Annotated in this window: 54 protein-coding genes, 1 tRNA gene and 4 pseudogenes (1 of these 59 running past the window's edge); 36 read left to right on the forward strand and 23 right to left on the reverse strand. The window is 71.1% G+C overall.

Annotation, left to right across the window (positions count from 1 at the left end; all coding sequences use genetic code 11):
• Together CLM62_RS34930 and CLM62_RS34935 are read right to left on the reverse strand one after the other, a co-directional pair.
• Positions 1–199 (reverse strand): annotated as a pseudogene (locus CLM62_RS34930) (hypothetical protein); the annotation flags it as partial.
• A 282-nt stretch (positions 200–481) separates the two neighbouring features.
• Positions 482–1486, reverse strand: coding sequence for a LacI family DNA-binding transcriptional regulator (locus CLM62_RS34935; protein WP_095753901.1), 1005 nt, complete (start codon positions 1484–1486; stop codon positions 482–484).
• A 108-nt stretch (positions 1487–1594) separates the two neighbouring features.
• On the opposite strand from CLM62_RS34935, the gene CLM62_RS34940 reads away from it, so the two are divergent.
• A complete protein-coding gene (locus CLM62_RS34940) occupies positions 1595–2755 on the forward strand; it encodes a Gfo/Idh/MocA family protein (protein ID WP_095753953.1) in 1161 nt (386 codons plus the stop codon).
• A gap of 10 nt (positions 2756–2765) precedes the next feature.
• On the opposite strand, the gene CLM62_RS34945 is transcribed toward CLM62_RS34940, so the two are convergent.
• On the reverse strand, positions 2766–3791 hold the full coding sequence (locus CLM62_RS34945) for a LacI family DNA-binding transcriptional regulator (protein ID WP_095753902.1): 1026 nt from the start codon (positions 3789–3791) through the stop codon (positions 2766–2768).
• Between the two features lie 158 nt (positions 3792–3949).
• Between CLM62_RS34945 and CLM62_RS34950 the strand changes: the two genes are divergently transcribed.
• From CLM62_RS34950 to CLM62_RS34965, 4 genes are read left to right on the forward strand one after another with little or no spacing between them, the layout of a single operon-like run.
• Positions 3950–5113 carry a phytanoyl-CoA dioxygenase family protein gene (locus CLM62_RS34950; protein ID WP_095753903.1) on the forward strand — a complete coding sequence of 388 codons (1164 nt, stop codon included), beginning with the start codon at positions 3950–3952 and terminating at the stop codon, positions 5111–5113.
• A 15-nt stretch (positions 5114–5128) separates the two neighbouring features.
• Positions 5129–5905, forward strand: a complete 777-nt coding sequence (locus CLM62_RS34955) for an SDR family oxidoreductase (RefSeq protein WP_095753904.1) — start codon at positions 5129–5131, stop codon at positions 5903–5905.
• A 55-nt stretch (positions 5906–5960) separates the two neighbouring features.
• On the forward strand, positions 5961–6965 hold the full coding sequence (locus tag CLM62_RS34960; protein WP_095753905.1) for a Gfo/Idh/MocA family oxidoreductase: 1005 nt from the start codon (positions 5961–5963) through the stop codon (positions 6963–6965).
• Complete coding sequence (locus CLM62_RS34965) at positions 6962–7984, forward strand: Gfo/Idh/MocA family protein (protein WP_095753906.1); 1023 nt, start codon at positions 6962–6964, stop codon at positions 7982–7984. Before CLM62_RS34960 ends, CLM62_RS34965 begins: the two co-directional genes overlap by 4 nt.
• A gap of 66 nt (positions 7985–8050) precedes the next feature.
• Here the strand turns inward: CLM62_RS34965 and CLM62_RS34970 are convergent, their stop codons facing one another.
• From CLM62_RS34970 to CLM62_RS34990, 5 genes are read right to left on the reverse strand one after another with little or no spacing between them, the layout of a single operon-like run.
• Positions 8051–9073, reverse strand: a complete 1023-nt coding sequence (locus tag CLM62_RS34970; protein ID WP_095753907.1) for a Gfo/Idh/MocA family protein — start codon at positions 9071–9073, stop codon at positions 8051–8053.
• Positions 9074–9091: 18 nt separating this feature from the next.
• Complete coding sequence (locus CLM62_RS34975; RefSeq protein WP_095753908.1) at positions 9092–9994, reverse strand: sugar phosphate isomerase/epimerase; 903 nt, start codon at positions 9992–9994, stop codon at positions 9092–9094.
• A 1-nt stretch (position 9995) separates the two neighbouring features.
• A complete protein-coding gene (locus CLM62_RS34980; protein WP_095753909.1) occupies positions 9996–10913 on the reverse strand; it encodes an ATP-binding cassette domain-containing protein in 918 nt (305 codons plus the stop codon).
• Positions 10914–10918: 5 nt separating this feature from the next.
• A complete protein-coding gene (locus CLM62_RS34985; RefSeq protein ID WP_179382364.1) occupies positions 10919–11989 on the reverse strand; it encodes an ABC transporter permease in 1071 nt (356 codons plus the stop codon).
• Positions 11990–11994: 5 nt separating this feature from the next.
• Positions 11995–13014 carry a sugar ABC transporter substrate-binding protein gene (locus CLM62_RS34990; RefSeq protein ID WP_095753911.1) on the reverse strand — a complete coding sequence of 340 codons (1020 nt, stop codon included), beginning with the start codon at positions 13012–13014 and terminating at the stop codon, positions 11995–11997.
• A 298-nt stretch (positions 13015–13312) separates the two neighbouring features.
• On the opposite strand from CLM62_RS34990, the gene iolC reads away from it, so the two are divergent.
• The 5 genes from iolC to CLM62_RS35015 are packed head-to-tail and all read left to right on the forward strand — an operon-like array spanning position 13313 to position 18840.
• Positions 13313–14335: a 5-dehydro-2-deoxygluconokinase gene (gene iolC / locus CLM62_RS34995; RefSeq protein ID WP_095753912.1), complete on the forward strand. Its 1023-nt coding sequence runs from the start codon at positions 13313–13315 to the stop codon at positions 14333–14335.
• Between the two features lie 12 nt (positions 14336–14347).
• The gene (locus CLM62_RS35000; protein ID WP_095753913.1) at positions 14348–15226 is read left to right on the forward strand and encodes a deoxyribose-phosphate aldolase; all 879 of its coding nucleotides are present in this window, start codon (positions 14348–14350) and stop codon (positions 15224–15226) included.
• A gap of 14 nt (positions 15227–15240) precedes the next feature.
• Positions 15241–16119, forward strand: a complete 879-nt coding sequence (iolB, locus tag CLM62_RS35005; protein ID WP_095753914.1) for a 5-deoxy-glucuronate isomerase — start codon at positions 15241–15243, stop codon at positions 16117–16119.
• An 8-nt stretch (positions 16120–16127) separates the two neighbouring features.
• Complete coding sequence (gene iolD, locus CLM62_RS35010) at positions 16128–18005, forward strand: 3D-(3,5/4)-trihydroxycyclohexane-1,2-dione acylhydrolase (decyclizing) (protein ID WP_095753915.1); 1878 nt, start codon at positions 16128–16130, stop codon at positions 18003–18005.
• Between the two features lie 49 nt (positions 18006–18054).
• The gene (locus CLM62_RS35015; protein ID WP_095753916.1) at positions 18055–18840 is read left to right on the forward strand and encodes a GntR family transcriptional regulator; all 786 of its coding nucleotides are present in this window, start codon (positions 18055–18057) and stop codon (positions 18838–18840) included.
• Here CLM62_RS35015 and CLM62_RS35020 read toward each other — a convergent pair.
• From CLM62_RS35020 to CLM62_RS35035, 4 genes are all read right to left on the reverse strand, one after another.
• The gene (locus CLM62_RS35020; RefSeq protein WP_095753917.1) at positions 18830–19633 is read right to left on the reverse strand and encodes a DUF427 domain-containing protein; all 804 of its coding nucleotides are present in this window, start codon (positions 19631–19633) and stop codon (positions 18830–18832) included. The two genes, CLM62_RS35015 and CLM62_RS35020, sit on opposite strands and share 11 nt — an antisense overlap.
• A gap of 59 nt (positions 19634–19692) precedes the next feature.
• Positions 19693–20679: an aldo/keto reductase gene (locus CLM62_RS35025; protein WP_095753918.1), complete on the reverse strand. Its 987-nt coding sequence runs from the start codon at positions 20677–20679 to the stop codon at positions 19693–19695.
• Positions 20680–20758: 79 nt separating this feature from the next.
• Positions 20759–21427 carry an NUDIX domain-containing protein gene (locus tag CLM62_RS35030; RefSeq protein ID WP_095753919.1) on the reverse strand — a complete coding sequence of 223 codons (669 nt, stop codon included), beginning with the start codon at positions 21425–21427 and terminating at the stop codon, positions 20759–20761.
• A gap of 66 nt (positions 21428–21493) precedes the next feature.
• Complete coding sequence (locus tag CLM62_RS35035) at positions 21494–22513, reverse strand: RNA polymerase sigma factor RpoD/SigA (protein WP_095753920.1); 1020 nt, start codon at positions 22511–22513, stop codon at positions 21494–21496.
• 171 nt (positions 22514–22684) lie between these two features.
• On the opposite strand from CLM62_RS35035, the gene CLM62_RS35040 reads away from it, so the two are divergent.
• The 3 genes from CLM62_RS35040 to CLM62_RS35050 all read left to right on the forward strand — a co-directional run bounded on the left by CLM62_RS35040 (position 22685) and on the right by CLM62_RS35050 (position 26383).
• Positions 22685–23593: an SDR family oxidoreductase gene (locus CLM62_RS35040; protein ID WP_179382365.1), complete on the forward strand. Its 909-nt coding sequence runs from the start codon at positions 22685–22687 to the stop codon at positions 23591–23593.
• Positions 23594–23672: 79 nt separating this feature from the next.
• Positions 23673–24869 (forward strand): polysaccharide pyruvyl transferase family protein, encoded by a 1197-nt coding sequence (locus CLM62_RS35045; RefSeq protein WP_095753922.1) that lies wholly within the window; start codon positions 23673–23675, stop codon positions 24867–24869.
• A gap of 74 nt (positions 24870–24943) precedes the next feature.
• A complete protein-coding gene (locus tag CLM62_RS35050; RefSeq protein ID WP_095753923.1) occupies positions 24944–26383 on the forward strand; it encodes an FAD-dependent oxidoreductase in 1440 nt (479 codons plus the stop codon).
• A gap of 137 nt (positions 26384–26520) precedes the next feature.
• Here the strand turns inward: CLM62_RS35050 and CLM62_RS35055 are convergent, their stop codons facing one another.
• Together CLM62_RS35055 and CLM62_RS49525 are read right to left on the reverse strand one after the other, a co-directional pair.
• Complete coding sequence (locus tag CLM62_RS35055) at positions 26521–27348, reverse strand: MFS transporter (protein WP_095753924.1); 828 nt, start codon at positions 27346–27348, stop codon at positions 26521–26523.
• Between the two features lie 947 nt (positions 27349–28295).
• Positions 28296–28535, reverse strand: coding sequence for a hypothetical protein (locus CLM62_RS49525; protein ID WP_143659201.1), 240 nt, complete (start codon positions 28533–28535; stop codon positions 28296–28298).
• Positions 28536–28718: 183 nt separating this feature from the next.
• Here CLM62_RS49525 and CLM62_RS35065 point away from each other — a divergent pair, with 183 nt between their 5' ends.
• The 3 genes from CLM62_RS35065 (at position 28719) to CLM62_RS35075 (ending at position 31965) form a co-directional block, all read left to right on the forward strand.
• Complete coding sequence (locus CLM62_RS35065; protein WP_095753925.1) at positions 28719–29312, forward strand: TetR/AcrR family transcriptional regulator; 594 nt, start codon at positions 28719–28721, stop codon at positions 29310–29312.
• Positions 29313–29647: 335 nt separating this feature from the next.
• Positions 29648–31039: an MFS transporter gene (locus CLM62_RS35070; protein WP_179382366.1), complete on the forward strand. Its 1392-nt coding sequence runs from the start codon at positions 29648–29650 to the stop codon at positions 31037–31039.
• An 80-nt stretch (positions 31040–31119) separates the two neighbouring features.
• Complete coding sequence (locus tag CLM62_RS35075; protein WP_257004258.1) at positions 31120–31965, forward strand: SDR family NAD(P)-dependent oxidoreductase; 846 nt, start codon at positions 31120–31122, stop codon at positions 31963–31965.
• 98 nt (positions 31966–32063) lie between these two features.
• Here the strand turns inward: CLM62_RS35075 and CLM62_RS35080 are convergent, their stop codons facing one another.
• Entirely contained in the window at positions 32064–32525 is a 462-nt protein-coding gene (locus CLM62_RS35080) for a methyltransferase (RefSeq protein ID WP_095753927.1), read from the reverse strand.
• A gap of 44 nt (positions 32526–32569) precedes the next feature.
• Between CLM62_RS35080 and CLM62_RS35085 the strand changes: the two are divergent.
• A pseudogene (locus tag CLM62_RS35085) lies at positions 32570–32698 on the forward strand (TetR/AcrR family transcriptional regulator C-terminal domain-containing protein); the annotation flags it as partial.
• Positions 32699–32763: 65 nt separating this feature from the next.
• Here CLM62_RS35085 and CLM62_RS35090 read toward each other — a convergent pair.
• The gene (locus tag CLM62_RS35090; RefSeq protein ID WP_095753928.1) at positions 32764–33591 is read right to left on the reverse strand and encodes an SDR family NAD(P)-dependent oxidoreductase; all 828 of its coding nucleotides are present in this window, start codon (positions 33589–33591) and stop codon (positions 32764–32766) included.
• A gap of 120 nt (positions 33592–33711) precedes the next feature.
• On the opposite strand from CLM62_RS35090, the gene CLM62_RS35095 reads away from it, so the two are divergent.
• Positions 33712–34326, forward strand: coding sequence for a TetR/AcrR family transcriptional regulator (locus tag CLM62_RS35095; protein ID WP_095753929.1), 615 nt, complete (start codon positions 33712–33714; stop codon positions 34324–34326).
• A gap of 53 nt (positions 34327–34379) precedes the next feature.
• On the opposite strand, the pseudogene CLM62_RS35100 reads toward CLM62_RS35095, so the two are convergent.
• Positions 34380–34925, reverse strand: a pseudogene (locus CLM62_RS35100) (SDR family NAD(P)-dependent oxidoreductase).
• Between the two features lie 208 nt (positions 34926–35133).
• On the opposite strand from CLM62_RS35100, the gene CLM62_RS52195 reads away from it, so the two are divergent.
• Entirely contained in the window at positions 35134–35259 is a 126-nt protein-coding gene (locus tag CLM62_RS52195) for a hypothetical protein (RefSeq protein WP_257004259.1), read from the forward strand.
• A gap of 165 nt (positions 35260–35424) precedes the next feature.
• On the opposite strand, the gene glpK is transcribed toward CLM62_RS52195, so the two are convergent.
• Together glpK and CLM62_RS35115 are read right to left on the reverse strand one after the other, a co-directional pair.
• Entirely contained in the window at positions 35425–36939 is a 1515-nt protein-coding gene (gene glpK / locus CLM62_RS35110) for a glycerol kinase GlpK (protein ID WP_095753931.1), read from the reverse strand.
• A 43-nt stretch (positions 36940–36982) separates the two neighbouring features.
• On the reverse strand, positions 36983–37750 hold the full coding sequence (locus CLM62_RS35115; RefSeq protein ID WP_095753932.1) for an IclR family transcriptional regulator: 768 nt from the start codon (positions 37748–37750) through the stop codon (positions 36983–36985).
• A gap of 145 nt (positions 37751–37895) precedes the next feature.
• On the opposite strand from CLM62_RS35115, the gene CLM62_RS35120 reads away from it, so the two are divergent.
• Entirely contained in the window at positions 37896–38330 is a 435-nt protein-coding gene (locus CLM62_RS35120; RefSeq protein WP_095753933.1) for an ATP-binding protein, read from the forward strand.
• 220 nt (positions 38331–38550) lie between these two features.
• Here the strand turns inward: CLM62_RS35120 and CLM62_RS35125 are convergent.
• Positions 38551–38624 (reverse strand) — tRNA-Pro (locus CLM62_RS35125).
• 122 nt (positions 38625–38746) lie between these two features.
• Between CLM62_RS35125 and CLM62_RS35130 the strand changes: the two genes are divergently transcribed.
• The gene (locus CLM62_RS35130) at positions 38747–39268 is read left to right on the forward strand and encodes a DUF309 domain-containing protein (RefSeq protein ID WP_095753934.1); all 522 of its coding nucleotides are present in this window, start codon (positions 38747–38749) and stop codon (positions 39266–39268) included.
• Between the two features lie 557 nt (positions 39269–39825).
• Positions 39826–40599, forward strand: a complete 774-nt coding sequence (cobF, locus tag CLM62_RS35135) for a precorrin-6A synthase (deacetylating) (RefSeq protein WP_179382367.1) — start codon at positions 39826–39828, stop codon at positions 40597–40599.
• A 23-nt stretch (positions 40600–40622) separates the two neighbouring features.
• Here the strand turns inward: cobF and CLM62_RS35140 are convergent, their stop codons facing one another.
• Positions 40623–41369: a cobalt-precorrin-6A reductase gene (locus tag CLM62_RS35140; protein ID WP_095753936.1), complete on the reverse strand. Its 747-nt coding sequence runs from the start codon at positions 41367–41369 to the stop codon at positions 40623–40625.
• Positions 41370–41454: 85 nt separating this feature from the next.
• Here CLM62_RS35140 and CLM62_RS35145 point away from each other — a divergent pair, with 85 nt between their 5' ends.
• Positions 41455–42249: an HAD-IIA family hydrolase gene (locus CLM62_RS35145; protein ID WP_095753937.1), complete on the forward strand. Its 795-nt coding sequence runs from the start codon at positions 41455–41457 to the stop codon at positions 42247–42249.
• A gap of 35 nt (positions 42250–42284) precedes the next feature.
• Here the strand turns inward: CLM62_RS35145 and CLM62_RS35150 are convergent, their stop codons facing one another.
• Positions 42285–43058 carry a sulfite exporter TauE/SafE family protein gene (locus CLM62_RS35150; protein WP_095753938.1) on the reverse strand — a complete coding sequence of 258 codons (774 nt, stop codon included), beginning with the start codon at positions 43056–43058 and terminating at the stop codon, positions 42285–42287.
• A 136-nt stretch (positions 43059–43194) separates the two neighbouring features.
• Between CLM62_RS35150 and CLM62_RS35155 the strand changes: the two genes are divergently transcribed.
• The 6 genes from CLM62_RS35155 (at position 43195) to CLM62_RS35180 (ending at position 46679) form a co-directional block, all read left to right on the forward strand.
• Positions 43195–44004 (forward strand): alpha/beta hydrolase, encoded by an 810-nt coding sequence (locus tag CLM62_RS35155; protein WP_095753939.1) that lies wholly within the window; start codon positions 43195–43197, stop codon positions 44002–44004.
• A gap of 65 nt (positions 44005–44069) precedes the next feature.
• On the forward strand, positions 44070–44327 hold the full coding sequence (locus tag CLM62_RS35160) for a WhiB family transcriptional regulator (RefSeq protein WP_095753955.1): 258 nt from the start codon (positions 44070–44072) through the stop codon (positions 44325–44327).
• A complete protein-coding gene (locus CLM62_RS35165) occupies positions 44324–44806 on the forward strand; it encodes a Dps family protein (RefSeq protein ID WP_095753940.1) in 483 nt (160 codons plus the stop codon). The genes CLM62_RS35160 and CLM62_RS35165 overlap by 4 nt, the downstream gene beginning before the upstream one ends.
• A 43-nt stretch (positions 44807–44849) precedes the next feature.
• Complete coding sequence (locus CLM62_RS35170) at positions 44850–45182, forward strand: DUF3140 domain-containing protein (RefSeq protein ID WP_095753941.1); 333 nt, start codon at positions 44850–44852, stop codon at positions 45180–45182.
• Positions 45179–45826 (forward strand): endonuclease, encoded by a 648-nt coding sequence (locus CLM62_RS35175; RefSeq protein WP_095753942.1) that lies wholly within the window; start codon positions 45179–45181, stop codon positions 45824–45826. Before CLM62_RS35170 ends, CLM62_RS35175 begins: the two co-directional genes overlap by 4 nt.
• A gap of 46 nt (positions 45827–45872) precedes the next feature.
• Entirely contained in the window at positions 45873–46679 is an 807-nt protein-coding gene (locus CLM62_RS35180) for an SAM-dependent methyltransferase (RefSeq protein WP_095753943.1), read from the forward strand.
• 138 nt (positions 46680–46817) lie between these two features.
• Here the strand turns inward: CLM62_RS35180 and CLM62_RS35185 are convergent, their stop codons facing one another.
• Positions 46818–47969 (reverse strand): sensor histidine kinase, encoded by a 1152-nt coding sequence (locus CLM62_RS35185; RefSeq protein WP_095753944.1) that lies wholly within the window; start codon positions 47967–47969, stop codon positions 46818–46820.
• A 160-nt stretch (positions 47970–48129) separates the two neighbouring features.
• Between CLM62_RS35185 and CLM62_RS35190 the strand changes: the two genes are divergently transcribed.
• From CLM62_RS35190 to CLM62_RS53270, 7 genes and pseudogenes are all read left to right on the forward strand, one after another.
• Positions 48130–48498: a DUF4333 domain-containing protein gene (locus CLM62_RS35190; protein WP_095753945.1), complete on the forward strand. Its 369-nt coding sequence runs from the start codon at positions 48130–48132 to the stop codon at positions 48496–48498.
• A 19-nt stretch (positions 48499–48517) separates the two neighbouring features.
• Entirely contained in the window at positions 48518–49201 is a 684-nt protein-coding gene (locus tag CLM62_RS35195) for an ABC transporter ATP-binding protein (protein WP_095753946.1), read from the forward strand.
• A 32-nt stretch (positions 49202–49233) separates the two neighbouring features.
• Positions 49234–51246, forward strand: a complete 2013-nt coding sequence (locus tag CLM62_RS35200; RefSeq protein ID WP_095753947.1) for an FtsX-like permease family protein — start codon at positions 49234–49236, stop codon at positions 51244–51246.
• Positions 51247–51446: 200 nt separating this feature from the next.
• Entirely contained in the window at positions 51447–52142 is a 696-nt protein-coding gene (locus tag CLM62_RS35205; protein ID WP_095753948.1) for a response regulator transcription factor, read from the forward strand.
• A gap of 225 nt (positions 52143–52367) precedes the next feature.
• Entirely contained in the window at positions 52368–53180 is an 813-nt protein-coding gene (locus CLM62_RS35210; RefSeq protein WP_095753949.1) for an SAM-dependent methyltransferase, read from the forward strand.
• A 62-nt stretch (positions 53181–53242) separates the two neighbouring features.
• A complete protein-coding gene (locus CLM62_RS35215; protein ID WP_179382368.1) occupies positions 53243–53770 on the forward strand; it encodes an NUDIX hydrolase family protein in 528 nt (175 codons plus the stop codon).
• A gap of 125 nt (positions 53771–53895) precedes the next feature.
• Positions 53896–54215: pseudogene (locus tag CLM62_RS53270) on the forward strand (FecCD family ABC transporter permease); its annotated part runs 358 nt beyond the window's last position; the annotation flags it as partial.

A 54215-nucleotide genomic window follows, 5' to 3' on the forward strand; every position in this document is an offset into this window, starting at 1 on the left:
CCGCGCGCACCGGGCCGAGGGAGTCCGCGACCGCCCGCGCGATGTCCGCGCCCTGGCTGCCGCACACCACCAGCAGCCGCCGCAGGCCGAGCCGCTCGGCCTCGCCCGCGGTCGCGGAGGTGGCGGCGCCGGGCCGGAAGACGACCCGCGTCGGCCGGGTCTCGTAGGAGAAGTCGAGGAAGCCCTTCGCGTCCTTCATGATCGCTCCAGTACGAGGTCGACGTGTGCGTGCCGGAAGGGGTTGGAGACGCCCGACTCCCGTGCCAGGACAGGGTCGTCGGTCTCGGACCAGCGACGCCATCGACACCACGGTCACGGACGAGGCGCTGCGCAGACATCGCCCGTCCCGCGTACCCCGAACGGGCACTCCCAGGCGTCGTGATCCCGACCCGGCCGCAACGCCGACGGAGCGGCCGCGGCCTGCCTGCCGGCGCCTGCCGGTCACATGGCTCTCGATCGCACCGTCGATGTCCGTCCGGTCTCAGTCCGCGCGCGGCGCCCCCGTCGTCCCCCGGATCTCCAGGGCGGGCGCGGCGAGCTCGACTCGACCCTGTCCCCCGTGTCCCTCGAAGCGGTCGAGGAGGCGGCGGGCTGCGCGGCGGCCGACCTCGTGGCCGGCGTTGTCGACGGTGGTGAGCCACAGGTGGCGCAGCCGGGAGATGCTCGTGTTGTCGTATCCGGTGACGGACAGGTCGTGCGGCACGCGCAGGCCGAGCTCCTCGGCGGCCGACAGCGCGCCGACGGCGGCGATGTCGTTGACGGCGACCAGGGCGGTGGGCCGCTCGGGGCGGCTCAGCAGCCGGACGGCGGTGCGGAAACCGCCCTCCTCCGTCATGTCGCTGGGTTCGACCAGCGCCCGGTCCGCGAGGCCGTGGGCCCGCATGGCCGCCTCGAAGCTGTGCCGGCGCAGCTCGCCGACGGCTCCGTAGCCCGCGAGGTGCGCGATCCGGCGGTGGCCGAGGCCGATCAGGTGCTCGGTGACCAGCCGCGCCCCCTGCTCGTCGTCGCCCGCCACGACGTCCACGCCGGGCGGCACCACCTCACGGGCGCCCGCGACCACGACCGGTATGCGCTCGGCGACGGCGCCGAGCGCGGCCGGGTCGGGCAGGGTGCCGACCACGACCAGTCCGTCGACCTGGACGTCCAGGAAGGGCCGGGCGAGGTCCTGGCCGGTACGGCGGTTGAGTCGGGCGTCGCCCAGCAGCATGTGCAGGCCGTGCTCGTGCAGCGGTCGGTTCAGGCCGTCGAGCAGGTCGACGAACCACGGGTTGCGCAGGTCGTTCAGGAGGACACCGACCGTGCGGGTGCGCTGCTCGCTGAGGCTGCGCGCGGCGGCGTTGGGCCGGTAGCCGAGTTCGCGCACGGCCCGCAGCACGGCCTCCCGCTTCTCCGGCCGTACCTGGTCGGAGCCGCGCAGCACCAGCGAGACCAGCGACTTGGAGACGCCGGCCCGCTCGGCCACGTCACGGATCGTCGGCTGCCTCATGGATGGACCGTTCCATGAGTTCCGGGAACCTGTCAAAGGGGTTGACACCGGCAGTGATGCCGATCAGGGTGGCTTGGAAAGGCAATGGACCGGTCCAAAGAGGGGCTCATGGTGGATGCGCTCGGTGTCGCCGTCGTCGGTTTCGGCTGGATGGGCCGGGTGCACACCCAGGCGTACGCCCGGGTCGCACACCACTACCCCAAGCTGCCGCTGCGTCCGAAGCTCGTGACCGTCGCCGAGGAGGTGCCCGGCCGGGCCGAGGAGGCCGCCGCTCAGTTCGGGTTCGCCTCGACGACCCGGGACTGGCGTGAGGTGGCCGCCGACCCGCGCGTGCGGGCGGTCAGCATCACCGCTCCGAACTTCCTGCACCGGGAGATCGGTGTGGCGATGGCCGAGGCCGGCAAGCACATCTGGATCGAGAAGCCGGTCGGTCTGACCCTGGCGGACGCCCGGGCGGTCGCCGACGCGGCCGCCGAGGCGGACGTGCGCAGTGCCGTCGGCTTCAACTACCGCAACGCGCCCGCCGTCGAGACGGCCCGCGAGCTGATCGCCTCCGGCCAACTGGGCGCGGTCACCCACGTCCGGATCCGGCTGTTCAGCGACTACGCGGCTCATCCGGAGGGCGCCCTGACCTGGCGGTACGAGCGGGAGCGGGGCGGCAGCGGAGTGCTGGGGGATCTCGCCTCGCACGGCGCCGACCTGGCCCGGTACCTGCTCGGTGACATCGCGTCCCTGACCGCCGACACCGCGATCTTCCTGCCGGAGCGGGCTCGCCCCACAGGCGCCACGGCCGGTCACAGCCTCGCCTCCGGCGGCGAACTCGGCCCCGTCGAGAACGAGGACTACGTCAACTGCCTGCTGCGCTTCGCCTCCGGCGCGCGGGGCGTCCTGGAGGCCTGCCGGGTGTCGGTCGGCGAGCAGAACAACTACGGCTTCGAGGTGCACGGCACCAAGGGCGCGGTGTTCTGGGACTTCCGCCGGATGAACGAGCTGCGCGTCAGCCGGGGCACGACGTACCAGGACCAGCCCGTCAGCACGGTGTACGTCGGTCCGGGCGACGGCGAGTTCGGCGCCTTCCAGCCGGGCGCGGCGAACGCCATGGGCTACGACGACCTGAAGGTCGTCGAGGCATACCGCTTCCTTCGCTCGATCGCCGAGGACAAGCCCTACGGGGCCACGCTCGCGGACGCCGTGCACAGTGCGGCCGTACTGGAGGCGATGGTGCGGTCCGCGGAGAGCGGCGCCTGGACCGACGTCACAGTGGCGTAGGCATGCGGTGTCACAGGGGCGTAGGCATGTTGTAGGGCGTCACCACCTGGATCGCGGACGGCTGCGTGGGTCCCGCGGGCGGCAGGGCGCCGTGGGCGCGCATCACGATGTGGCAGGCCTCGCGCATGTCCTGGCGCAGGTCGTGGTGGAGCACGGCGGACAGGCGGTGTTCGCGCAGCAGCCGGGTGTTGTCGTGGTCCAGGTCGTGGGCGACGAACACCGCGCACTCCCGCCCGGCGTCCTCGAAGGCGCGCAGAGTGGCGATGTTGCCGCCGCCGATCGAGTAGACCGCGCGGATGTCCGGGTCACGCTTCAGCGCGGCCCGGACGAGGTCGTACTGGGTGGCGTCCAGGCCCTGGCCCTCGGCGATCTCGACGAGCGTGCGGTCCGGATACCGGGCGCGCATGGCGCTGCGGAAGCCCATCTCGCGCTCCTCCTCGTTGCGGAAGAATCCGCTGCTGAGGCTGGTGAGCACATTGCCGGGGCGCTCGGCCAGCCACTGGCCCATGAGGTAGGCGGCCGTCGCGCCCGCCGCCCGATTGTCGATGCCGACGTAGGCGAGTCGTGCGGTGGAGGGCAGGTCGGTCACCAGCGTCACCACCGGGATGCCCGCCTCGGCGAGCCGGTCGACGGCCGCCGTGACCTCGGGGACGTCCGGGGCCTTGAGGACCACGCCCTGCGAGCCGCGCCGCGCTATCCGGTCCAGCGTCCTGGTCAGCTCCTGGACCGGCCCGGTCTCCCGGAAGTGGAAGCGCGAGCGCACGACGGCCGGGTGCAGGGCCGGCATTTCGGCTTCCAGGGCGGCGCGTACGGCGGTGGAGAACCGCTCCGGCGTCTGCATCACGATGTCGATCATGAAGGTGCGGCCGACCAGCCGGACCTGGGTGCGCTGCCGGTCCAGGTCGGCGATGGCCTGGTGGACCTCCCGGGCGGTGCTCTCGCGCACGCCGCCCCGGCCGTTGAGGACCCGGTCGACGGTGGCCTCGCTCAGGCCCGCCTGACGTGCGATCTCCCGGATCGGGTAGGGATGACCCACGGCAGGCTCCTTGAGGGGTTTTTGATGGCTCGCTGCTGGTTGTTCGAGGGGTTTGTGCTGACAAGAATGACAGAGCCGTGTCGCTCCCCGTGACCGACAAGCGTGTCGCTCCCCGTGACCGGAAGCGTGTCGCTCCCCGTGACCGAAAGAGGACGAGGATGTCCCTCACCGCCGCCCAGCACCCTGCCTGGCTGACCGAGCAGGACTGCGACCTCGACGTCCTCCGCTCGCTCGTCGAACGCACGACGGACATCACCGCCTACCCGCATGCCTCGACGGTGGAGAGCAACATCCTCGTCTACGACAGCGAGCGGCTCCGCGCGGCCGGAGCGGGCCGTGACGTGCGGGCCGAACTGGTCCGCGCGCTCACCGACGGCCCCGGCATCGCGGTCTTCCGGGGCGCCTTCCCGGACACGGCGGTCGACCGGCTCACCAGTGTCTTCGACGCCCTGCTGGCCGAGCAGCGTGCCTCGGGCGCGGACGCGGGCGATCACTTCGCCGCGCCGGGCGCGAACGACCGGGTGTGGAACGCGCTGGAGAAGGCGGCCCTGTACGACCCCGAGGTCTTCGCCGACTATTACGCCAGCGACGTCCTGGCCCTGGTCTCGGCCGCCTGGCTGGGCCCCGGCTACCAGGTGACCTCGCAGGTCAACGTGGTCAACCCGGGCGGCGCCGCGCAGACCGCGCACCGCGACTACCACCTGGGGTTCCTCTCGAACGAGGCGGCGGCCGCCTATCCCGCGCACGTGCACCGCCTCTCCCCCGTGCTCACGCTCCAGGGCGCGGTGGCGCACTGCGACATGCCCGTCGAGTCCGGCCCGACGCTCTACCTGCCGTACTCGCAGACGTACGAGCCCGGCTACCTGGCCTGGCGGCTGCCGGAGTTCCAGGCGTACTTCAAGGCGCACCACGTCCAGCTCCCACTGGCGAAGGGTGACGCCGTCTTCTTCAACCCGGCGGTGTTCCACGCGGCCGGCACCAACCGCACGCTGGACGTGCGGCGCGTCGCCAATCTGCTCCAGGTGTCCTCGGCCTTCGGGCGCGCGATGGAGACGGTGGACCGTGAGGCGGTGGCGAACGCGGTCTTCCCCGTGCTGCGCAGGCGCCGCGCCGAGGGCATCGGTGAGGAGTGGCTGGAGCGGGTGATCGCCGCGAGCGCCGAGGGCTACCCGTTCCCCACCAACCTCGACAGCGACCCGCCGGTGGACGGTCTGGCCCCGCCCTCGCAGGCGGACGTCGTACGGCGGGCGCTGCACGAGGACTGGACCCCGCGGGCGCTGCGGGACGAACTGCGGGCCGGCACCGTACGGCGCGAGAGCTGAGAGGGCTGGTATCCCATGGGACTTCTCGACGACAAGGTCGTCCTCGTCAACGGCGGCAGCCAGGGGGTGGGCGCCGCCATCGCCCGGGCCGCGGTCCGCGAGGGGGCGCAGGTCGCGGTCACCGGGCGGCGCCCGGAGCCGGGCGAGGCGCTGGTGACGGAGCTGGCCGCGGCCGGCGGCAAGGCGATGTTCGTACAGGCCGATCTGGCGGACGCGGAGCAGGCCATGGCCGCCGTGGCCGAGGTGATCGACGCGTACGGCCGGATCGACTGCCTGGTCAACTCCGCCGGGCTGACGTCTCGGGGCACACTGCTCGACACCACGCCCGAGCTGTTCGACCAGCACATCGCGATCAACCTCAAGGCACCGTTCTTCGCCATGCAGGCCGCGGTCGCGGACATGGTGGCGCGGAAGGCTCCCGGCACGGTCGTCAACATCATCACGTCCTCGGCGCACGGCGGGCAGCCGTTCCTGGCCCCGTACGTCGCCGCCAAGTCCGGGCTCGTCGGCCTGACCCGCAACGCGGCGCACGCGCACCGCTTCGACCGGGTCCGCATCAACGGTGTGAACATCGGCTGGACGGCGACCGAGGGCGAGGACGCCACGCAGAAGACCTTCCACGGCGCGGGGGACGACTGGCGTGAGCAGGCTGCCGCCCAGCTGCCGATGGGCAAGCTGGGCCAGCCGGACGAGATCGCCGACTTCGTGGTCTTCCTGCTGTCGGACCGGTCCGGCGTGGTCACCGGTTCGGTGATCGACTGGGACCAGAACGTGCTCGGCGGACTCGACTGACCTCCTCCCCGCAAAACCCCGCACCCTCCCGCACCCTCCAAGGAGCAACACCCCCATGCGCATCGGAATCCTCGGCCTCGGCCGCATCGGCGCCTTCCACGCCGAGACCCTCTCCGGACTCGACGTGGTCGAGTCGCTCGTGCTCACCGACCCGTTCGCGGACGCCGCCAAGGCCGCCGCGGAGCGGTTCGGCGGCGAGGTCGTGGACTCGCCCGAGGCTCTGCTGGCCGCCGACGTGGACGGCATCGTGATCGCGGCCGCCACGGACGCCCACCCCGGACTGATCCTGGCCGGGGTCGAGGCCGGCATCCCCGTCTTCTGCGAGAAGCCCGTCGCCAAGACCATGGCCGAAGGTGTCGAGGTGCTCAAGGCCGTCGAGGGCAAGGGCGTGCCGATCCAGATCGGCTACAACCGCCGCTTCGACGCCGGGTTCGTCGCCGCCCGGGCCGCCGTACAGAGCGGTGAGCTCGGCAAGCTGCACACCGTACGGTCGACCACGCTGGACCCGGCGCCGCCGCCCGCCGCGTACATCGCCGCCTCCGGGGGCATCTTCCGGGACTGCTCGGTGCACGACTTCGACATCATCCGCTGGGTGACCGGCCGCGAGGTGACCGAGGTGTACGCCGTCGGCGGCAACCGCGGCGCCGACTACATCAAGGAGGCGGGCGACGCCGACACGACCGGCGCGCTCCTCACCCTCGACGACGGCACCATCGCGGTGATCTCCAACTCCCGCCACAACGCCCGGGGTTACGACGTCCGCATGGAGATCCACGGCTTCACGGACTCCATCGCCGTCGGCCTGGAGGACAAGCTGCCGCTGCGCTCCGTGGAGCCCGGCGTGACCTTCCCGGCGGACACCCCGCACGACTTCTTCATGGACCGCTTCACCGAGGCCTACCGCGCCGAACTCACCGCGTTCACCGAGGTCGTAGCAGGCACCCGGCCCTCCCCGTGCACGATCGAGGACGCCCTGGAGGCCGGCTGGATCGCCGATGCGTGCACACTGTCGCTTCAGGAGCACCGCCCCGTGACGATCCAGGAGGTACGACAGGCATGAGCGAACCGGGCCGGGAACCGCTGCGCATAGGAATACTGGGCGCGGCACGCATCACCGAACGCGCCCTCGTGGACCCGGCCCGGGCGGTCGGCCACCGCCTCGTCGCGGTGGCCGCCCGCGACCGGTCCCGCGCCGAGGCCTTCGCGGCGGCGCACGGCGTGGAGCGGGTTGCCGCCTCGTACGCCGATCTGCTCGCCGATCCCGAGGTCGAGGCCGTCTACAACCCGCTCGCCAACGGCCTGCACGGGCCGTGGAACCTGGCCGCGCTCGCGGCGGGCAAGCACGTCCTGTCGGAGAAGCCGTCGGCGAGCAACGCCCAGGAGGCCGCCGAGGTGCGGGAGGCGGCCGCGAAGGCGGGCACCGTCTTCATGGAGGGCTTCCACTACCTCTTCCATCCCGTCACCCGGCGCCTGCACGAGATTCTGGCCTCCGGCGAACTCGGCGAGTTGCAGCGGGTGGAGGCCCTCGTCGCGATTCCCGCGCCGGAGGACTCCGACCCGCGCTGGTCGCTGCCGCTGGCCGGCGGCGCCCTGATGGACCTGGGCTGCTACAGCCTGCACGCGGTACGGATGCTCGCGCCGTGGGCGGGCGGCGCGCCGAAGCTGGTCTCCGCGCGGGGCGCGGAGCGGGCGGGGGCGCCGGGAGTCGACGAGTGGCTGGACGCCGAGCTGGCGTTCCCGGGCGGGGCCACCGGGTCCGCGCGCTGTCACATGGCATACGGCGAGCTGGAGATGAGCTGCCGGATCATCGGCTCCCTGGGTGAGGCGAGCGCACCGAACTTCGTGCTGCCGCACCTGGACGACCGGGTCGTGGTGCGTACGGAGCGGGGTGAGCGGACGGAGCGGCTCGGTACGCGGTCCTCGTACACGTACCAGTTGGAGGCGTTCGCGGACCGGGTGCGCGGTGGCGGCCCGTTGCCGCTGGACGCGGACGACGCGCTGGCGACGATGTCGCTGATCGACGACAGCTATCGCGCGGCCGGGTTCGAGCCGCGACCGCGCACGACACTCGCGGGCTGACGGAAAGGACACGAAGAGGGCCGGGGAGAACCCCGGCCCTCAGCGATGTCACGCCACTGGCTGTCGTCAATCTCCATACAGCGCAGGCTTGTCGACCAGCTCCACCGCCACCCGGCCTCCGTCCTCCAGCGCCCGCACCCCCGCCTCGCACACGGCCGCCGCGGCATAGCCGTCCCACACGCTCGGGCCGGTGACCTCGCCGCGGCGGGTGGCGTCGGCCCAGGCCTGGACCTCGCGGTCGTAGGCGTCGGCGAAGCGTTCGGTGAAGTCCTGGGCGATGGTGCCGCCCCAGCGGCCGGCCATGTTGGTGACCAGGGCGTGGCCGTCGCCGATGCGGGCGGTGCCGCGTTCGCAGACCACCTCGGCCTGGACCTGGTAGCCGAAGCCGCAGTTGACGAAGATCTCCACGTCGACGACCGCGCCGCCGTCCGTCTCGAAGACGACGAACTGCGGGTCCTGCAGGTCGTCCGGCGCGTTCGCGGACGGCCTCGGGCGCAGCACGGTGACGGCCGTGATCTCCTGGCCGAGCAGCCAGCGGGTCGCGTCCGTCTCGTGCGCCACGGAGTCGCTGATGAGCATGTCGCTGGTGAAGAAGGGCGGGCTGGCCACGTTGCGGTGCCGGTTGTGCACCATCAGCGGCCTGCCCAACTGGCCTGTTTCCAGCAGGGACTTGAGCTTGACGTACTCGGCGTCGTAGCGCCGCATGAAGCCGACCTGGACGCGACGCCGGCCCAGTCGCTGCTCGGCCTCCATCACCCGCAGCGCGGAGGCCGCGTCGGGGGTGAGCGGCTTCTCGCACAGCACCGGCAGGTCGTGCTCGAAGGCCGCCAGCAGGGTGGCCTCGTGGACCGGACCCGGGGAGGCGATCAGGACGGCGTCGACGTCGGCCGCCGCCATCGCGGCGGCCGGGTCGGTGTAGGCGGCGCAGCCGTCGACGCGGGCCGCGACCTGCTTGGCGCGTTCCGCGTCGACGTCCACGACGGCGGTCACCCGGGCTCCGCTGGTGACCTGATGGATACGGCGCACGTGGTCGGCGCCCATTCTTCCGGTACCGATGACTGCGACTCCAAGGGTGGCGGGCTCAGTCATGGCCGTCCTTTCGGGTCGTCAGGCGCCGCAGGACCTCAGGAACTTGCGGGTGCGCACCGCGATCGGCAGCGGCTTGTCCGGCTCGCACGGGTACATGTCCTGCTCGACGATCGCGAACAGGTCCACGCCCAGTTGCTGTGCCGCGACCAGCACCGGCTCCAGCTCCGGTACGCCGGACGGCGGCTCGCACATCACTCCGCGCTGTACGGCGGGACCGAACGGCACCTCGTTCTTGACGACGTCGGCGAGGATCTCCGGGTCGACCTGCTTGAGGTGCAGATAGCCGATACGTTCGCCGTACGTCTCGATGAGCTTGACGCTGTCACCGCCGCAGTAGGCGTAGTGCCCGGTGTCCAGGCAGAGGTTGACCAGGTCGGAGTCGGTCGAGTCGAGGAAGCGCTCGACGTGGTCCTCGGTGTCGATGTGGGTGTCGGCGTGCGGGTGCACGACGATGTCGAGGCCGTACGTCTCCTTCACCTCGTGCCCGAGCCGCTCCATGCCCTTGGTCAGGTGGGCCCACTGCTCGCCGGTGAGCTCCGGCGGCTCCAGGATCTCGGCGGTCTTGTCGTCCCGCCAGAAGGAGGGGATCACCACCAGGTGTCGCGCGCCCATGGCCTGGGTGAGCGCGGCGACCTGGCTGACGTGCTCCCAGGTGGACTCCCAGACCGAGGGCCCGCGGTGCAGGCCGGTGAAGACCGTGCCCGCGGAGACCGTCAGGTTCCGGCTGGTCACCTCGTCGGTGAGCCGGGCCGGGTCCGTCGGCAGGTAGCCGTACGGGCCCAGTTCGATCCAGGAGTAACCGGCCTCGGCGACCTCGTCGAGGAAGCGTTCCCAGGGCACCTGCTGCGGGTCGTCGGGGAACCAGACGCCCCAGGAGTCGGGAGCCGACCCGACCCGGATGCGGTCCAGCACAGGGGCCATCTCAGGACTTCCCTTCGCCGGTGCTCGCCACAGGCACGGTGAGGTCTTCCTCTTCGGGGAGTTCCTCGACGTCCACGCCCCGGACCTGTGCCAACTCGTGCTTGAGAGCGGCGAGTTCGGTGCCCCCGGCCATGTGGTTGGTCAACTCCTCCAACGTGATCCGGTCACGGGCGGCGGACAGCTCCATCGTGCCCAGGCGCAGCACGCTGAAGTGGTCGCCGACCATGTAGGCGTGGTGCGGGTTGTGGGTGATGAAGATGACCCCCAGGCCCCGCTCGCGGGCGGCGGCGATGTACTTCAGCACCACACCCGACTGCTTCACACCGAGAGCGGCCGTGGGCTCGTCCAGGATCAGCACGCGGGCGCCGAAGTACACCGCGCGTGCGATGGCCACACACTGCCGCTGGCCGCCCGACAGGGTGCCGATCGGCTGCTCCATGTCATCGAGGACGATGCCCATGTTGCGCAGCTCTTCGTCCGCCGTCTTCTTCATCCAGTCGATGTCCAGGCGGCGCACCGGCCAGGGACCCTTGGTCTTTTCCGAGCCGAGGAAGAAGTTGCGCCACACCGGCATCAGCGGGACCACCGCGAGGTCCTGGTAGACGGTGGCGATGCCCTTGTCGAGGGCCTCACGCGGGGTGGAGAAGCGCACCGGTTCGCCGTCGACGAGGAAGTCGCCCTCGGTGTGCTGGTGCAACCCGGAGATGATCTTGATGAGGGTGGACTTGCCCGCGCCGTTGTCGCCGAGGACGCAGCTGACCTGGTTGGGGAACACCTTCAGGTCCACTCCGTGCAGGGCACGGATATTGCCGTACGACTTGCCCGCCCCGCGCAGCTCGACGATCGCCGCATCCTTGTCGGCCACGGGTGCGTCGTCCGCGAGGACGGCGCCATGGGTGCCGGTTTCCTTGTTTGTCATTCCAGTCACCTCCGGGTCGCCGTGCGCCGGACCCACAGATTGATGAGGACGGCGCCCAGGAGCATCACGCCGAGGAAGGCCTTGAACCAGTCGGGGTTCCAGCCGGCGTAGACGATGCCCTGCTGCACCAAGCCGAACATGAACGCGCCGAAGACGGGACCGATCGCGGAACCGGCGCCGCCGGTCAGCAGACAGCCGCCGATCACCGCGGCCGAGATGTAGATCAGCTCGATACCGACGCCTTCGCCGGACTGCACGGTGTTGAAGGAGAACAACTGGTGCATCCCGACGAACCAGGCGCCGAGGCCGACCAGCATGAATAGGGAGATCTTGGTGAAGGTCACCGGGACACCGACGGCCCGCGCGGACTCCTTGTTGCCGCCGACGGCGAAGATCCAGTTGCCGTACTTGGTGCGCAGCAGCACCCAGGTCGCCAGGGCGGCGAACACCAGCCAGTAGAAGACGGTGATCTTCACCTGGACGCCGCCGATGTCGAACGACGAGGCGAAGATGTTCTGCGCCTGGGCGAAGCCGTCCATGTCGCTGATGTCGTCGGTGGCCACGTTGCCCGTGACCAGCTTGGTCACCGCGAGGTTCGCGCCCTGCAGGATCAGGAACATACCCAGGGTGATCAGGAAGCTGGGCAACCCGGTCTTCACGACCAGCCAGCCGTTGAGGAAACCGACCGCCAGCGACACGATCAGCGCGACGATCACACCCACCCACACGTTCATGGTCAGCTGGTAGCTGATCATGCTCGCGGTGAGCGCGGAGGTGATCACCGCGACACCGGCGGAGAGATCGAACTCGCCGCCGATCATCAACAGCGCCACCGGAATGGTCACGATCCCGATCGTCGACGACTGGTACAGGATGTTCGCCATCGAGCTGCCGTCACGCACCGGCGGCGCCGAGATCAGGAAGAAGATGTACACCGCCACCGCGCCGAGGAAGACACCCACCTCGGGACGGGCGAGCAGCCGCAGGGCCAGGGAACGCTGTGAGGTGCGGCCGTCGGTTTCCTTCGGTTCGGGAGCCGGCGGCGTGCTCACCGCCGGCGCAGCCTGCTGAGTCATGTTCGTCACCGAGTGCCCTTCGCGGCGAACTCGGCGACGGCGTCGACGTTGGACTTGTCGACGAAGGCCGGGCCGGTCAGCACCGGCTGCTCACCACCGCCGCTGTAGTTGCCGTTGTTCTTGTAGAGCCACAGGGAGTCGATCGCCAGGTAACCCTGGAGGTAGGGCTGCTGGTCGACGGCGAACTGGATCGTGCCCTGGTCGATGGCGCCGGTCAGGTCCTTGTTGAGGTCGAAGGTCGCGACCTTGGCCTTGCTGCCGGCGTCGGCCAGCGACTGCACCGCCGTCAGCGCGAAGGGGGCACCGAGGGTGACGACGTAGTCGATGGACTTGTCCTGGCTGAGCTTGGCGGTGATCGTCGACTTCACGGACGGCATGTCCTTGCCGTCGACGAAGAGTGTCTGCAGCTTGCCCGAGAAGGTCTTCTTCACGCCGTCGCAGCGCTGGGTGAGGCCGATGTTGCCCTGCTCCTGGATGACACAGACCGCGTTCTTGGCGCCGGACTCGTTCAGCCTCTTGCCGAGGGCCTCGCCCGCCACGGTCTCGTCCTGCCCGAAGAACTCCATCAGGCCCAGCTTCTGCCACTCGCTCACACCGGAGTTGAGGCCGACCACGGGTATGTTCGCGGACTTCGCCTTGGCCACGACGCCCTTCAGGGCGTCCGGCTTGGCCAGCGTGATCGCGATGCCGTCGACCTTCTGGTCGATCGCGTTCTGCACCAGGTTGGCCTGGTTGCCCGCGTTCGGGTCGGCGGAGTAGACGAGCTTGATGTTGTCCTTGGCGGCGGCGGCCTCCGCGCCCTTGCGGACGATGTCCCAGAAGGTGTCACCGGGCGACTGGTGAGTGACCAGGGCGACCGTCATCCGGGGGGTGGTGGCCTTGCCTGCGGAGGCTCCCGCCTCCCCCTCCTCGGATTTCTTGCCGCCGGAGCTGCTGGAGCAGCCTGCGAGGGTCAGAGCCGCTGCCGCGGCCAGAGCCACAACCGGGGCGAATCCGCGGGAGTGGAAGCGAGAAGAGCGGTCCATCTGTCCTGCACCTCACTGTGCGACGGGAAATCGTCGGAAAAAGGGGGCGGGGATCACGGAGATCCGGGGCCCGGGAGCTTAAGCGGGCCGGGTCTTGTGCCGCAAACGCGACTGTTGTGCGTTGGGACGGGATCCAATCCCTTGCCGCGCCCGCTGTCAATACTTTGTTAAGACATCATTTCACGAGCAGGTCCGAATGTAAGTACAAACTATTGACACGGCCGCCCTCCGCGCCCTACACCTGGGAGGCGGCAGGCCCTGGGGCCCGCACCCCAGCCCGGATCGAGGAGCGTCGCGCATGGCCGAGTCAGTCCAGCACTTCGACTTGATCAGTATGGGCCGGATCGGAGTTGATCTCTACCCGCTGCAGCCCGGCGTCCCTTTGGCGCGCGTGGAGTCCTTCGGGAAGTTCCTCGGGGGTTCGGCGGCGAACGTGGCGGTCGCCGCCGCCCGGCTCGGCCGCTCCACCGCCGTCATCACCCGTACCGGCGCCGACCCCTTCGGCACCTTTCTGCACCAAACCCTCACGGAGTTCGGTGTCGACAACCGCTGGGTGACACCGGTGGGCGCCTACCCGACCCCGGTGACGTTCTGCGAGATCTTCCCGCCGGACGACTTCCCGCTGTACTTCTACCGCCGCCCGAAGGCTCCCGACCTGGAGATACACACCGACGAGCTGGACTACTTCGCCATCCGCGCGGCCCGGATCTTCTGGATCACCGGCACCGGTCTGAGCGAGGAGCCGAGCCGGTCCGCCACGCTCGCCGCCCTCAAAGCGCGCGACAAGGCGTGCATCACGGTCTTCGACCTCGACTGGCGACCGAAGCTTTGGAGCAACACAGCCTGGAAGGACCCTGAGGAGGCCCGCCCCTACTACGCCGAGGCCCTGCGCCACGCGACCGTGGCGGTCGGCAACCTCGACGAGTGCGAGGTCGCCACCGGTGTCCGCGAACCGCGCGCCTGTGCCGAGGCGTTGCTGGCGGCCGGCGTGGAACTTGCAGTGGTGAAGCAGGGGCCCAAGGGGGTACTCGCCGTGCACCGCGACGGCACCGCCGCCGAAGTGCCGCCGGTGCCGGTCGAGGTGGTCAACGGCCTCGGCGCGGGCGACGCGTTCGGCGGCGCGCTGTGCCACGGGCTGCTCTCCGGCTGGGAGTTGGAGAGGACCATGCGGTACGCGAACGCGGCCGGTGCGCTCGTCGCCTCCCGTCTCGCCTGTTCCTCGGCGATGCCGACCGGGTCCGAGGTGGAGGACCTCCTCGCGGGCGCCCCGGAAACGCGGGACGCGGAGCCGAGCGCCCCGGCGCCGAGCACGACTGCCTGAACGGAGCTTGTCTTGAGCATCAGCATCCCCGACCTCACCACGGTCCGGGCCCGGCATCCGGAGGCGATCGCCGAGGCCGCCGCGCGCCGGGTGCGCCGCCCGCTGATCGGCGACAGCGGCCGGCTGATGATCGTGGCCGCCGACCATCCGGCGCGCGGCGCCCTGGGCGTCGGCGGCCGCCGGCTCGCCATGGCCGACCGGGCGGACCTGCTGGAACGTCTGTGCGTCGCGCTGTCCCGGCCCGGTGTCGACGGGGTGCTGGCCACCGCCGACATCCTGGAGGACCTGCTGCTGCTCGGGGCGCTCGACGACAAGGTTGTCATGGGCTCGATGAACCGCGGTGGCCTGGCGGGCGCCGCGTTCGAGATGGACGACCGCTTCACCGGCCACCGCGCGGAGGACCTCGTCCGGCTCCGCTTCGACGCCGGCAAGCTGCTGCTGCGCATCGACTACGACGACCCCGGCTCGCTGGCCACCCTGGAGTCCACCGCCCGTGCCGTCGACGACATGGCCGCACGCCGACTCCCCCTGTTCGTCGAGCCGTTCATCTCACGCCGGATCGACGGGACGGTCCGCAGCGACCTGTCCGCCGAGGCCGTCACCCGTTCCATCGCCATCGCCTCGGGCCTGGGCGGCACCTCCGCCTACACCTGGCTGAAGCTCCCGGTCACCGAGGACCCCGACGACATGGCCGAGGTCCTGTCGGCCTCCACGCTGCCCGCCGTGCTGCTCGGCGGCGAGGTCGGCGACGACCAGCAGGCCGCGTACGAGCGCTGGCGCAAGACACTCGGGCTGCCCACCGTGCGGGGTCTGGTGGTCGGCCGGTCCCTGCTCTATCCGGCCGAGGGCGATGTGGCCACGGCCGTGGACACCGCCGTCGGCCTGTTGTGACACGGAGGCAAACGATGACGTATCACCTTCCCGCGGGAAAGGCGCTCGGCGGCCCGTACGTCGTGGACGTCACGCCCGCGAAGGCCGGCTGGGGCTACTCCAGCCTGCGGATCCTGGAACTGCCGCCGGGCGGCTCGCACACCTTCGACACCGGCGACAGCGAGTGGATCGTCCTCCCGCTCACCGGCGGCTGCACGGTGGCGAGCACCGACGACTTCGGCCACTCGGCCTTCGAACTGACCGGCCGCGACAGCGTGTTCAGCGCCGTCAGCGACTTCGCGTACGTGCCGAGAGACGCCCGTACGACCGTCCTGGCCGCCGAGGGCGGACGGTTCGCGCTGACCGGAGCGCGGTGCACCCGACGGCTGCCCGCCCGCTACGGTCCGGCGTCGTCGGTTCCGGTGGAACTGCGCGGGACCGGGAACTGCTCCCGGCAGGTGAACAACTTCGGTGCCGCGGGGTCGTTCGAGTGCGACAAGCTCATCGCGGTCGAGGTGCTCACCCCGGCCGGCAACTGGTCGTCCTTCCCGCCGCACAAGCACGACGAGCACCGCCCCGGCGAGGAGTCCGTCCTCGAGGAGATCTACTACTTCGAGATCGACGGCCCGAACGGTTTCGGCTACCAGCGCGTCTCCCCGTCCGGACAGGGCCGGGGCACGGACGTCCTGGCCGAGGTGCACGGCGGCGACGTCGTCCTGATCCCCGACGGCTGGCACGGCCCCTCCATGGCCGCGCCCGGCCACCACATGTACTACCTCAACGTCATGGCGGGTCCGGAGCCCGAGCGGGCCTGGCTGATCTGCGACCATCCCGATCACGCGTGGATCCGCGAGACCTGGCCCGAGCAGCCCGTCGACCCCCGTCTGCCCCTCTACAGCGCCCCTTCCCAGTGAGGTCCCCGATGAGCCACCCGACCAGCATCCGCCTGACTGTCGCCCAGGCGCTGGTGCGGTTCCTGTCCGCCCAGTACACCGAGCGGGACGGCGTACGGCGCCGGCTGATCGCCGGTACCTGGGGGATCTTCGGCCACGGCAATGTGGCGGGAGTCGGGCAGGCGCTCCTCGAAGCGGGCGAGGACGCGATGCCGTACCACCAGGGCCGCAACGAGCAGGCGATGGTGCACGCGGCGGTGGGGTACGCCCGCCAGCTCAACCGCCTGTCCGCGCAGGCGGTCACCACCTCGATCGGCCCGGGTGCGACGAACCTGGTCACCGGCGCGGCCCTGGCGACGATCAACCGGCTGCCGGTCCTCCTCCTGCCGGGCGACTACTTCGCCACACGCCCCGCCGACCCGCTGCTCCAGCAGCTCGAGCACCCGACCGAGGCGGATGTGTCGGTCAACGACACCCTGCGCCCGGTCTCCAGATACTTCGACCGCGTCACCCGCCCCGAGGCGCTGATCCCGTCGGCACTCCAAGCCATGCGCGTCCTCGCCGACCCGGCCGAGACCGGCGCCGTCACCCTCGCGCTGCCGCAGGACGTGCAGGCGGAGGCCTTCGACTGGCCGGAGGAGTTCTTCGCCGAGCGGGTATGGCACGTACGGCGCCCCGCGCCCGACCCGGTCGAGCTGGCGGCGGCGGTACAGGCGATCCGGGCCGCTTCCCGCCCCCTGATCGTCGCGGGCGGCGGCATCCACCACAGCGAGGCCGAGGAGGCCCTGAAGGCGCTCGTGGACGCCACCGGCATCCCGGTCGCCTCCACCCAGGCGGGCAAGGGCTCCCTGCGCCACGACCACCCCGCCGACCTCGGCGGCATCGGCCACACCGGCACGGCGGCGAGCGACGACCTCGCCCGCACCGCCGACCTGATCATCGGGGTGGGGACGCGGTACACCGACTTCACCACCGCCTCCGGCACGCTCTTCCAGCACCCGGACGTCCGCTTCCTCAACCTCAACATCACCGCCTTCGACGCCCACAAGCTGGCGGCCCGCACCCTGGTCTGCGACGCCAGGGCGGGCCTGGAGGCGCTCGCCAGGGCCCTCGAAGGCCACCGCGTGGACTCCCCGTACGAGACCGAGTACCGCGCCGGCAAGGAGCGCTGGGAGCAGATCGTCGAGGCCGTCTACCGTGCGGACGACGACAGCGCCGTACCGACCCAGACGCAGCTGCTCGGCGCGCTGGACGCGGTCGTGGGCGACGACGACGTGGTGATCAACGCGGCCGGCTCGCTCCCCGGCGACCTGCACAAGCTGTGGCGGGCCCGCGGCCCGCGCCAGTACCACCTGGAGTACGGCTACTCCTGCATGGGCTACGAGATCCCGGCCGCGATCGGCGTCCAGCAGGCCGCGCCCGACACGCCGGTGTGGGCCCTGGTGGGCGACGGCACGTACCTGATGATGCCGACGGAGATCGTCACGGCCGTCCAGGAGGGACTGCCGGTCAACATGGTCCTGATCCAGAACCACGGCTACGCCTCCATCGGCGGCCTGTCCGAGACGGTCGGCGGCGAGCGCTTCGGCACCGCCTACCGCCACCGGGCCGCCGACGGCACCTTCACCGGCGCCCCGCTCCCGGTCGACCTCGCCGCCAACGCGGCCAGCCTCGGCATGGACGTGCTGCGCGCCAAGACCGTCCGGGAGCTGCGCGAGGCACTGGCCACGGCCCGTGCCTCGGACCGGCCGACCTGCGTCTACGTCGAGACGGACCCGACACCGACCGCTCCCCCGGCCGAGGCCTGGTGGGACGTGCCGGTGGCCGAGGTGGCGTCCCGCGAGGCCGCGGCCGGCGCCCGCCAGACCTACGAACGCGAGGCCGCCACCCGCCGCCGCCACCTGTGACACCCCCGCGTCCGCAGCCCGCCCCCGACCCTTTGAGGGAGGTACGTCCATGGCGAAGACCGGCAACCACTCGCGTTCCGTGACCGCCCCCGCGCTCAGCTCTCTGGACTTCGCCCTGGACCGCGCCAGCCCGGTCCCGCTGTACTACCAGCTCGCCCAGCAACTGGAGGCGGCGATCGAGCACGGTGTCCTCGCCCCCGGCAACCTCCTGGGCAACGAAATCGACCTCTCCGTACGCCTCGGGCTGTCCCGGCCGACGGTCCGCCAGGCCATCCAGTCCCTGGTCGACAAGGGGCTCCTGGTCCGGCGGCGCGGGGTCGGCACGCAGGTGGTGCACAGTCAGGTCAAGCGCCCCCTGGAGCTCAGCAGTCTCTACGACGACCTGGAGGCGGCCGGGCAGGGACCGGCCACCCGGGTCGTGCGCAACGAGGTCGTCCCGGCGACCGCCGATGTCGCGGCCGCCCTCGGGATCGCGGAGGGCGGCGAGGTCACGGTCCTGGAGCGGCTGCGCTCCACGCACGGCCAGCCCGTGGCCTTCCTCTGCAACCACCTGCCCGCGACCCTGCTCGCCCTCGACACCGCGAGGCTGGAGTCGACCGGCCTGTACCGGATGCTGCGCTCCGCCGGCATCACCCTGCACAGCGCCCGCCAGACCATCGGCGCCCGCGGCGCCACCGCCGAGGAGGCGGACCTCCTCGACGAGCCCAAGGGTGCGGCGCTGCTGACCATGCAGCGCACGGCGTACGACGACACGGGCCGCCCGGTCGAGTACGGGACGCACATCTACCGCGCGGCCCGCTACACCTTCGACTTCCAGCTGCTGGTCAGGCCTTGAGGCTCGCGGTGAACGGCGTGACCGGCCGCTCGAGGCGCGCGCCGTCCACAGTGATGTCCACGGCCTCGTTGTAGAAGGCGAGCAGCCCCTTCACGGCGGCCACCGGGGGCAGCGGGTCCGGGTAGCTCCAGACGATGTTCCGGGGTACGTCCTCCTCGCCACGCCAGGTCCAGTACTGGGCGGTGCCCTTGTAGGGGCAGCCCGTGCGGTGGTCGGTGGGCTCGAACAGGTCGAGGCGGACGTCCTCGCGGGGGATGTAGTACCGCGTCGGCAGGCTGGTCTCGAAGAGCAGCACCGGCCTGCGGGTGTCCGCGACGACCGTGCCGGCGACCTCGACCCGCACGTGGCGGCTGCTGGGCAGCGCGTCGACCCGTTTGTGCGGGTCGCGCGGGTGGATGAAGATCTCTTCCTCCTCCTCGTACCAGCGGTCGAGACCGGTGTCCCGGCGCCGGAACCACTCGAAGGCGATGTGGTCGGCGAGGTCGGCGGCGGGGAACGTCCAGGCCGCGTTCTCCCGCAGCTCCCCGTCCACTTCAAGGTCGTAGAAGACCTGCGATCCGGTGTGGGCGCCCGTCGGCGGGTTCTTGGCCGGGCGGAGGAGGTCCGTGCGGACCTCCCCGCTCGGGAAGGCGTACTGCGGAACGGGCAGGTCGGGCTCCCAGACGAGGACCGGATGCCGGCTGTCGACGACGGCGACCTCGCCCTTGTACCCGCGCACCCAGCGTTCGCTGGGCTCCCACAGGAGGCCTTCGGGCGTGCTCCGGACGGATCGCTCGGTGGGCAAAGTGGTCATGGATCCACTCTCCTTCGGCTCCGTCTGGAGCGTACTGCGGCGGCGTACGAGCGGCGCGTTCAGTGCGCACCGTCGAGCCGGGCCCGCTGCTCAGCGGTCAGCTCCAGGTCCACCGCCGCCAGGTTCTCCTCCAGTTGCGCCACCGACGAGGCTCCGGCCAGCGGGACGACCGGCAGCTCGCCGCCGATCTGCCAGGCCAGGACGACCTGGTTGACGGTCGCGCCGGTCTCGCGCGCCACCTCGCGCAGGGCAGCGAGGCGGGGCGGGGTGCCCGGGTGGTCGTAGCCGGGCAGCAGCGGTCGGTCGGGGTGCGCGTACGTGCCCTTCAGCAGCGGCGAGTAGGCGACCAGGGTCAGGGCGGGCTCGGCCCGCAGGTAGCCGAGCAGTTCCGGCCCTGCGGCGCCCAGGCTGCCGTCGGGGAAGATCTCGCCGGGCACGTCGGTCCGGGGCCGGAGATAGCTGTGCTCGTACTGGAGCACCTCGTAGCCGGGCAGCCCGGCGGCGGCCGCGAGGGCGCGGGCCCGCTCCACCCGCCAGACGGCGTGGTTGCTGACGCCGAGCAGGCCGACCGTGCCCTCGGCGACGAGTTCGGCGAAGCCCTCGACTGTTTCGCGCAGGGGGGCGGTGTGGTCCTCGATGTGCGCGTACAGCAGGTCCAGCTTGTCGACCCCGAGCCGTTCCCGGCTGCGTTCGGCCGACTCCCGGATCACCTTCGCGGACAGGCCCTCCGGATTGTCGACGTAGCTGGTGCCGGGGGCCAGGGGGCGGGCGCCGAGCTTGGTGGCGATGACGATCTCGTCGCCGATGCCGCGGCTCCTGCGCCAGCGTCCGAGGAGTTCCTCGCTCTGCCCGCCCTGGCCGCCGTCGATCCAGAAGGCGTAGTTGTCGGACGTGTCGATGAAGTTCCCGCCGGCCTCGACGTACCGGTCGAGCACGGCGAAGGAGGTCTCCTCGTCCGTCCGGGAGCCGAACAGCATCGCGCCGAGCGCGAGCACGCTGACCTCGCGGCGGTTCTTCGGGTCGCTGCCGATGGTGCGGTACTTCATGATGATCCTCCCGTTCGTGCCCGCGGTCGGGGCACGAACGGGAGTCTTCATGCTGGAGTGCTCTTCAAGTCAAGGGACTTCACGTCCCACGGGCGAACGGCCCTTCCAGTGCCGCCCACTGGAGCAGCATGATCGTCTTGGCGTCGGCGATCTCCCCGGTGCGGATCATCTCCAGGGCCCGGCGGAAGGGCAGCTCCAGGATCTCGATGTCCTCGCCCTCCTCGTCCAGGCCGCCCCCTTCGTGGGTGTGGGTCGAGGGGCCGTAGGCGGCGGCGTAGAAGCTGACGCGTTCGGTGACGGAGCCCGGGCTCATATAGACGTCGAAGACGTGCCGGACCTCACCGATGGTGTGCCCGGTCTCCTCGACGACCTCGCGCCGTACGGCGATCTCCGGATGCTCGTCCTCGTCGTCGAGCAGGCCGCCCGGTGTCTCGATCAGCATCCCGTCGGGATGGCCGTTGACGTACACGGGGAAGCGGAACTGGCGGGTGAGCAGCACGGTTTCGCGTTCGGCGTCGTACAGCAGCATGGTGGCCCCGTTGCCGCGGTCGTGGGTCTCGCGCTGCTGGGTGCTCCATGTGCCGTCGGCGTGCTGGAGGTCGAAGGTGGTGGCGCGCTCGACGTACCAGTGGCTGGACAGGAGTTTCACGTCCCGGACCTTGACCCGGGGGTTGCGGGTCAGCTCCAGGCCGGTGCGGTCGAGTCCGGTGCGGCCGCGGCGGTCGGGGGTGTCGATGCCGGCGGTCATCGGGCACCTGCCGTGCGAGGGGTGATGAGCGAGTTGGTCATGACCGCTATCTACCATCCCGAGGTGTCAGCTCGCCCACTCCAGCAGACGTTCCCCGGTCCCGGACGCCCGTAGCCGGGTGAGGGACTCCTTCTCCAGCTGGCGTACGCGCTCCCGGGTCAGGCCGACATGCTGCGCCACCTCCTGGAGCGTGCGCGACCGGCCGTCGTGCAGGCCGTAGCGGAGACTGAGGATCATGGCCTCGCGGGGTGGCAGGGTGCCGACGGCCTGCCTCAACTCCTCGGCGAGTGCCCGGTATTCGGCGACCTCCGGGGCCTGAAGCACCTCCGTGTCGGGGATCAGGTCGCCCACGACCGTCTCGCCGGTGTCGTCCACCGGGGTGTCCAGGCTGATCGCCTGCCGTCCGACACGGCGCAGCCAGATGACCTTCTCGACGGCCATGCCGCTGTCCTCGGCGACCTCCTCGGCGGTGGGCCGGCGGTCCAGGGTCATTTGGAGGCGCCGTTCGACCTTGGCCAGCTTCTGCAGCCGTTCCACCACGTGCATCGGCAGCCGCACGGACCGCGCGTGCGCCGCGAGGCCACGCTCGATGGCCTGACGGATCCACCAGGTGGCGTACGTGGAGAACTTGAACCCCTTGGTGTGGTCGAACTTCTCCACGGCCCGGATCAGGCCCAGGTTGCCCTCCTGGATGACGTCGAGGAGGGGCAGTCCGCGGTGGGCGTGCCGCTTGGCCATCGCCACCACGAGCCGCAGGTTGGCCCGGACCATGTGGTCCTTGGCCGCCAGTCCGTCCCGGGCCGTCGCCTCCAGCTCCCGGCGCCGCCCCGACGACAGCTCGCGCTCTTGGGCGTCGGCCTGCTCCAGTTCCTCCAGGGCGTGCACGCCGGCCTCCAGGCGCTGGGCGAGGTGGACCTCGTCCTCGGCGGTCAGCAGGGGCGTGGCCGCGATCTGCGTCAGGTACTGGCCGAGCAGGTCGGGCTCCTCGTCGGGCTCGGGGATCCGGCTGCGCAGCCGCGCGGTGCGGGCGGGCCCACGACGGTCCTCTCGGGGGGCCGTCTCGGGGGGCCGTGCCTGGGGAGACATGTTCGTGTTCCTCCGTCCCCCGTCTTCTTCGATCTTCTTCCCCCGTCGTTCTTCCTTTCCGTCTTCCTATTCCTTCTTTGTTCTTCCTTCTGCGCCGAAGCCTCGTACCCGGAACCACGGGTACCCGGGGCCACGAAGAACGAACCGTGCGCCACGTGGCCCGCGCGCACGATGGGACCGCGACGCAGAGGGAGCAGAGCCGTGACCGCACCACAGCACCCCGCCGAACGCCACCCGCGCCCCGAGTTCCCGGCCCAGGACCAGCCGCATCCCGGCTGGACCGGCCCCATGGACCCGCCCCCGGACCACGGCGAGGAGTCCTACCGGGGCAGCGGACGCCTGGAGGGCCGCAAGACCGTGATCACCGGCGGGGACTCCGGAATCGGCCGCGCGGTGGCCCTGGCGTTCGCCCGCGAGGGCGCCGACGTGCTCTTCACGTACCTGGACGAGGAGAAGGACGAGGCCCGGGAGACGGCCCGGTGGGTGGAGGACGCGGGCCGGCGCGCCGTGCCGGTCGCCTGCGACATCCGCGAGGAGGCCAACTGCCGCGCCCTGGTGGACCAGGCCGCCCGGGAGTTCGGCCGTATCGACGTGCTGGTGAACAACGCGGCGTACCAGATGTCGCAGCCCGACGGCATCGAGGCCATCTCCACCGAGCAGTTCGACCGTGTGCTGCGCACCAACCTGTACGGCATGTTCTGGCTGTCGAAGTTCGCCTTGGAGCACATGCCCGAGGGCGGCAGCATCATCAACTCCACGTCGGTGCAGGCCTACCAGCCCAGTCCCCACCTGCTGGACTACGCGATGACCAAGGGGGCCATCGTCACCTTCACGCAGGGGCTGGCCCGGATGCTGGCCGACCGGGGCATCCGCGTCAACGCGGTCGCGCCGGGTCCGGTGTGGACGCCGCTGATCCCGGCGACGATGCCGGACACGGTGAAGTTCGGCAAGCAGTCGCCTCTGGGCCGCCCGGCGCAGCCCGCCGAGATGGCACCCGCCTATGTGTTCCTCGCCTCTCAGGAGGCGTCCTACATCACCGCGGAGATCGTCAACGCGACGGGCGGGACACCGCTGCCCTGAACATCGCACCCTGAATTGCGAATGATTGTTCGGCATGGGTCTACTGAGGGATGAGACCCCACGTGACGGGAGCTCACGGATGACATCTGCCCCACCGCATCCGCGCCCCGCCGGCCCGGGTCCGCGCATCGGCGTGCTCGGTTCGTACGGCGGCTTCAACATCGGTGACGAGTCGATCCTGACCTCCGTCCTCGGCTGTCTGCGCGCCCACCGTCCGCAGGCCCGGCTGGTCGTCCTCAGCCGCGACGCCGAGCACACCCGCGCCCACGTCCGTGAGGCCGACGAGGTGGTCGACTGGGAGGGCGTCAGCCGCAACCGGGTGCACGACACGCTGGCCTCCCTGGACGTGCTCGTGCTGGGCGGCGGCGGCATCCTCTACGACGGCGAGGCGCGCCGCTATCTGCGGCTGGTGCGCGCCGCGCAGGAACGCGGCGTCCGCACCTTCGCCTATGCCGTCGGCGCCGGCCCGCTGCGGGAGCCGGAGGACCGGGAGGCCGTGCGCGATGTGCTGGCGGAGATGGACGACGTCGTGGTGCGGGACGAGGAGTCCCGGCTCGTCCTGGAGGAGGTCGGCGTCGAGCGCGAGATCGTGGTCACCGCCGATCCGGCGCTGCTGCTGGAGCCGGAGCCGTTCACCGACCGGATGATGCGCAACGAGGGCTTGCCCACCGATCGCCGGCTGGTGGGCATGTCGGTGCGGGAGCCGGGCCGGGCGGCCGAGAAGCTGGACGAGGGCGACTACCACGCGCTGCTCGCCGACGTCGCGGACTTCCTCGTCCGCCGCCTCGACGCGCATGTGGTGTTCCTGCCGATGGAACGCCACGACGTGCGGCACGCGCACGCCGTGCTGTCCCACATGACCGCACCGGACCGGGGACGGATCCTGCACGGCGCCTACAGTCCGGGACAGCTCCTCGGTTTTATGCGCCATCTGGATCTGGCCGTAGGCATGCGTCTGCACTTCGTGATCTTCGCGGCGCTCTCCGGCCTGCCCGTCCTTCCGCTGCCCTACTCCGGCAAGGTCTTCGACTTCGCCCGCCGCATCGGCGCACCCGCCCTGGTGGGGGTGGCGCGGGAACAGGCCGGGCTGCTGCTGGCCGAGGTGGACCGGCTCTGGGACGAGTATCCGCAGCGTCGCGCGGACCTGCGGTCCCGGGTGCGCGAGCTGTGCGGGCTCGCCGGGGAGACCTGCGCCCGGTGCGGCATGCTCCTCGACGGCATCGGGGGCAGCCCGGATCCTGACACCGCGCCGGAGGCCCGCCCGCTCAGCGCGTGAGGCCCACGAGCGAAGCCGGCCTGAGACCAAGTCTGTGACGAAGCCCGAGACGAGCCTCCGGGAGACGAACCAGGATGCCGATCCTCGACAAACCCCGAGAGCCCCGTACAGTCATGCTGCCCCCGCGGGCCGCCCGGCACGGTGGCCGGACCGACGTCCTCGTGGTCGGCGGCGGGCCCGCCGGATGCGCCGCGGCGGTGGCCGCGGCCGACGCCGGGGCCGATGTCGTCCTCGTCGAGCGGTACGGCTTCCTCGGCGGCAACGCCACCGTCGCCCTGGTGATGCCGCTGATGTCGTTCCACAACGAGCACCGGCAGGCCGCGTTCACCGAGTCCGGCGAGGACACCCGGCTGCTGCCCACCGACCACGGCGAGGGCGAGCCGGTCGTCGCCGGCGTGCTGTGGCGGCTGCTGGACCGGCTCGCGGAACGCGGCGGCTGTGTCCCGCCCTCCCTGGAGACCGGCTACACGGTGCCGTTCGACCCGGAGATCTTCAAGCTGGTCCTGCTCGACCTGCTGGACGAGGCGGGGGTCCGGATGCTGTGCCACGCCTTCGCTTCGGGCGCGCTGCCGCTCGACGACGGCTGGCGGGTGGTGTTCGAGACCAAGTCCGGTCCGGTGGTGATCGACGCCGACGTGGTGGTGGACGGCACGGGGGACGGCGATGTCGCCGCCGCGTGCGGGGCGCCGTACGAGATCGGCCGGCCGGAGGACGGGCTGGTGCAGCCGATGACGCTGATGTTCCGCGTCGCGGACTTCGCCCAGCCGCGGTTCGCCGAGTACGTGCGGGCGCATCCCGACCAGTGGCGCGGCGTGCACGGCCTGTGGGATCTCGTACGGCAGGCCACGGCGGACGGCGAGCTGAAGCTGCCGCGCGAGGACGTGCTGTTCTTCGGCACCCCGCACCCGCGCGAGCTCAGCGTGAACAGCACGCGGGTGACCAGGGCGCTCGGCACGGACGTCTGGGACCTCACCCGCGCCGAGTACACGGCCCGCCGCCAGCTGGCGCAGATCGACCACTTCCTGCGCACGCACGTACCGGGCTTCGAGGAGGCGTACGTCGTGCAGAGCGGCAGCCACATCGGCGTACGCGAAACCCGTCGCGTGCTCGGCGACTACCGGCTCACCGGACACGACATCCTGGCCGCGAGCGCCTTCCCGGACGTGATCGCGCACGGCGCCTACCCGGTCGACATCCACAACCCGCGCGGCTCCGGCACCGTCCTCAAGCGGGTGCCCACGGGCCGCTTCTACGACATCCCGCTGCGCTGTCTGCTGCCGCGCGAGACCGACCGGCTGCTGGTGGCCGGCCGCTGCATCTCGGGTACGCACGTGGCGCACTCCTCCTACCGGGTCATGCCCATCGCGATGGCGACCGGCCAGGCGGCAGGCGCGTGCGCGGCCCTGGCCGTACGCGTGGGACGCGCCCCGCGGGAGATACCGCACGCCCTCGTCCAGCAGGAACTGCTACGGCAGGGTGCCCGCCTGCGGGCCGATGTGCCGGCGGCGGGCTGACGTCCGTCAGGGAAGCCGTAGCCGAACGGCGGCCTCGGATCTCTCCGAATCGGCCTCTGACCTGCGTGTTTCACAAGCCGGGACGGCAGGATCCGAACCTGCGACGGGTCGGCCCACCGGTTGCCGCTCCGAACCCGTCACTGTGCCTCCGCGCTGTTCGAGAAACTTTCCATCGGCGGTGCTGAACGCGGCCGTGCCGTTCGCAGGCGGGTGCAAACGCGGTCGACGAGCAGGACGCCGAGCGTCGCGGCCACCGAGACCAGGCCGCCCAGGTACAGGGGGCTCCGGGCCCCCAAGTGTGCGGTGAGCCAGCCGATCAGGAGGGCGCCCAGGGGCGTGGACCCCTGCAGGATCAGGGTGTACACGGCGAGCACCCGGCCCCGGTACCGCGGGTCACTACCCAGCTGGATCCGGTGGTTGGCGGCCTGTGCGAAGTAGATCGACGCGAACCCCGTCCCCGCTGGCAGAGCGGTCGCGGCCGCGTAGGTCGGAGCCCAGCCCGCCGCCGTCTCGAGCGCACCGAACGCGAGCGCGGCCCCGGTCACCGTACGACCGGACGGGCGCCCCCGGCGGGCCGTGTCGGCCAGGGCGGCGAGGAGGGAGCCGGCCGCGAACGCGGTGGTGAGCAGACCGAACGACGTGGCGTCCGCATGGAAGACCGTCTTGGCCAGCAGCGGCAGCGTGAGCTGGAAGTTCAGGCCGAACAGGCCGATGAACACCATCGCCAAGGGCACGACGAGGTCCGGGCGTGATGCGAGGTGGCGCAGCCCGTCCGTGACCCGGGCCCGGCCGTCCCGCGTGACGCGCCGTAGTTCGGAGGGGCGCATCATCCGCAGGCCGACCACGACGGCCAGATAGCTCCCGGCGTTCAGCGCCATGACGGCACCAGTGCCGAAGCCTGCGATGAGCAGACCGGCGAAGGCCGGGCCGAGGACGCGGGCGACGTTGAAGCAGGCGGCGCTCATTGCTGACGCGTTGGGCAGCAGGTCGGCGCCGACCAGCTCGCACGAGCGCTTCAGGACGCGAACTGGGGCCGCACGGAGCGAGATTAAGAGGTGTGGGTGGGGAACGACATGTCTTTGGCAGGGTGCTTAGCCCGTCTCGAGTGGTCGCCCGAGCGGCTGGCCCGCGAGATCAACAGAAGGTCCGGCGCCGGGACGATCAGCAGCAAGGCGCCGTACAACTGGCTCAGGGGAGCCCGACCCAGGCGGGGCATCCCCGCCGTGGTGACGAAGATACTCTCCGATCAGCTGGGGGAACCGGTCACCGCCGAGGAGCTGTGGCCCGCGCGGGAAACCCTGCCGAGTGCCCTCCCACGTCGCAGTGGTGTCTCCCCCAGTTCCCGGAACTGCGAGGGGCAGACCCGGACCCAGTGATGGCCTCGGTGGACTGGCTGGTGGAGGACTGACGACGAGGGTGCCGGGCTGGTGGCTCAGGGGGCGCTGCACGATCGCCATTGGGTGAACAGGCTGGCCACGCAGGGTCGGCTGGGCGTGCTACGGCCTCGCCCTGAAGGCCGCGCGGGCGGCGGGCGACCGTCCGCTGGCCGCGTACGTCATCTCGTGCATGAGTTACCGCGCGACCTGGGAGGGGCAGGGGATGAAGGCGCTGCGCCTCATCCGTGTCGCACGCCGAGGGGTGACGGAGGAGATGTGGGGCATGGGTCAGGCGCTGCTGGCGACGCGACAGGCCAGGGCGTACGCAGCCGTCGGTGACGAGACAGGCTGTCGGCGAGCGCTGGAAGAGGCCGCCGAACTCGGCCGCGCCTCCGGGGCGTTGCACGCCCCGTCCTGGGGGTACTGGCTCACTCCCGGCGTGATCGTGGCCGACGCGGGCCGGGCCCTGGTGGAGATGGGGGCGTCCACGGCGCGCGGAGTGTCACCTGGAGCGCGGGATCAGCATGCTCAGTGGCTCACAGCCGCGCAATCTGCTGCTCCACGGCGCGTCCTTGGCGGAGGCCCGGATCGCGTACGGCGAGCTCGACGGCGCAGCCGTGGCCGTGGCCGATGCGGTTGGCTGGGCGGAACGCGTGCTCTCGCAAGCGGGCGCGCGTACGGCTGTCCAGATTACGGGAGATGTTCCAGCGGTACGACAGCGCGATGGCGACAGAGGCCGCTGAGCGGATCGGCGAGGTGCTGGAGCTGGGCCGCATGCGCGCGATGTGCGCCCGGGGGTGACCCTTCGGTGCGCTCGGCGGTGACGTACCCGCGGCGGACTCCGCGATACCGCCCCTGACGTACCGTCACTCGAGTCTGCTCGGAATCCGGCAGTGACCAGTGGAAATACTGGGTGCCGGTATGTCAGGGGGGACCGATCGGTCTGGTAGCGTGGCGGTATGGTTCGAACGCCAGTTTCCTCCGCGCGGGACCGCATACTGGACGCCGCAGCCGACTTGTTCGACCGGTACGGCGTGCACGCCGTCGGCATGCAGCGGATCATCGATGCGGCGGGCTGCGGGAAGAACCTGCTCTATCGCGAGTTCGACAGCAAGGACGAGCTGGTGGTGGCCTACCTCCAGCGGGCGGCCCGCAGTTGGGACATCACGCTGGAAGCCGCTCGCGCGACCGTGACGGCGCCGCAGGAGCAGCTGGTCGAACTGGTCCGCATCGTGGGGGTGAACGTGCCCGGAACCCGGGGTTGCCCTCTGCGGAACACCTACGCCGAGTTCCCCGATCGCGACCACCCGGCCCACCAGGTCGCACTGGAGCACTTCAGCGCGGTCCGCGAGCAGCTCTGCGAGCTCGCACGGCAGACCTCGGCCCCCGCCCCGGAGCGCCTCGCCGACCGCATCTTGCTGATCATCAACGGTCTCTACATCAATGCGTCCGGGGTCAGCGGGGAAGAGAGTGCGGCGATTGCCGTCCAGCTCGCCCAGGATGTCGTCCGCAGCGAAACGGCCGCGACGGTGAGCCGCAGCGGCGCGAGCTGAGCCCGGGGCGGTCGATGGGCGGGGCTTGCCGGGGCCTGCCCCGACGGGCCGTCACCATAGCGTGCTCGCGGTCCGATCCATTGCCGGCGGCACTGTCGCGTGTCGCTGGACGGCCAGATGCTCCGGTTGACATGGCTCACATGCGCCCCTCATTATCCAGGTACAGCTATCGGACCGATCGGTCCGCACTCATGGGACCGATCGGTCCGCACTGGATCATGACCCACCAAGACGCCGCAACGGCCAAGCCGGGAGCGCATGTGACCATAGAGACTGAAGCCACGACAGGTGCACCACCTGAAGCGGATGCACCGTATCCCCGCCGGTGGGCGGCTATGGTCGTACTGACCCTGGCCTTCATGCTCGACCTGCTGAACGTATCGATCGTGAGCGTTGCCTTACCGTCGATTCAGCGTGACCTGGACGCCACGCCCACCCAGGTGGAATGGATCGCGGCGGCCTATCTGCTGGCCTTCGCCGCCGCACTGATCACCTTTGCCCGGGTGGGTGACCTGTGGGGGCGCAAGCGCGTCTTCCTGCTGGGAGTCGTCGCCTTCGCCGTGACCGGCGTGTGGAGCGGACTCGCGGACACCCCCGGCATGCTGATCGCCGCGCGCGCCGCGCAGGGGCTGGCGGCCGCCGCGCTCGCACCGCAGGTGATGAGCCTCCTGTTCACCATGTTCCAGGGCCGGGAGCGGGGCACGGTCTTCGGCGTCTTCGGCCTCGTCGCCGGGACCGCGCAGGCCGGAGGTCTGCTGCTCGGGGGTGTGCTGATCGATGCGGATATCGCGGGCACGGGATGGCGCATGATCTTCCTGATCTCGGTGCCGGTCGCCGTGGTGCTGGCCGCCCTGGCGGCCTGGCTGGTGCCGGAGAGCCGGGTGGAAGGCGGCGCCCGGCCCCGCCTGGCAGCGGCCGGAGTGCTCACCCTCGGCCTGGCCGCGCTGGTGTTCCCGCTGCTGGAGGGCCGCAGCTACGGGTGGCCCGTCTGGATCTGGGTCTGCCTGGTCGCGGGCTTCGCGCTGGTGGTGGGCCTGGCGTTCGCTGAGCACCGCACTCCTGAGAAGCGGGCCGGTGCCCTGCTGCCGGTCGAGCTGTTCCAGCAGCGGACCGTCGCCGGGGCACTGGCCGTGCAGTTGCTGGCCTTCGCGGCGCTCAGCGGGTTCCTGCTGGTGATCGTGCTGTGGCTGCAGGAAGGCAAGGAGTACTCCGCGATGGGCGCCGGTATGGTCAGCATCGCGCTCCCTGCGGGTGGCCTGGTCACGGCCGGGTTCGTGGGCCGGCTCACCGCCCGGTTCGGCCGTCTGCTGGTGCTGACGGGCTGCCTGGTGGGCGCCGTGGGCGCGCTCGGCATCCTGCTCGCCGAGCAGGGCGCGGAGGGCGACAGCATCGGCAGCTGGTCGCTGGTGCCCGGCCTCTTCGCCCTGGGCGTGGGCACGACGTTCGTCATGCCGCCGCTCACCACGCTGTTCCTCTCCACGGTGCCCGTCGAGCACGCCGGTTCGGCCTCCGGCGTCTGGACCACCAGTCAGCAGTTCGGCGCCGCGGTGGGTGTCGCGGGCCTCGGCACGATCTACTACGGCACGGTGGAGGGCAGCGGTCACGCCACGGCCATCGCCGTCTGCACCTTCACCGTGGTGGCGATCCTGGTCATCAGCGCGGCGCTCTGCTTCACCCTCAGCCCGAACCGGCGGCCCGCCATGCCCACCGAAACCGCCGAAACGTGATCGCCGGGATCTGCCCGCACCTCTGGCAGACCTGGAAAAGCACGCTCTTCGAGCTACTCATCCACGCAAGGAGATTCCCGGTGAAAACGATCATGATCACGGGGGGCACGTCCGGACTCGGACAGGCCCTCGCCCGCACGTACTTGGAGCGCGGGGACCGGGTAGTGGTCGTCAGCCGCAGCGCGGGCAAGGGGGAGGCGTACCTCAGGCAGGCCGAGAAGGACGGACACGGCGGACGTGCCTTCTTCATCGAGGCGGACCTCAGCCTCGTCAACGAGAACCAGAGGGTCGTCGAGAAGGTCAAGTCCGACTTCCCTGTCGTGGACGCGCTCGTCCTGTGCGCCCGGTTCTTCCGCTCCTACCGCCGGGTGACCAGCGAGGGGATCGAACACCACCTCGCGCTCTTCTACCTGAGCCGTTACCTGCTGAGCCACGGTCTGGCCGAGTGCCTGGAGAAGGCCCCCGAGCCGGTCGTCGTGAACGTGGCGGGGCCGGGAAACCACATGGTCCGCATCCACTGGGACGACCTGGAGCTGGAGCGCGGCTACGACGGCTGGGACGCGATGCTCCAGGGCGGAAGGCTCAACGACCTGCTCGGCGTCCACTTCGACACCGAGCACCAAGAGCGCGGCATTCACTATGTGCTCCTCTTCCCGGGCAACATCGCGGGCGGGTTCGTCGGCGAGTTCGACCCGGTGATGACGGTGCGCGCCGAGGAGATGCGGCGGGCCGGCGCTCCCATCCAGGGAGGCGTCCGGCTCGTCTCCGCGTTGATCGACTCCCCGCCTTCCGAGACGCTGAGCGCTTTTCAGGAGCGTCGGCCGATCAATGTGCAGGGCGGCAGCACCTTCGACTCCGATGACGCCAAGCGGCTCCACGACATCACCCAGGACCTCATCCAGCGTGCGGGGCGAGGCGCCCCGTAGAGCCCCCGCACCCGCTGCGCGCAGGCGGTTGCTGCCCACGCGCGAACGCCGCCCGCCCTTTCAAGGCGGGCGGCGCAGGTCCTCCGTGTTTGCCGTGCTCAGCGTTCCTTGCGCCCGATGACCAGCACTTCGTCGTGTGCGTCCGAAGGGTCGGGAGGGTCCGGACGGAAGCCCGCTTCGGTGAGCAGGGCACGGCATTCCTCGGCGGTGTAGCGGTGGCCGCCTGCGGTCCACACGAGCATGTTGAGACTGGTCAGTACGGAGTGGAGCCGGGGATTCTCGTCATTGGTCATGGGGTCGTAGATGTAGACCGCACCACCGGGACGGAGTGCTTGATAGGCGTTGCTGAGCAGATGCTTGCGGGCTTCGGTGTTCCAGTTGTGCAGGACATGGCCGAAGACCAGGGCATCGGCCTCGGGAAGCGGGTCGGTGAAGAAGTCGCCTCCGTGGAAGGAGATGGAGTCGGGGGCGCCGAGCGCCGCCATGTGCTTCGAGAAAGAGGACTCCAACGCGGGCAGGTCGAACACGCTGGCCTTCAGGCCAGGATGCCTGTCCACCAAGTGGTAGGCGAGGTTGCCGCGGGCGCCGCCGACATCGACAACCGATGCAAGCGCTGGCCGACCGGTTCGCGCGCCTGACGCTCGGCGGTCGCCCGCGCACCCCCGATCCCGTCGAGGCCGCGGAGCAGTTCCTCGCGCTGCTCACCGGCCCCGTCGAAACGCGGTCCCGTTTCGGGACCCGCAGCCTCCTCTACCAGGATCTCCAAGCTCCGCCCCGGTGCGTGCTTCTGGGGCTCAGTCAGCGAGCCAACAGCTGTTCGGTGACCTTGTCGAGGCGCGTGGCGGCGTCCTCGTCGAACAGTTCCGGATCGTCCACTCCGATCCGTCGCCCCTCGACGAAGGCGCTCAGGGGTTCGGCAGGCGGAGCGTCGACGACCTCCGCGATCGGTGTGACGGCCTGTTCCACCGGCTTGCCCATGCGCCTGATCGCCGCGACCTGAGACTCCGTCACCGGATCGTATTGGCCTGCGAAGCTGGTTGCCACCGTACCCGGATTGACCAGCACGTATCGGGTACGACCGCTGCCGTGGAGGGCCGCGTAGGCAACGCCGAGCAGATCGTTCGCCGTCCCCGCGTGCCGCTGCGCTTCGATGCCGCTGTATCCGCTCCGGAAGTGGAGGTCGTCCCAGCGGATGGCGGGCTTGTGGATCCCCGGTCCCGACACGTTGACGATGACCGGCGCCTCGGACTCCTCCAGCATCTCGGTCAGTCCGTGGCTCAGCAGGTAGCGGCTGAGGTACTCCAGGGCGAAGGTGCCCTCGTAGCCTTCGGGCGTCACGTACCGGTCGGAACGGAAGAACCGTGCGCACAGCACCAGGGCGTCGAGGGCGGGGAAGGCCTCCTTGACCTCGTCGACAACCCGCCTGTTCTCGCTGACCAGGCTTAAGTCCGCGGCGATGAAATGGGCACGCTCCTGGACTCCGCGCTCCCCTGCCTCCGCCAGGAAGCGCTGTCCCTTGTCCGCGCTGCGGCCGAGAACCACGACTCTGTCGCCCCGCTCGAGACGTGTGAGAGCCAGCCCCCTGCCGATCCCGTCGTTGCCGCCGGAAATCACAAACGTCTTCATCAGAAGTCTCCTTGCGCGGTGGCGCAGCAGATCGGAGTCAAGTCATCGATTGATGACTTGGATCAAGCTACGCACCCCCCGACTAGGATGTCAACGACCGCTGACTCCGAGGAGACGCCGATGCCCCAGGCTCCCAAGCGCAAGCGTGACCGAGCGGCCACCGAGGCCGCGCTGCTGGCCGCGGCCCGGGCTCGGTTCACCCTCGGTGGCTATGACGCCACGAGCGTCAGGGACATCGCCCGCGATGCGGGGGTCGACCCCGCGCTGATCTTTCGGTACTTCGGCTCCAAGGAGCGGCTTTTCGAGCGGGCGGCGCAGACCGTGGAGGACCAGCGCCAAGCCCCGCCCGACGGTGGCCCGGAGGACGTGCCGATCCGCCTGCTGCACGCGGCCATGCAGCAGGCCGCACCCGGCTCCGCGGGCGGCCACCCCCTCGCCGCCCTCCTTCTTTCCTCAGGCCGGCCGGAGTGCCGCGAACGGCTCAACGCACAGCTGTCCAACGACTATGTGCACGCTCTCGAGCAACTCGTCGACCTGCCGGACCGGGAACTGCGCGCGGAGCTCCTCACCGCATGGTTGCTGGGGATCACGGTCGCGCGCTCCCTGGCACACACCCCCGCACTCTCCGAAGCCTGCGTCGAGGAGATCTCGCCCTACTTCGAGCGGGTCGCCGCCGTGCTGCTTGGCACCCCTGCCCCCGCGGCCGCGCCGAGCGGGCATCCTGCCGCACCGTGAGGCCGGGCAGCCCCCGCCTCACGGTGCGGCTGGGGCAGCCCCCGGCCCGCACTTCACCACGGGACGGGGTCGCTGTTGCCGAAGAACCCGCCGGTGGGGCCGTTCGGGTCCACCAGAGCCATGCGGACGATGATGTCGGCCCCTTCGGTCACCGTCTGCGGGCCCGTGTGCCCGTTGAGGTCCGTCGCGGTGTGACCGGGATCGACGGCGTTGATCCTCATCCTCGGGTGGGTGCGTCGCCTCCAGTAACGGCAAGAAGCTGTGGGTGAGCCGTATCGCACCGAAGAAGTTGGTCTCGTACGTCATGCGTACCTGCTCCGCAGTGGCGTCGTGGGCGTCGTTGCCGAGGCCGATGACCCCCGCGTTGTTGACGAGGACGTCGAGGCGCCCAGCCTCGGCAAGGACGCGTTCTGCCGCTGCGGTCGCCGGTCGTCCGTGATGTCGAGTGGCAGCGGACGGCCACCGAGCTCGCCCGCGGCCTTCTCGCCGAGGCGCTCGTCGCGGGCTCCGACGTAGACCGTGTGCCCCGCGCCGATCAGCCGCCTCGCGGTTTCCCTGCCCAGCCCCCGGTTTGCACCAGTGATCAGTGTAATGGCCATGGAGTCACCCTCCCAACACACCACCGCCACCACGCCACCCGCCCCGCGAGATCGTGATGCACCTCTCACCCACGGTGCCGGGCTCCCCACGGTCCCCGGCCCAGGCGAGGCGACAGCGGCAGGACAGGGGAGTCCGTGCCGTCCCCTGGTCACCGTGCCGTCGGCCGCCACCTTGAGCACGCTGAGGTCGCACGACACGCCGTCCTGCTTGCGCATCTACTGCCGCCTGCTGCCCCACGCCACCCGCGACACCGCCATCGACAAGGCCCTGACCCACGCCGGCGGCAAACGCCACCACCCGACCGGCCTGGCATCAGGAGACCGCGCGGCCTGAGTCAGCCCGCCGGAGATCATCGGCTGCCACAACGTCGCCGTCACGTGTCACACGAACGCATTCAGCGGGCCTGCTCAGCCAGTACCCGGAGGTCCGGTACGGGCACCGTCGCCGATGTCTCGACCGCGGGTACTCGCCGTGCTCACCAGCCCGTGGGCCGACACGTCACGTGCGCTTCGGCGGTTGGATCCACCCCAGGGACCGCTCGACGGCTCGTTTCCAGCATGCGTACTCCCACTCCCGCCGTCCGGGGTCCATATCCGGCAGCCATTGGGCGGCCCGGTGCCAGTTGCGGCGCAGGACCTCCAGATCCGGCCAGTAGCCGGACGCCAGGCCGGCGGCGTAGGCCGCGCCCAGCGACACCGTCTCGGCGACCATGGGCCGTACCACGGGAACGTCGAGCACGTCGGCCAGGAACTGCATGAGCAGGTTGTCGGAAGTCATGCCTCCGTCCACCTTGAGTTGCTTCAGGGCGAGAGCGGAGTCGGCGTTCATGGCGTCGACGACCTCTCGCGTCTGCCAGCCGGTTGCCTCCAGGACGGCTCGGGCCAGATGGCCCTTCGTGATGTACGACGTGAGGCCGACGATGACGCCGCGGGCGTCGCTGCGCCAGTGGGGTGCGAACAGACCGGAAAACGCGGGGACGATGTAGCAGCCACCGTTGTCCTCGACGGTGCGCGCCAGCGTCTCGATCTCGGGTGCGCTGTTGATCAGGCCCAGACGGTCGCGGAACCACTGGACCAGCGAGCCCGTGACGGCGATGGGGCCTTCCAGGGCGTAGACCGTCGGCTGGCCCGCGATCTTGTACGCGACGGTGGTGAGGAGCCCGTGCCGGGACCGTACGACGTCGGTGCCGGTGTTCATCATCAGGAAGCTACCGGTCCCGTAGGTGCACTTCGCCTCGCCGGGCGAGAAGCAAGTCTGTCCGAACAGAGCCGCCTGCTGGTCACCGAGGGCGGCCATGATGCGCACGCCCGGGAGCACCGAGCGGGCCTCGCCGTAACTCTCGGCCGAGGACCGGATCTCCGGCAGCATCGGGCGCGGGACCCCGAAGAAGTCCATCAGCGCTTCGTCCCAGGTCAGCTTCCGGATGTCGATGAGCATGGTGCGGCTGGCGTTGGTCGCGTCGGTGATGTGCAGGCCGCCGTCCGTACCGCCGGTGAGATTCCAGATCAGCCAGCTCTCCATCGTGCCGAACAGCACCTCGCCGTCCCGGGCACGCTGCTCCAGCCCGTCGACGTGGTCGAACAGCCAGCGGATGCGGGGAGCGGAGAAGTAGGTCGAAGGGGGGAGGCCGCAGTGTTCGAGGAAGAACTCGTCTCCGGGCTGTTTCCTCAGGTCCTCCACGAGCGGGGCGGTGCGGGTGTCCTGCCAGACGATCGCCCTGCCCAGCGGCGCTCCTGTCCGCCGGTCCCAGAGCACCGTCGTCTCGCGCTGGTTGGCGATCCCCATGGCCGAGATCTGTCCCGCGTCTATACGGGCGTTCGACAGTGCCTCGGGTACGACGCGCTGGAGACTGCGCCATATCTCGACGGCGTCGTGCTCGACCCAGCCGGGCCGGGGAAAGTACTGCCGGTGCTCCCGCTGGGCCACCGACACCAGCCGCCCGCCGTGGTCGAACAGGATGCAGCGTGTGGAGGTGGTGCCCTGGTCGATGGACATCACATACCGTTCAACCATGATCGGCCCTGCCTTCCGATGCGTCGCGGAGGTGCTGGGGGGACTACCAGCGGGCCGCGCCCAGGTCTCTGGAGATCGCTCGTGCCGCCTCCCGCAGCACGGTGATCAGGGCCGACTGGGGCCGGCCTTTGGTGTCGCAGATCCGTTCGACGGCCCCGGACAGTCCGATCGCGCCCACCACGAGACCGCCCTGTCCTCGGATCGGCGCGGCGATTCCGGCTTCGCCCATGCTCAATTCCTGCACCTCGGCGGCCCAGCCGAGCTCCCGTATCTCGCCGAGCGCCCGGGCGAGCTCCTCCGGGCGGACCAGGGTGTGCCGGGTGTACGCCTCCGGCTCGGCCTCCGTCACAGCGTCGATGGGCGTGGCCCCGAAGGCCAGAAGGACCTTGCCGAGCGAGGAGGCGTGCAAGGGCAGCAGCGCGCCCACGTCCAGGGTCTGGAGGGTGTCGTCCGGCCGGAAGACGTGGTGGATGACGAGCACCTTGCCCTCCAGGGGCGTGCCCAGTCGGACGGCCTCCCCGCTGCGGGCGGCCAGGGCGTCGGCCCAGTTGATGGACCGCGAACGCAGTTCATTGACGTCGAGGTAACTGGTGCCGAGGTGCAGTAGAGCCGCCCCGAGCTGGTATTTGCCGGTCGCCGGGTCCTGCTCCACGAAGTCCACGTGTTGCAGGGTGCGCAGAATTCCATGGGCGGTGCCCTTGGCCAGCCCCAGCGACGACGCCACCTCCCCCAGCCCCAGCCGACGGGATCCGCCGGCGAGCAAGCGCAAGATCGCCGCTGCCCGCTCTATGGACTGGACTGGGCCGGTCATGAGGCGATGCTAGTCTGAATTCTTCCGATTTGGGACTGTCGTTCGGTAATGCCGACCCATGTTCGTTGACCGGTCGCATTTCCCTCCTTAGCGTGGCGTAACGCCCGATCCACGGCCGACAGTACTTCCCCAAGGAGGAGGACTCATGACTCCAGCGCAGCTCGACGCCGCGCCTTTCGGGGAAGTCGAGCACGTCTTTCCGCTGCCGCACGCCCCAGGGGCCGTCTCGGCCGTACGCCGACGCATACGTACGCTGCTCACCGACTGGAACCTGGCCGCGGACTTCGCCGAAGACGTGCTGCTGGTCGTCTCGGAGCTGCTCACCAATGCGATCGTCCACGCCCTGCCCCCGGCGACGCTGAGGCTTTCGCGCAGCCAGGCGGAGCGGTGCAGGGCCATACGCGTCGAAGTGACCGACATGGGTCCTGTGACCCCGGCAGGGCTGTCGACTTCCACTCACGACCCGGACGAGCACGGCCGGGGCCTCGGCATCGTCACCGCGCTGGCGGCCCGGTGCGGCGTACGGGTGCACTCCGGCGGGACCAGCCGGTGGGCAGAGCTGGAGTTCGGCCGGAGTTGAGGCTGGTCACCTTCACGGGCGGCGTGCGCTCGACCGAGTCCCGCAGGAACCCGACCAGGTCCTCGACAGAGCCGAGGTCATCTTCTCCAGGCTCGACAGCGGCATCTTCGCGGGCTCCGCGCAAAGGGACCGCCGAACGGCATCCAACCCCGAATCCGGAATCTGAACTCACGCGAAAAGGGCCCCCCCAGGCTCTCGCCTGCGAAGACCCTTCGCACCGTCGGGACGACAGGATTTGAACCTGCGACCCCTTGACCCCCAGTCAAGTGCGCTACCAAGCTGCGCCACGTCCCGGTGCGCTTCCCGCGGCGAACCGCGGGATCGCGCGAAGAGCACTTTACCCCACGTCGGGGGCCCGGCCGAAGCGGGCGGGGGCGGACGCGGGCAGGTGGCGAGGGGCGCGGGACAATCGGCGTATGGGCAGTGAATCCTCAGCACGGCGGGCCGGCGCGCGGGACCGGGACGACGAGGGGCGGGCGCGTAACGCCCGGCCCCGGGACGGGCTCGGGCGGCCGCTGCCGTACGGCGCGGACGGGGTGGCTCGGCAGCCCGAGGGCGTGGTGCGGACCCCGGCCGAGACCGTCGCCGAGGCGCAGGAGCTGCTGGACGCGGGGAAGCCGTTCCACGCGCACGAGGTGTTCGAGGACGCCTGGAAGTCGGGCCCCGAGGAGGAGCGGGCCCTGTGGCGGGGGCTGGCGCAGCTGGCGGTGGGGCTCACACACGCCGCCCGGGGGAACGTCATGGGCGGGGCGCGGTTGCTGCGGCGCGGGGCCGGGGCCGTCGAGGAGTGGGCGTCGGCCGGTGACCGGCAGCGGCCGTACGGGATGGATCTCGCGGGGCTGGTCGTGTGGGCACGGGAGCTGGCGGGGGTTGTGGAGGAAGGGGGCGAGGCGGTGGACGCGGGGGCGCGGGCGCCGCGGCTGCGGGGGGCTTGTTAGGGGTCCTTGCACTATGAGCGTCCGATCAGGTCGCGTGGTCCGGTGCCGTGCATCGCAAGGCGCCGGAGCGCCCTCGATGGGGGTCCCCCGCGCGCGGTTGTTTCGAGCGTGGGGGAGGAGCCACGTGGGCGCTTCGGCAACGCGGCGAGGCGCGGTGCCAGACCACGCGACCCGTGCGGGCACAGTGCAAGGACCCCTTAGGGTGCGACGCGCCTCTCGGCCGCCTCCGGCGCGGATCACCCGCCCGTGCCGACCGGCGACCTGGCCCGCTCGGGCGCGGACAGCTTGCCCTTGTGGATCATCCCCCGCCATGCGCGGCTCCGGGCGCGCGGGTGAGTGGGGTCGCGTAGGCAGCGGCGAGCCGCTTGCCCTTGCGGAGCATTCCCCGCCACACGCTGCTCCGGCCGCGCGGGTGAGTGGGGTCGCGTAGGCAGCGGCGAGCGCGGCGGCCGCGGACGCCCGCGTCGCGCATGGCCTCGTCGCCGGAAGCGGCGCGTCACGCCGACCGGCGCCGACGCGGTGTCCGCTCTGTCAGTGCCGTACGGCAGACTCGGGGCGTGCGGAAGATTCATGTCATCGGTATCGGCGCGGGCGACCCCGACCAGCTGACCCTCCAGGCGGTCAAGGCCCTGCGGAGCACGGACGTGTTCTTCGTCCTGGACAAGGGCGAGGTGAAGGCGGACCTCGTGCGGCTGCGCCGGGACATGCTCGACGCGCATGTGCCGCAGGGGGCGTACCGCGTGGTCGAGGCGCGCGACCCGGAGCGCGACAGGGCCGCCGGCGGTGCCGCGTACTCGCCGGCCGTCGGCGACTGGCGCCGCGCCCGCGCGGACATCTACGAGCGGCTGATCGCCGAGGAGCTGGGGGAGGACGAGAGCGGCGCGTTCCTGGTGTGGGGGGATCCCGCGCTGTACGACAGCACGCTCGGGATCCTGGAGGAGATCCGCGACCGGGGCGCGGTGGACTTCGAGTACACCGTCGTGCCGGGCATCAGCAGTGTCTCGGCACTCGTCGCCCGTCATCGGACCGGGCTGAACCGAGTGGCGCGGCCCGTGCAGATCACCACCGGCCGGCGCCTCGCCGAGGGCTTCCCCGAGGGCGTGGACGACGTGGTCGTGATGCTCGACGCCCACCAGGCCTTCCGGCAGTACGCCGACGAGGACATCGACATCTACTGGGGCGCCTACATCGGCACCCCGGACGAGATCCTCGCCGCCGGTCCGATCGCCGAGGCCGCCCCCCGCATCGAGCGGCTGCGCGCGGAGGCCCGGGAGCGCAAGGGGTGGATCATGGACACGTATCTGCTGCGCCGTAACCCGAAGGACCAGTAGGCCTCGCTGCGCGAGCGAGCGCCCTACGGAGAGGAGAGGCCGAGCCTCGCCAGAACCGATGCCACGTCGGGGACCGGGGTCACGCTTTCCGGGAGCGGTGGCCGTCGTACGACCACGACGGGCAGCGCGAGTTCACGCGCGGCCGTCAGTTTCGCCGCCGTCGCCTCTCCCCCGCTGTCCTTGGTCACCAGGACGTCGATGCAGTGGTCGTAGAGCAGCGTCGACTCGTCGGCGACCGTGAACGGACCGCGGGCGAGGAGTACTTCGGTGTGCGGCGGCATCGGGGGCGCGGGCAACTCCACCGACCGTACGACGAAGTGCAGGTCCGTCAGATGGGCGAAGGCCGCCAGGCCCATGCGGCCCGTGGTGAGGAACACCCGTCGCCCGAGCCGCGGCAGCAGATCCGCGGCCGTGCTCAGCGACGTGACCAGGTGCCAGCGGTCCTCGGGGCCGGGCCGCCAGCCCGGGCGGCGCAGCACGACCAGCGGCAGCCCGGTCGCGGCGGCGGCCCTCGCGGCGTTGGCGGTGATCGTCTCGGCGAAGGGATGCGTGGCGTCGACGAGGGCGTCCACGCGCTGCTCGCGCAGCCAGTCGGCCAGCCCCTCCGCCCCGCCGAAGCCGCCGATCCGTACGTCCCCCGTGATCACGCCCGGCCCGGCCACGCGCCCGGCGAGCGAAGTGGTGACACGGAGACCGCGGCGAGCCGCGAGTACGGCGGCCAGCTCCCGGGCCTCGGCGGTGCCGCCGAGGATGAGGACATGCGAGGGCATGGCGCCGAGCCTACGAGGCCCGGACGGGGGACGGGACGCCGGGTTCAGGCCGCCTTCCCGGTCGTTCGGCGGCTATCGTCCGGACATGGAATCCGTGCGTGCCGTGCTGATCGACATCGACGGGGTGCTCACCGTCTCGTGGCGGCCGTTGCCGGGGGCGGTCGAGGCGCTCAGGGAGATCCGCGGGGCCGGACTGGCGGTTGCCCTGGTCACGAATACAACCTCCCGCACGCGGGCGTCGATCGCCGCGACGCTGGAGGACGCGGGGTTCCCCGTGGCCGCGGAGGACATCCTGACCGCGCCCGCCGTCACCGCCGCCCATCTCGCCGAGCACTGGCCCGGCGCGCGCTGTGTCCTGCTCAACAGCGGTGACATCCGGGAGGACCTCGGGGAGGTCACCCTCCTCGACCCGGCCGAGACGGACGCCGTCGCGGATGTCGTGGTCGTCGGCGGGGCCGGGCCGGAGTTCGACTACGCGGCGCTCGACGGGGCCTTCCGGCACCTCCAGCGCGGTGCCCGGCTGGTGGCGATGCACCGCAATCTGTACTGGCGGACCGAGGACGGACTGCGGCTCGACTCCGGCGCGTTCCTGATCGGCCTGGAGCAGGCCGCGCGTATGGAGGCCGAGGTCACGGGGAAGCCGTCGCCCGCGTTCTTCGGGGCGGCGCTGGCGCATCTCGGGGCGGGCCCCGACGAGGCCGTGATGGTCGGGGACGACATCGAGTCCGACGTCCTGGCGGCGCAAGACGCCGGGATCACGGGGGTGTTGGTGAAGACCGGCAAGTACCTGCCGGAGACCCACCGCGCCGCCCGGGGCACGCCCGATCACGTCATCGACTCCTTCGCGGACCTGCCCGCGCTGCTGGGTCTGGCGCGGTAGCAGCGCCGGGTCCGGCGCGATGGCAGTCCATGGATCTAGCGCAGGAGCAGTTGCAGGCCGCCGAGCACTGTCGCCGCGATCACCAGCTGTTCGAACAACCGCTGGTTGATCCTGTTCACAGCCCATTTGCCGAGAAACGCGCCCGGCACGACGAACGCCACCAGCGCCGCGTCGAGGAGCAGCGAGTGGCCGTCGATCAGGCCGAGGCCAGCGCTGAAGGGCACTTTGGACACGTTGACGATCAGGAAGAAGAAGGCGGAGGTGCCGAGGAAGCCCAGCTTGCGGAAGCCGGCCGAGAGGAGATACATCGACATCACCGGGCCGCCCGCGTTGGCGACCATGGTGGTGAAGCCGCCGAGGACGCCGTACGAACGGGCCTTGATGCGCCCCGCACGGGTGACGACAGCGTCCGGCTCCTCCTCCGCGTCGGCCGCACGGCGGCGCCACACCGTCACCGCCGCCATCAGCAGCAGGATCGCCCCGATCGACGTCCGTACGATCTCGTCGTCCGCCCAGATCAAGAACAGCGTGCCGACGACCACGCCCACCGCGACCGCCGGGAACAGCCGCCACAGCGTGGGCCAGTGGGCGTGCCGCCGGTAGGTGAGGACGGCGAGTACGTCGCCGGCGATCAGGACCGGCAGCAGGACGCCGGTGGAGGCGCGGGCGGGCAGCACGGCGGCGAAGATCGCCAGGCTGACGGTGTTGGCCCCGCTCACGGCGGTCTTGGAGAAGCCGACGAGCAGGGCGGCGAAGGCGAGGGCGGCGAACTCCCAGCCGGTGATGTGCCAGAGGGTCATCGTGTTCATGCGGAGACTGATGCTATGTGCAGCGAACCGGTGCCCGTAAGGAGCGTCTCGACAGGTGGCCCCTGGGCAGCATGGACCCGTAGGCGAGTGCCTGGGAAGATCCCTCGGAAGCCTCACCGACATCGCCGGAGGAGACATGGCCGACTCCCGTGAATTCGTCCTGCCCGGAACACAGGGCCCGCTCACCGTGCGCGAGTGGCCGGGCGAGCGGCCCCGGTACGTCGCGCTCGTCGTCCACGGGTACGGCGAGCACATCGGCCGGTACGAGGAACTGGCCGGCGTCCTGGTGGCGCACGGGGCGGCCGTGTTCGGGCCCGACCACATGGGGCACGGAAAGTCGACCGGCGAGCGGGTGCTGATCGAGGACTTCGAGGACGTGGTCACCGATGTGCACGCCGTGGCCGAGCGGGCACGGGCCGCGCATCCGGGCCTGCCGGTCGTCATGGTGGGGCACTCCATGGGCGGTCTGATCGCGGCCCGCTACGCGCAGCGGTACGGCGACTGCCTCGCCGCGCTGGTGTTGTCGGGGCCGGTGATCGGCGCCTGGGAGCTGCCGGGGCGGCTGCTCGCGCTCGACGAGATCCCCGACACCCCGATCAGCCCGGCCTCGCTCTCCCGCGACCCGGAGGTCGGGGCGGCGTACGCGACGGATCCGCTGGTGTGGCACGGGCCGATGAAGCGGCCGACGGTTCAGGCGTTCGCGCGGACACTTCAGACCGTGTCCAAGGGCGGTGACCTCGGCCGGCTTGCGCTGCTGTGGCTGCACGGCGACGACGACCGGCTGGTGCCGCTCGCCGGGAGCCGGGTCGGTATCGAGGAGATCAGCGGCGGGGTGCTGACCGAGCGGATCCATGCGGGCGCCCGGCACGAGGTGTTCAACGAGACCAACAAGGCGGAGGTCTTCGCGGACGTGACGCGCTTCCTGGACGGCGTTCTCGCAGGCTGAGAGGGCCTGGAAGGGCTTCACGGGCGCCGTGTTTGCACCGGTTCGCCCTGGGCACCCGCGCCCGCATGGAGTGGTTGCGGCGAGCGGCCTGCGCGGGTGAGGACCCCGAGTTGTTCTTCCCCGTGGGCACGGAAGGACCGGCGCTGCGGGACATCGCGGCGGCCAAGCGCATCTGTGCTCGCTGCCCGGTGATCGAGCCGTGCCTGGACTTCGCGCTGGACAGCGGGCCGACGTCGGGTGTGTGGGGCGGGACCTGTGAGGAGGAACGCGACGCACTGCTCCGTACCGCCAGAGACGACGTCACAAGGAGAAGCGCCGTATGACTGTTGTGAAGAGCACGATTCCCGACTCGGCCCGTCAGGTCACCGGGGATGCGCTGCAGAGCACTCTGGTGGATCTTCTCGGGCTCTCCCTGACCGGCAAGCAGGCGCACTGGAACCTCGTGGGGCCGCGCTTCAGGTCGATCCACCTGCAACTCGACGAACTGGTCTCGGCCGCACGCGAGTTCTCCGACACGGTCGCGGAGCGCGCGGCGGCACTGGGCATGCCGCCCGACGGGCGGCCCGAGACGATCGCGTCGGCGTTCACGCTGCCGGGCCCGAAGGACGGCTGGGTGCGGGACAGCGAGGTCGTCGAGGTGATGGTCGAGGCCCTGGAGGCGGCCATCGGGCGACTGCGCGAGCGCATCGAGGCGACCGAGGAGGCCGATCGGGTCACCCAGGACCTGCTGATCACCGTCACCGCGGAGCTGGAGAAGCAGCGCTGGATGTTCGACGCGGAGAACTGGCCCAAGGGCGGCTGACCGGCGCCCGGTGGCGAGCACATACGTACGGAAGGGGCACGCGATGACCGACGCCCTCGAACTGGACGCGCTGTGGGAGGACTTCCACCGCGTGGTGAACATGACCTCGCAGGAACTGGCCGCCTGGCTGCGGGTGAGCGACGCCGACGAGAACGTGGAGCCGCTGCCGGACCAGGCGGGCACGCCCATGGGGCAGCACGTCCTCGCGATTCTGCAGAAGCGGCGCACGGACCTCACCGATGACGACATCCGCACGATGCAGGAGGTCGTCGACACCGTCACCGCGCAGACGGACGTGGAGAACGAGCCCGAGGCCGAGGAGACGCGCCGTCGGCACCGGCTGATGACGCTCGGCCACGACCCGCTGAAGCCATGAGCAGCAGAGAGAGAGTGGTGCGGGAGCTCGTCCGTGCCCACGGGCAGACCTTCGCCGAGGAGGCGGGCATCAAGCTGAAGAACACCCCGCAGCCCCTGTACCAGCTGCTGGTCCTGGCGCATCTGCTCAGCGCCCGCATCCGCGGCTCGATCGCCGTGGACACCGCCCGCGAGCTGTTCGACGCCGGTATGCGTGACCCGCGCCGCATGGCCGACGCGAGCTGGCAGGAGCGCGTGGACGCGCTCGGGCGCGGCGGCTACCGGCGCTACGACGAGCGCACGGCCACCCAACTCGGCGACGAGGCCGAGCTGTTGACCGAGCGGTGGGGCGGGGACCTGCGGCGGATGCGCAAGGAGGCGGACGGCAAGGTCTCTGAACTGCGCCGACTGATTCAGGAGATGCCCGGGCTGGGCCCGGCCGGCGCCGACATCTTCCTGCGCGAGGTCCAGCGGGTGTGGCCGGAAGTGGCGCCGTACCTGGACGACAAGGCGCTGAAGGGTGCCGAACGCCTGGGCCTGCCCAAGGACCAGGACCGACTCGTCGAACTCGCCGGGAACACCGAACCGGCCGTGCTCGCCGCCGCGTTGGTGCGGGCCGCGCTGGACAAGGAGGTGGCCGAAGACAGTCTCCGCCGCGCCGGATGATCGTGCCAGACTGGCCGGCACGCACTGGCGATCAAAGGAGCACAGCGTGACCGAGACGGAGTCGGCGCGGGGGCGCATCGACACGAGCAGGCCGCATCCGGCGCGGGTCTACGACTGGTTCCTCGGCGGCAAGGACAACTACCCCGTCGACGAGGAACTCGGCCGCAAGATCACCTCGATGCAGGCCGACGCTCCGCGACACGCGCGCGCCAACCGCCGGTTCATGGAACGGGCCACACGTGTCGTTCTTCGCGAGACGGGGATCCGCCAGTTCCTCGACATCGGCTCCGGCATCCCCACCGAGCCCAACCTCCACCAGATCGCCCAGTCCGTCGCACCGGACGCGCGGGTCGTGTACGTCGACAACGACCCGATCGTCCTCGCCCACGCGGAGGCCCTGCTGCACGGCACTCCCGAGGGTGTGACGCGGTACGTCCAGGCCGACGCGCGCGAGCCCGAGCGGATTCTCGAAGGGGCGGCGTCCGTCCTGGACTTCGACCGGCCCGTCGCCCTGTCACTGATCGCGCTCCTGCACTTCGTCGCCGACGAGGACGGCGCCCACGACCTGGTGGACACGCTGGTCGACGCACTGGCGCCGGGCAGCTGCCTGGTCCTGTCCGCGATGACGGCGGACTTCGACCCGGAGAACGTACACAAGGGCATCGCGGCGTACACGGCGAGCGGGGTGACGCTCGTCGCGCGCTCGCACACCGAGATGGGCCGCTTCTTCAAGGGACTCGACCTGATGGAGCCGGGAATCGTGTCCCTGACGCACTGGCACCCCTCGGCTGGCGAGGACGCGGAGGAGGGCGGCCCTGTGTCGCTGTACGGCGCGGTCGGCGTCAAGCGGTGACTCCGCTCAGCCGAGTCTGCTAGTGCCCCGGCGGGCAACGTTTGCCCGTTGAGGAGCGGCGTCCGGTGCGGCGAGAGCACGCACCTGACGCCGCGGGGCCCGCCCCTCGGGCGGACGACGGGAATTTGACGACAGGGCCTAGCCCGGAAAGACCGCCCGGACCTCCCACCCGTGGCCGATGAGCGGGCCCGCGTGCACGTCGCCGCCCAGGGCGGTCACCCGCTCCTTCAGACCGACGAGGCCGAAGCCGCCGCCGTGGGCGGCGTCCGGGAGCCGGCTGCCGCCCCGGCCGTCGTCCGCCACCGACACCTCCAGGCGGCCCGCCTCGTACCGCAGCCGGACGGTGACCTGGGTGGCGTCGCCCGCGTGCCGCCGTACGTTCGTCAGCGCCTCCTGGACGACCCGGAAGGCCGCCGCCTGCACCTCGTGCGGCAGGTCGTCGGGCACGGTGGCGTCGCGGAGCAGGGAGACCTTCTGGATCGGGCTCGCGAAACCGTCGGTCAGGCCGACGATGCCCGCGAGGTCGCCGACCGGACGGCGGTCGGCCGCTTCGGTGCCGGTGTCGCGCAGCACGCCGACCGTGCGGCGCATCGACGCCAGCGCCTGAGTCGCCGCGTGTTCGATGCCCGCCAGCACGGAGTCGAGCTCCTGTGGCCGGGACGTCGCCATCATGCGGGCCACCTGGGTCTGCACCAGGATCCCGGTGACGTGGTGGGCGACGAAGTCGTGCAGGTCGGCGGCGATGGCCAGACGTTCGGACCGGCGGGTCTCACTGACAGCGACGGTCCGCCGGTAGTCCAGGGAGCGCAGATACGCGGCGAACCCGGCGGTGAGACCGATCAGGACCAGCCCGATCAGCATGAAGCCCATCATGGTGTCAGGCATGCCGCGCAGGGCCCGCACCGGCAGGGCCAGGACGGCGGCGCCGTCCAGCGCGGCACACATCACGACCCAGCGGCGCGAGCAATGCCGTACGGCGACGAACAGCAGGCACAGCAGGATGATCAGTTCGCCCGGGCCGAACAGGGTCTCCGGGTACGGCGCCGAGTCCACGGTGTAGAGGCAGGAGGTCACGGCCGGTACGACGGTGCGCACCTGCGGCGTGAGCCAGGAGGGACGGCGGTCGGCCGGCCACAGGACGGCGACGGCGCCGATCAGCAGCACGGCGGTCACCGGCAAGATGCCGGGTTCGTCGTTGCCGGCCGCGTAGGCCAGGTCGACGAGCGACGCCCCGGCGAGGGCTCCGATGCCGAAGCCGCGTGCCAGGCCGCGGGGAGAAACGGACTTCATGCCGCTCACCGTATGCGGCGCCGACGGCGGCGGGATCGGCCGAACAGCCGAGGCGGCGTCGCGTGAAGCCTGACCGTTCGGCCGAGGCGCGCGCCCGGGCCCGCGGGCGAGGGTGGAGCCACTTCCCCCCTCCGAACCGCAGAACCCTCAGGAGTACGTGATGCAACGCAAGGTCCTCGTCGGTGCCGTCGGTGGTGTGACCGCCGTCGTGAGCATCTTCGGGGTCGGCACCCACCTGCTCGCCAGGACGGAGTCGACCACCGGCCTCGACCCGCACAGCGCGGTGAGTGTAGGCGGTCACAGGGCCCTGGCCGCCAACCTGGTCGCGGCCCGCACCGCGAGCCTGTACCACCCGCTGCCCTGGGTCGGGAAGAAGGTCTCGGACGTCACCTGCCCGACCGGGCTCAAGGCCGTCGCGGGAGCCACCATCACCTGCTCCGGCAAGAAGAGCGACGGCGAGACCGTCGAGATCCCCGTCACCGTGGTCAAGGCCACGGCCGACTCCATCACCTGGAAATTCGAGCGCTAGAAGAGGACCGGTTCCCCTGATGAACACCGTTCTGGCCGGTCACGGCCTCGTCAAGAAGTACGGCTCCACCACCGCCCTGGCCGGTGTCGACGTGGAGGTCGGCGAGCGCGACTCGCTGGCGATCATGGGCCCTTCGGGTTCCGGCAAGTCCACTCTGCTGCACACCCTGGCCGGGATCATCCGTCCCGACGGCGGCCAGGTGCTGTTGCGGGGGGAGCGCATCGACAAGCTGGGCGAGAACCGGCTCAGCGCGCTGCGCCGCAAGCGGTTCGGGTTCGTCTTCCAGTTCGGCCAGCTGCTGCCGGAGCTGCCCGCCGAGGAGAACGTGGCGCTGCCGCTGATGCTGGAGGGCACCCCGCGCAAGCAGGCCGTCGAGCGCGCCCGCCGCTGGTTCGCGCCGCTCGGCCTCGACGGGCTGGAGAAGCGCCGCCCCGGGCAGCTGTCCGGCGGTCAGGCCCAGCGGGTCGCGATCGCCCGTGCCCTGGTCGTCGAGCCGGACGTGGTCTTCGCCGACGAGCCGACCGGCGCCCTGGACCAGGTCACCAGCACCGAGGTGGTGCGGCTGCTGACCTCGGTCACCCGTGAGCAGGGCGCCGCCCTGGTCATGGTCACGCACGACGCCGACGTCGCCGCCCACTGCGGCCGGATCCTCCAGGTCCGGGACGGCCGGATCAGTCATTACAGCCAGTACACGGTCGCCTGACCGCCTGTCCCCTGCTCAGCGGAGATGCCGAAATGCGTTCCCCCGTCCTGCCCCTGACCTGGCATCTCGCCCGGTCCTCCGGCCACCGCGGCCTGCAGAGCCAGTTGCTGGCGGCCGGTGCCGCCGCCGTCGGCGCGTTCGTGCTGCTGGTGATGATCGCCGCCACCGTCGGCTCCGACACCCGCGCCGGCCACACGACGTGGCGCACCCCCGACGCCGTTCCGGCGAAGCAGGCCACCGCCGTCCAGGCCCTGGCCACGACGTACCTCCGCCACGATCCCGTCACCGTGGTGTCGCTGGCCCAGCTGCCCGGCCGCAAGGCGACCCCCGCCCCGCCCGGCCTGAGCTCCTTCCCCGAGAAGGGCGAGGTGTACGTCTCCCCCGCCCTGGCCGAGCTGATGCACAAGCTGCCCGCGGGCCAACTGGCGGACCGCTTCCCGAAGGTGAGGTCCTACGGCACGGTCGGCGCCGCCGGTCTCGCCTCACCGGACGAGCTGGTCGCCGTGGTGGGCCGGGCGCCGGGCGATCCCGCGGTGTCGAAGGCGGCCGAGGGGGGCGGCACCTGGTTCGACACCGGGCAGGCCGCGCGCGCCCAGATCTCCGGGTTCTCCGGAACGAAGAAGTCCCTGCTCACTGGCTTGGACAAGGGGACGGCGCTGCTGGGTGTGGTGCTGCTGGCGATGCCCGTGGTCGTGCTGGCCTCGGCGGCCGGGCGGCTCGGGGCGGCCCGGCGTGAGCAGCGGCTGGCCGCGCTGCGCCTGGCCGGGGCGACGCCCCGGCAGATCCTCGCCATGACCGCCGTGGAGGCGGCGGGCGTCGGCGCGACCGGCGCGCTGGCGGGTGCGCTCGCCTACGTGGCGCTGCTGCCCGCCCTGGCTCAGATCCCGTACGGCGTGGGCACCTGGTACACCGAGCAGCTGTGGGTGGGCCTGCCGTGGTTCGTGGCCGTGGTGGCGGCGGTGACCGCGCTCATCACCGTCAGTGCGGTGTCGATGCTGCGCCAGGTGGCGACCTCACCCCTGGGCGTCGCCCAGCAGGCGAACCCGCGCCGCACCCGGTGGATCCGGTTCGTCGCCTTCGCGGCGACCCTGCTGTACGTCTTCCAGTCCACGGGCAGCGGACTGACGCCCCGGCAGGCGCTCGCCCTGCTGGTGCTGTTCTACGGCGCGTTCTGGCTGTTCGGCCCGTGGGTCGTGGACCGGCTGGGCCGGATCGTGGGCCGTTACGCCCGCCGCCCGGCGACCCTGCTGGCCGCGCGCCGCCTCAGCGACGACCCGCGCGGCGCCTGGCGCACGGTCAGCGGTCTGGTGCTCGCCGGGTTCGTGGCCGGGTTCTTCTCCGTCAGCCAGCTGGGCATGGACGGCGCGGAGTACCGGGGCCAGGTCGCGGTGGTCACCACCGACGCCGCCCAGGCGCGGCGGGCCGCCACCGAGGCGCGCACGCTGCTCGACCGGGCGGGCGTCACCGCGACCGTCACCGTCGGCCGCGAGGACGACTACGACACGCTGCTGGGCGGCAACCCCGGCGTGATCGCCCGTGTCAGCGGCGGACAGGAACAGATGGACACCACGGTCACCGCCCTGACGTCGGTTGCTCCGGGGACACCTCCGTACAGCCAGGACTACGCGGCGGCCGAGAACGGCGTGCTCATCGACCGCGTCTCCCAGGTCAGCACCGCCACCTTGGCCCTGAGCTTCCTCGTCGCGACCGCCTCGGCCGGCCTGACCGCCGCCGCGAACGTTCTCGACCGGCGGCGCGTCTACGGCCTGCTGCGGCTGGCGGGCACCCCCTTGAAGGTGCTGGACCGGGCCAGGCTCCGGGAGACGGTCCTCCCGCTGGTCGTCCTGGCGGGCGGCACGACCGGGATGGGCGTCTACGGCTCCTACAAGCTCAACCAGGCGGCCGACGTCGGGATCAACACCACCGGCGCCCTGCAACTGGCCGCCTGCGTGGTCCTCGGCGCGCTGGCGATGTTCGCCGCGATCGGCGGCAGCAGGCCGCTGCTGCGGAAGGTGACGGCTGATCCGGCGCAGACTGCCGACTGACCACTGCAGACCGACCGCCGTCGGCTGCACATCGTCGACCGACTACCGTCGGCTGACCACTGCCGACCAGCCCCCGTCGACCGACCACTGCCGACGGACGCACCATCGACCGACCACCGCCGACCGACCACCACTGGGACGGCCCGCCGCAATAGCCGGCGGGCCGTCGTCCCGTACACGCCCTGAGGCATGATCGAGCCATGACCAGCCCCACCCCACCCGGCGCGCCCATCCGTGTCCTCATCGCCGACGACCAGGACATGGTCCGCACGGGTTTCCGCTTCTTCCTGGACGCACAGCCCGACATCACGGTGGTCGCCGAGGCCGCCGACGGCGAGACGGCCGTGGCGCTCGCCCGCAAGGTGCGGCCGGACGTGTGCCTGCTGGACATCCGGATGCCGAGGCTGGACGGGCTGGCGGCGACCCGGCTGCTGGCGGGGCCGGACGTGCCCGACCCGATGCGGGTGGTCGTGGTCACCACGTTCGACCTCGACGAGTACGTGTACGGGGCGCTGCGCGGCGGGGCGTGCGGGTTCCTGCTGAAGGACTCCGGGCCGACCCTCCTGGCGGAGGCGGTCCGCGCGGCCGCGGCCGGCGACTCGCTGGTGTCCCCCTCGGTCACCGTCCGCCTGCTCAAGCACGTCACCGAGTCCCCGCAGCAGGCCGCCCCGCCTCGCCCCGCGCCGCCCACCGAGTCCCTCACCGAGCGCGAGCTCGAGGTGGTCCGGCTGGTCGCCCTGGGCCGCACGAACGCCGAGATCGCCGCCGAGTTGTACGTCTCCCTCTCCACGGTCAAGACGCACCTGTCCAGCGTCCAGCTCAAGCTGGCCGCGCGGAACCGAGTCGAGATCGCGGCCTGGGCCTGGCAGCACGGGCAGGCGAAGCCGGGGGTGTGAAGGGCCGGTAACCGGTGAGCGGGCTCACCCGAACAGTCCCGCGCGGGGCACCCAGCGGCTGACGGACGTGCCGGCCGGCCGGACGCCCGCGGCGAACCCCGGCGAGGTCGGCTGACCTTCCCCCGGACAGGCCGCCCTCTTCCGCTCGGGCCGTTTCCGGGACAAGCTGATCATCCGACGGCACAATGGCGGCGACAGCCGCAGGCGCGAGCAAGGAGCGAAGACGTGAGCGAAAGCCACACCCGGTCAGGCGGGTCGGCGAGGCTGAACACCGGTGTGGCGCACAACGCCCGCGTCTGGAACTACTGGGTCGGCGGCAAGGACAACTACGAGGTCGACCAGCAGGTCGGCGAGCACGTGGCCGGAATGTTCCCGATCATCCGGGAGATCGCCCTCGCGGACCGCTGGTTCCTGGGCCGGGCGGTGCGGTTCCTCGCCGAGGAGCAGGGGATACGGCAGTTCCTCGACATCGGCACCGGACTGCCGACGGTGGAGAACACGCACGAGATCGCCCAGCGGATCGCCCCCGACTCGCGCATCGTCTACGTCGACAACGACCCGATCGTGCTGGTCCACGCCCGGACCCTGCTGACCAGCACCTCCGAGGGCGTCACCGACTACATCGACGCCGATGTGCACGACCCGGACGCCATCCTCGAACGCGCCGCGGAGACCCTGGACTTCAGCAAGCCGGTCGCGGTGATGATGCTGGGCATCCTCAACTTCGTACTCGACGGGGACGAGGCACGGAGCATCGCGCGCCGCGTCATGGCCGCGGTGCCCCCGGGCAGCCACCTGGCGCTGACGCACCCCACCTTCGACGCCGACCTCGGCGGCGAGGGTCAGATCCCGGCCATGAAGTTCTGGAACGAGAACGCCACGCCGCCGGTTACCGCCCGTAGCCGTGAGGACATCGCTTCGTTCTTCGACGGACTTCACTTGCTCGAACCGGGTCTGGTGTCGTGCTCGCAGTGGCGCGCCGAGCCCGACACTCCCGCCGCGGTACCGCAGTTCGGCGCGGTGGCCGTCAAACGCTGAGAGCGATGAGAGCGCAACCGCTTTTCCGGCACTTCTGAAAGTATGATCAAGCAATGTCTGACATGACCGAAACCACGCCGGGTTGGCTGACGCCCGACGAGCTCGAAATGGCGCGCGCCCGCATGCCGATCCTGTACGTCGAGGCCGTGCCGGTGCGCGTCGACGACAGCGGCGAAGTCACCAGCATCGGACTGCTGCTCCGCATCGGCCCGGACGGAACGGTCAGCCGGACCCTGGTGTCGGGCCGGGTGATGCACCACGAGCGCGTCCGCGACGCCCTCCTGCGGCACCTGGAGAAGGACCTCGGCCCGGTCGCCCTCCCCCGCGTCCCGTCCTCCCTGCAGCCCTTCACCGTGGCCGAGTACTTCCCGACGCAGGGGGTGACGCCGTACCACGACCCCCGCCAGCACGCGGTGTCCCTCGCCTACGTCGTGCCGGTGGCCGGCGACTGCCGCCCCCGGCAGGACGCCCTGGACCTGGTCTGGTTCAGCCCGCAGGAGGCCCTGTCGCCGGCGGTGCAGAGCGAGATGCCGGGCGGTCACGGGGTCCTGCTGAAGCAGGCACTGGCGCATGTGGGCTGCGTGGTCTGAGGGCCCGTTCGCCTCGGGTGCCGTCGGCGCCCACCCGACCCCCCTAGGATTAAGGCCTGCCTAACCTAAGGGAGTCGGCCGTTGGAGACCGCACGGTGAAGCGGGGTACGGGGGCGCGGCCCGTCCTGCTCGTGGCGCTGCTCGGCGCCGTCCTGGCCGTACTGTGCCTGCTGTCGGTGGCCCTCGGCGCGGCGGGTATCCCGCCGGCCCAGGCGGTGCGGGCGCTGTTCGGCGACGCGCCGAGCCGGTACGTGGAGAACGTCGTCTGGTCGGCGCGCGTCCCGCGGACCGCCGTAGGTCTGGCGGCAGGAGCGGCCCTCGGGCTGTCCGGCGCGCTGATGCAGGCCCTGACGCGGAATCCGCTGGCGGATCCCGGGGTGCTCGGGGTCAGCGCGGGCGCGTCCTTCGCCATCGTGCTGGCCGTCGGGGTGTTCGGGCTCGGGTC

It is taken from the genome of Streptomyces sp. SA15 (assembly GCF_002291145.1).
In the GTDB taxonomy this organism is placed as follows: Bacteria; Actinomycetota; Actinomycetes; order Streptomycetales; family Streptomycetaceae; genus Streptomyces.

Excerpts from the sequence above, each read along its gene's own strand:
- CLM62_RS34935 (WP_095753901.1), bottom strand. The coding sequence starts at position 1,486 with ATGAGGCAGCCGACGATCCGTGACGTGGCCGAGCGGGCCGGCGTCTCC.
- CLM62_RS34940 (WP_095753953.1), top strand. The coding sequence starts at position 1,595 with ATGGTGGATGCGCTCGGTGTCGCCGTCGTCGGTTTCGGCTGGATGGGC.
- CLM62_RS34950 (WP_095753903.1), top strand. The coding sequence starts at position 3,950 with ATGTCCCTCACCGCCGCCCAGCACCCTGCCTGGCTGACCGAGCAGGAC.
- CLM62_RS34955 (WP_095753904.1), top strand. The coding sequence starts at position 5,129 with ATGGGACTTCTCGACGACAAGGTCGTCCTCGTCAACGGCGGCAGCCAG.
- CLM62_RS34960 (WP_095753905.1), top strand. The coding sequence starts at position 5,961 with ATGCGCATCGGAATCCTCGGCCTCGGCCGCATCGGCGCCTTCCACGCC.
- CLM62_RS34965 (WP_095753906.1), top strand. The coding sequence starts at position 6,962 with ATGAGCGAACCGGGCCGGGAACCGCTGCGCATAGGAATACTGGGCGCG.
- CLM62_RS34970 (WP_095753907.1), bottom strand. The coding sequence starts at position 9,073 with ATGACTGAGCCCGCCACCCTTGGAGTCGCAGTCATCGGTACCGGAAGA.
- CLM62_RS34975 (WP_095753908.1), bottom strand. The coding sequence starts at position 9,994 with ATGGCCCCTGTGCTGGACCGCATCCGGGTCGGGTCGGCTCCCGACTCC.
- CLM62_RS34980 (WP_095753909.1), bottom strand. The coding sequence starts at position 10,913 with ATGACAAACAAGGAAACCGGCACCCATGGCGCCGTCCTCGCGGACGAC.
- CLM62_RS34985 (WP_179382364.1), bottom strand. The coding sequence starts at position 11,989 with ATGACTCAGCAGGCTGCGCCGGCGGTGAGCACGCCGCCGGCTCCCGAA.
- CLM62_RS34990 (WP_095753911.1), bottom strand. The coding sequence starts at position 13,014 with ATGGACCGCTCTTCTCGCTTCCACTCCCGCGGATTCGCCCCGGTTGTG.
- iolC (WP_095753912.1), top strand. The coding sequence starts at position 13,313 with ATGGCCGAGTCAGTCCAGCACTTCGACTTGATCAGTATGGGCCGGATC.
- iolB (WP_095753914.1), top strand. The coding sequence starts at position 15,241 with ATGACGTATCACCTTCCCGCGGGAAAGGCGCTCGGCGGCCCGTACGTC.
- iolD (WP_095753915.1), top strand. The coding sequence starts at position 16,128 with ATGAGCCACCCGACCAGCATCCGCCTGACTGTCGCCCAGGCGCTGGTG.
- CLM62_RS35015 (WP_095753916.1), top strand. The coding sequence starts at position 18,055 with ATGGCGAAGACCGGCAACCACTCGCGTTCCGTGACCGCCCCCGCGCTC.
- CLM62_RS35020 (WP_095753917.1), bottom strand. The coding sequence starts at position 19,633 with ATGACCACTTTGCCCACCGAGCGATCCGTCCGGAGCACGCCCGAAGGC.
- CLM62_RS35025 (WP_095753918.1), bottom strand. The coding sequence starts at position 20,679 with ATGAAGTACCGCACCATCGGCAGCGACCCGAAGAACCGCCGCGAGGTC.
- CLM62_RS35030 (WP_095753919.1), bottom strand. The coding sequence starts at position 21,427 with ATGACCGCCGGCATCGACACCCCCGACCGCCGCGGCCGCACCGGACTC.
- CLM62_RS35035 (WP_095753920.1), bottom strand. The coding sequence starts at position 22,513 with ATGTCTCCCCAGGCACGGCCCCCCGAGACGGCCCCCCGAGAGGACCGT.
- CLM62_RS35040 (WP_179382365.1), top strand. The coding sequence starts at position 22,685 with ATGGGACCGCGACGCAGAGGGAGCAGAGCCGTGACCGCACCACAGCAC.
- CLM62_RS35045 (WP_095753922.1), top strand. The coding sequence starts at position 23,673 with ATGACATCTGCCCCACCGCATCCGCGCCCCGCCGGCCCGGGTCCGCGC.
- CLM62_RS35050 (WP_095753923.1), top strand. The coding sequence starts at position 24,944 with ATGCCGATCCTCGACAAACCCCGAGAGCCCCGTACAGTCATGCTGCCC.
- CLM62_RS35055 (WP_095753924.1), bottom strand. The coding sequence starts at position 27,348 with ATGAGCGCCGCCTGCTTCAACGTCGCCCGCGTCCTCGGCCCGGCCTTC.
- CLM62_RS49525 (WP_143659201.1), bottom strand. The coding sequence starts at position 28,535 with ATGCGGCCCAGCTCCAGCACCTCGCCGATCCGCTCAGCGGCCTCTGTC.
- CLM62_RS35065 (WP_095753925.1), top strand. The coding sequence starts at position 28,719 with ATGGTTCGAACGCCAGTTTCCTCCGCGCGGGACCGCATACTGGACGCC.
- CLM62_RS35070 (WP_179382366.1), top strand. The coding sequence starts at position 29,648 with ATGGTCGTACTGACCCTGGCCTTCATGCTCGACCTGCTGAACGTATCG.
- CLM62_RS35090 (WP_095753928.1), bottom strand. The coding sequence starts at position 33,591 with ATGAAGACGTTTGTGATTTCCGGCGGCAACGACGGGATCGGCAGGGGG.
- CLM62_RS35095 (WP_095753929.1), top strand. The coding sequence starts at position 33,712 with ATGCCCCAGGCTCCCAAGCGCAAGCGTGACCGAGCGGCCACCGAGGCC.
- glpK (WP_095753931.1), bottom strand. The coding sequence starts at position 36,939 with ATGGTTGAACGGTATGTGATGTCCATCGACCAGGGCACCACCTCCACA.
- CLM62_RS35115 (WP_095753932.1), bottom strand. The coding sequence starts at position 37,750 with ATGACCGGCCCAGTCCAGTCCATAGAGCGGGCAGCGGCGATCTTGCGC.
- CLM62_RS35120 (WP_095753933.1), top strand. The coding sequence starts at position 37,896 with ATGACTCCAGCGCAGCTCGACGCCGCGCCTTTCGGGGAAGTCGAGCAC.
- CLM62_RS35130 (WP_095753934.1), top strand. The coding sequence starts at position 38,747 with ATGGGCAGTGAATCCTCAGCACGGCGGGCCGGCGCGCGGGACCGGGAC.
- CLM62_RS35140 (WP_095753936.1), bottom strand. The coding sequence starts at position 41,369 with ATGCCCTCGCATGTCCTCATCCTCGGCGGCACCGCCGAGGCCCGGGAG.
- CLM62_RS35145 (WP_095753937.1), top strand. The coding sequence starts at position 41,455 with ATGGAATCCGTGCGTGCCGTGCTGATCGACATCGACGGGGTGCTCACC.
- CLM62_RS35150 (WP_095753938.1), bottom strand. The coding sequence starts at position 43,058 with ATGAACACGATGACCCTCTGGCACATCACCGGCTGGGAGTTCGCCGCC.
- CLM62_RS35155 (WP_095753939.1), top strand. The coding sequence starts at position 43,195 with ATGGCCGACTCCCGTGAATTCGTCCTGCCCGGAACACAGGGCCCGCTC.
- CLM62_RS35160 (WP_095753955.1), top strand. The coding sequence starts at position 44,070 with ATGGAGTGGTTGCGGCGAGCGGCCTGCGCGGGTGAGGACCCCGAGTTG.
- CLM62_RS35165 (WP_095753940.1), top strand. The coding sequence starts at position 44,324 with ATGACTGTTGTGAAGAGCACGATTCCCGACTCGGCCCGTCAGGTCACC.
- CLM62_RS35170 (WP_095753941.1), top strand. The coding sequence starts at position 44,850 with ATGACCGACGCCCTCGAACTGGACGCGCTGTGGGAGGACTTCCACCGC.
- CLM62_RS35175 (WP_095753942.1), top strand. The coding sequence starts at position 45,179 with ATGAGCAGCAGAGAGAGAGTGGTGCGGGAGCTCGTCCGTGCCCACGGG.
- CLM62_RS35185 (WP_095753944.1), bottom strand. The coding sequence starts at position 47,969 with ATGAAGTCCGTTTCTCCCCGCGGCCTGGCACGCGGCTTCGGCATCGGA.
- CLM62_RS35190 (WP_095753945.1), top strand. The coding sequence starts at position 48,130 with ATGCAACGCAAGGTCCTCGTCGGTGCCGTCGGTGGTGTGACCGCCGTC.
- CLM62_RS35195 (WP_095753946.1), top strand. The coding sequence starts at position 48,518 with ATGAACACCGTTCTGGCCGGTCACGGCCTCGTCAAGAAGTACGGCTCC.
- CLM62_RS35200 (WP_095753947.1), top strand. The coding sequence starts at position 49,234 with ATGCGTTCCCCCGTCCTGCCCCTGACCTGGCATCTCGCCCGGTCCTCC.
- CLM62_RS35205 (WP_095753948.1), top strand. The coding sequence starts at position 51,447 with ATGACCAGCCCCACCCCACCCGGCGCGCCCATCCGTGTCCTCATCGCC.
- CLM62_RS35215 (WP_179382368.1), top strand. The coding sequence starts at position 53,243 with ATGACCGAAACCACGCCGGGTTGGCTGACGCCCGACGAGCTCGAAATG.